We start from the raw sequence: 51,481 nt of genomic DNA on the forward strand, positions 1-51,481 counted from the left end.
GTCGGCCTGATCAACCAGCACGGCCCGTTCGCGGTCGGGCTGTCCGGTGAGGACGCCCGGCTGTTCACGGCCGTCCGGCGCCACGCGGTGGTCGACGGCGAGCCGGTCGACATCGGCCAGGTCGGCGACGTCGCCTCGGTGGACACCTCCGCGGTCGACGACCTGATCGCGGCGGGCCGCATCCCGGTCGTCGCCACGGTCGCGCCCGACGCGGCCGGCGTCGTGCACAACGTCAACGCCGACACCGCCGCCTCGGCGCTGGCCGTCGCCCTCGGCGCCCGCAAGCTGGTCGTCCTGACCGACGTGCCCGGCCTCTACACCAACTGGCCCGACACCTCGTCGCTGACCACCGAGATCGGCGCCGACGACCTCGAGAAGCTGATGCCGTCGCTCGAGTCGGGCATGGTCCCCAAGATGGAGGCCTGCCTGCGCGCGGTCCGCGGCGGTGTGCCCGCCGCGCATGTGGTGGACGGCCGTGTCGCCCACTCGATCCTGTTGGAAGTCTTCACCTCGGAGGGATTCGGGACCATGGTGACGCCGTCATGAGCGGGCTGGTCGGCCGCTGGCAACAGGCCATGATGGACAACTACGGCACGCCACCGCTCGGCCTGGTCCGCGGCGCCGGCGCGGTGCTGACCGACGAGGACGGCCGCGACTACGTCGACCTGCTCGGCGGCATCGCGGTGAACGCGCTCGGCCACGCCCACCCGGCCGTGGTCCAGGCGGTCTCCCAGCAGATCGCCACCCTCGGGCACGTCTCCAACTTCTACGTCACCGAGCCGTCGGTCGCGCTGGCCGAGCTGCTGCTGGCCCTGGCCGGCCGGCCCGGGCGGGTGCTCTTCGGCAACTCCGGGGCCGAGGCCAACGAGGCCGCGTTCAAGCTGTCCCGGCTCACCGGGCGCACCCATGTCGTGGCCGCCGAGGGCGGCTTCCACGGCCGCACGATGGGCGCGCTGGCCCTGACCGGCCAGCCGGCCAAGGCCGACCCGTTCCGGCCGCTGCCGGGCGAGGTCGCCCACATCCCGTTCGGCGACGCCGAGGCGTTGCGGGCCGCGGTGACGACCGCGACCGCGATGGTGATCCTGGAGCCGATCCAGGGCGAGAACGGCGTGATCGTCCCGCCGCCCGGCTACCTCGCCGCCGCCCGCGAGATCTGCACCGCCACCGGCGCGCTGCTCGTGCTCGACGAGGTGCAGACCGGGATCGGCCGCACCGGGCACTGGTTCGCCCATCAGGCCGACGGCGTCGAACCCGACATCGTCACGCTGGCCAAGGGCCTCGGTGGTGGCCTGCCGATCGGCGCGTGCCTGGCCTTCGGGCGGGCCGCCGAGCTGTTCACGCCGGGGCTTCACGGCACCACGTTCGGCGGCAACCCGGTGTGCTGCGCGGCGGCGCTCGCAGTGATCCGGACCATCGCCGGCGACGGGCTGCTCGACCACGTCAAGCGGGTCGGCGAGCAGTTGCGGCGCGGCGCCGAGGCGCTCGGCCTCACGGTCCGCGGATCGGGCCTGCTGCTCGGTCTCGAGCTGCCCGGCGCCACGTCGGCGGCGGTCGCGGCGGCCCTGCGTGACAAGGGATTCCTGGTCAACCCGGTCCAGCCGGGCGTCATCCGGCTCGCCCCTCCGCTGATCCTCAGCGCCGAGCAGGCCGACGCGTTCCTCACCGCCCTGAAAGAGGTCCTTCCGTGACGAAGCACTTCCTCGCCGACGACGACCTGTCGCCGGAGGAACAGGGCGAGGTGCTCGACCTGGCCGCCGCGTTCAAGGCCGACCGCTACGGCTACAAGCCGCTGGCCGGGCCGCAGTCGGTCGCGGTCATCTTCGACAAGCCGAGCCTGCGCACCCGGCTGTCCTTCGAGGCCGGCATCGCCGAGCTGGGCGGCAACCCGATCATCGTGGACACCCAGAACACCCACTTCGGCCGGGGCGAGACGCTGGCCGACGCCGGACGGGTGCTGTCGCGGTATGTGTCCGCGATCGTGCTGCGCACCCACGGCGACGACCGGCTGGCCGAGCTGGCCTCCGACGTCCGCGTCCCGGTGGTGAACGCGCTGACCGATGGCTACCACCCCTGCCAGCTGCTGGCCGACCTGCAGACCGTGCGTGAGCGGCTGGGCGGCACCAAGGGCGTCAAGCTGGCCTACGTCGGCGACGCGGCCAACAACATGGCGCACTCCTACCTGCTGGCCGGGGCGACCGCCGGCATGCACGTCCGGGTCTCCGCGCCGGCCGGCTACGACCCGTCCAGCGCCGTGGTGTCCCGCGCGGCCGAGATCGCGGCGTGGACCAACGGCTCGGTCGAGGTGCTGCGCGACCCGTTCGAGGCGGTCGACGGCGTCGACGTGGTCGCCACCGACACCTGGACGTCGATGGGCCAGGAGGGCGACGGCCGCGACCGGCTCACGCCGTTCCGGCCCTACCAGGTGCGGGCGGAGCTGGTCGGCGCCGCGGCCCGCGACGCGATCGTGCTGCACTGCCTGCCCGCCCACCGCGGTGAGGAGATCACCGACGAGGTGATGGACGGGCCGCAGAGCGCCATCTTCGACCAGGCCGAAAACCGTCTGCACGCCCAGAAGGCCCTGCTCGCCTGGCTGGTCGAACACGGCGAGGAATCGTGACCGGTCCCGGGACGCGGGCCGGTCGGCACGCCCGGATCGTCGAGCTGGTCCGCGAGCGCGCGGTCCGCTCGCAGACCGAGCTGGGCGAGCTGCTCGCCGCCGACGGGGTGCAGGTCACCCAGGCCACGCTCTCCCGCGACCTGGAAGAACTGAACGCGGTCAAGGTCAGCGGCGCCTACGTCATCCCGGAAGACGGCCGCCGCCCGCTGCGCGACGCCGAGCAGGCCCCGGCCCGGCTCATCCGCCTGCTGCGCGAGCTGCTCACCGGCGTCGACGCCAGCGGCAACCTGGCCATCCTCCGAACCCCGCCCGGTGCGGCCCAGTTCCTCGCCAGCGCGCTGGACCGCTCCGGGCTCTCCGACGTCGTCGGCACCATCGCCGGCGACGACACGATCCTCGTCGTGGCCCGCGACGTCACCGGTGGCAAGGCCCTGGCCGACAAGCTCGCCGACTGGGCCGGCCACGCCAACGACATCATCGAAAGGAGCACCCCGTGAGCGAGCGGGTCGTACTTGCCTACTCCGGAGGTCTCGACACCTCCGTCGCCATTCCCTATCTCGCCGAGCAGGTGGGCGGCGAGGTGATCGCCGTCGCGCTCGACGTCGGGCAGGGCGGCGAAGACATGGAGGCCATCCGGCAGCGTGCCCTGGACTGCGGCGCGGTGGAGAGCGTCGTGGTGGACGCCCGCGAGGAGTTCGCGGCCGACTTCTGCCTGCCCGCGTTGCGCGCCAACGCCCTCTACATGGACCGCTACCCGCTGGTCTCGGCGCTGAGCCGGCCGCTGATCGTGCGGCACCTCGTCGAGGCGGCCCAGCAGCACGGCGGCACGGTCGTGTCGCACGGCTGCACCGGCAAGGGCAACGACCAGGTCCGCTTCGAGGTCGGCATCGGCGCGCTGGCGCCCGACCTGCGGGTGATCGCGCCGGCCCGCGACTTCGCGTGGACCCGGGACAAGGCGATCGCGCTGGCCGAGGAGAAGGGCCTGCCGATCGACGTGTCGCACAAGTCGCCCTACTCGATCGATCAGAACCTGTGGGGACGCGCGGTGGAGACCGGCTTCCTGGAGGACATCTGGAACGCGCCGATCGAGGAGCTGTACTCGTACACGTCGAACCCGGCCGAGCCACGCGACGCCGACGAGATCACCATCACCTTCGACCGCGGCAACCCGGTGGCGATCGACGGTGAGACGGTGACCCCGCTCGAGGCGATCACCGTGCTGAACCGCCGGGCCGGCGCCCAGGGGGTCGGCCGGCTCGACATGGTCGAGGACCGCCTCGTCGGGATCAAGAGCCGCGAGGTGTACGAAGCGCCTGGCGCGATCGCCCTGATCACCGCCCACCAGGAGCTCGAGAACGTGACCGTCGAGCGGGACGTGGCCCGGTTCAAGCGCACCGTCGACCAGCGCTGGGGCGAGCTCGTCTACGACGGTCTCTGGTTCTCGCCGCTGCGCGACGCGCTGGAGGCGTTCATCGCCGAGACGCAGGAACACGTGTCCGGCGAGGTGCGGATGACCCTGCACGGCGGCCGGGCGGTGGTCACCGGCCGGCGCTCCGAGGCCAGCCTCTACGATTTCGGGATGGCGACCTACGACACCGGGGACACGTTCGACCAGTCCCTCGCAAAGGGATTCGTGCAGCTCTGGGGGTTGCCGTCACGGATGGCGTCGGCGCGGAACAAGCGGCTCGCATGACTGATCGCACTTCTCTGTGGGGCGGCCGGTTCGCCGGTGGCCCGGCCGAGGCCCTCGCCCGGCTCTCCGTCAGCGTGCAGTTCGACTGGCGGCTGGCGCCCTACGACCTCGCCGGTTCCCGGGCCCACGCCCGGGTGCTGGCCGCCGCCGGGCTCCTCGATCCCGACGAGCTGGGCAAGATGCTCGCCGCCCTCGACGACCTCGAGGCGGCCTGCGCGTCCGGCGAGTTCCGGCCCACCGTCGACGACGAAGACGTGCACACCGCGCTGGAACGCGGCCTGCTCGAGCGGCTCGGGTCGCTCGGCGGCAAGCTGCGCGCCGGCCGGTCCCGTAACGACCAGGTCGCCACCGACCTCCGGCTCTACCTGCGCGACCACGCCCGCGGGGTGGCCGCCGCGGTGATCGAGCTGGCCGACGCGCTGACCGAGCAGGCGGCGCTGAACGTGGACACGCCGGCGGCCGGCATGACCCACCTCCAGCACGCCCAACCGGTCAGCTTCGGCCACTGGCTGCTGGCCCACGTCCATCCGCTGCTCCGCGACCTCGACCGGCTCGCCGACTGGGACCGGCGCGCGGCGATCTCCCCGCTCGGCAGCGGCGCGCTGGCCGGTTCGTCGCTGCCGCTCGACCCGGCGGCGGTGGCCAAGGAACTGGGCTTCACCGCCCCCGCGGCCAACTCGATGGACGCGGTGGCCGACCGCGACTTCGTGGCCGAGTTCCTCTTCGTCACGTCGCTGATCGGCGTGCACCTGTCCCGCCTCGGCGAAGAGGTGGTGCTCTGGACCTCGACCGAGTTCGGCTGGGTGGAACTGGACGACGCCTTCGCCACCGGGTCGTCGATCATGCCGCAGAAGAAGAACGCGGACATCGCCGAGCTCGCGCGGGGCAAGAGCGGCCGGCTGATCGGCGGGCTGGTCGCGGTGCTGACCATGCTCAAGGGGCTGCCGCTCACCTACGACCGCGACATGCAGGAGGACAAGGAGCCGGCCTTCGACGCCGTCGACACCCTCCAGCTGCTGCTGCCCGCGCTCGCCGGGATGATCTCGACGATGACCGTCCGGGTCGACCGTCTCGCCGCGTCCGCGCCGGTCGGCTTCTCGCTGGCCACCGAGGTCGCCGACTGGCTGGTCCGCAAGAACGTCCCGTTCCGTGACGCCCACGAGATCACCGGCCGGTTGGTGGCCCTGTGCGCGGCCCGGGAGTGTGAGCTGGAAGAGGTCACCGACGACGACCTGAAGACGGTCAGCGAACACCTCGACCCGTCGGTGCGCGAGGTCCTGTCGGTGCGTTCCGCGCTCGCGGCCCGCACGACGCCCGGCTCGACCGGCCCCGGCCCGGTGGCCGAGCAGCTGGCGATGGTGCAACACCGGCTGGACACCTGCCGGCAGTGGGCGATCGAGACGGTCGTCCCGCGGTGAGCAACGACGCCTCGGTCATCGCCCGGATGGCCGAGCAGGCCCGCGCCGAGGTGTCGGCCTAACCGCCGGGCGTGACCGTGCTGTCCGAGCCGAAGTAGTAGCTCGGGTAGGCCGGCTGGCGAACGGTGGGGTGGCGCCCGGGGACCCAACACTTCCGCCGGTCATCCGTCGTACCTGAGGAGACCGGAAAACAGAGGTGAGAGGGATGACGGACATGTACCTGCTCGCGGTGGTCCGGATGAAGGAACTGCGGCGCGAGGCCGAGCTGGCCCGGCGAGGAACGCCGGTCGCCCCACGGGCGAGCCGCTCACGGATCATGCTGGCACAGTGGCTGATGGCCATGGCGGCGCGGCTCTCGCCGGAGGTCGCCCGCAACGCGATGGGAGGCGCGCGATGACGGACGACGAGCGTGGCGTGATCGACGCGCAGGGGATGCTCGATCTGAGCCATCTGACCAGCCCCGATCAGCTGGCGGCGATCACCCGGATCAGCCGGGTCGGCGTGGTGGTCGTGCCCGAGTCCCTGGCCGGCGCGTACGCGGCCATCCCGGCCGAGGACGTGGGGTCGACGGTCTTCCTCCCGGACGGCGTGAAGCCCCGCGTGCACGTCGGCCCGCTGGTCGTCGGCGGGGACGGCATCGGCTCGCCCGACGAGATCCTGATCGTGGTCGGCGTGCTGGTCGTCATCGGCGCGGTGACCGGCGACCTGCCGCAGCGGATCAGCGTGGTCGGCTCGGTGTTCGCGCCCCGCGGCAGCGAGGCGGCGCTCGGCCGGGTGCTGGGCGGGGGAGTGGGGACGGTCAGCTACTACCGCCACCAGGAGGGTATCCGGGTCAAGACGCTGTCCGGCCAGATCCAGCTGTCCGGGTCGTCGCTGGCCAACCTGACCGGCGAGCCCACCGACATCCTGGTCGCGGCCGGCCAGTTGATCATCACCGGGGAGATCGGCGACGTCGGGTACGACCAGATCCTGATCGCCGGGCAGCTGATCGCCCCCGCGGCGGGCCAGGCCCAGCTCGAGGCCCGGATGGACGCCCAGGGCCAGGTGGTCTGGTACCGCTCGGCCGACCCGCGGGTCTTCCTGGAGGACGTCGAGCTCGGCCCCGACTACTTCCGCCTGCTCGACCATCCGATCAGCATCATCGCGTTCGGCGCGGTGACGATCTCGGCCGGTGTCACGGCCGAGCTGCTGCGCGAGAAGGTGGCCGACGTGGTCCTGTTCGACGACGTCGTCGCGCCGGCCGAGGTCGTGCCGGCCCTGCAGGTGCTGACCACGATCGCCATGGGTCAGATCCGGGTGGCCGACGGACCGCGGCGCTGAGGTCCGGGTCGTCCCATGGACCGCAGCGTGGAGTTCCGCAAGATCTACGACGCCCACCGGACCGCCGTGCACGCCTACTTCGTGGGCCGCACCGGCGACCGGTGGCGGGCGGCGGATCTGATGCAGGAGACGTTCCTGCGCGCCTGGCGGCGACTTCCCGAGCTGACCGGTCTCTCCGACGACGGGCAGCGGGCCTGGATCTTCACGGTGGCCCGCAACCTGTCGATCGACGAGCACCGCCAGTCCCGGACCCGCGCCGCGACCGACGCCGCCCTGCGCGCCGAGCCCGCCGACGCGGCGGCGCCGGCCAGCACTTCGGTGATCGCCGCCGAACGGGTGACGGTCGTGGCCGATTGCATCCGGCGGTTGCCCGAGCAGCAGCGCGTCACCCTGACCCTGGCCGCGGCCGGGGGCCTGACCAGCGCCGAGATGGCCACGGCCCTGGGCGTGCCGGCCGGCACGGTCCGCTACCGCCTGTCCGAGGCCCGCCGCGCCCTGGCCGAGGCCCTCCGCACCTACGACGACGTGGAGCAACCATGAACCTCGACGACGCCCTGCAGGCCTGGGCCACCCAGGAGGTCGCCCTGCCCGCCCCGGCCGCCGACGACATCTACCGCGCGATCGTGGCCACCCCTACCGGCCTGGACGCGCGCTGGTGGACAACGTTCTCGGCCCAGCTCGCCGCCAACGTGATGACCGGCACCCGCCCCCGCCGCCCGGTCCTCACCTGACGGCCGCCGGTCACGGCACCACGACGAGCCGGCCGCCCCCTGGATCTCTCCGCGCGAAGATCGAGATCTTGTGCGGCACCGCCGCCTTTACTACCGCTCCTGACCGAAGAACGCGGCGACCCGGCGCTGCCACGCGGCCAGGAACCGGGGAGGGCGGGCGGGCGAGTGGTTCCGCCTGCGGTTCAACGGGCGCTGCGAGCGGCCTTGGTCCGTAGTGCCCTGATGTCCGGCCGCCCGCTCGACATGCGCCGGAACCCCGGGAACGCGATGTGAGGCCCCGTGCAGCAGACCGCGGAACGAGTGCTTGGTTGCCATCGCCGACTCCTTCTCTATCAGTGATAGAGGGACTCTAGCACTGATAGAGTGACCCGCGGAGGTGGCACATTTGGCGCTGGATCGACAGCGGATCGTCGCCGAGGCCGTGGCGTTGCTGGACGCCGAGGGCCTGGACGGCGTGACCACGCGCAAGCTCGCCGCGCGGCTGGGGGTGCGGTCGCCGACCCTCTACTGGCACCTGCCGAACAAGGCGGCCCTGGTCACCGCGATCGCCGACGCGATCCTCGACCAGGAGTTCGGCGACCTGTCACCGCCCGACCCGGCTCAACCCTGGCCGGAGTGGTTGAGCGGCCTGGCCGAGCGGCTGCGCCGGGCGCTGCTGGCCCACCCCGACGGCGCCCGGGTCATCTCCGCCGCTCAGCTCTCCACCACCATGGCGGCGATCTCCGAGCTGGCAATGAGCACCCTGGTGGCGCGCGGCGTCTCCTTGCGCCAGGCCCGCGTGTCGGTCCTGACGGTCGAGCGCTTCACCGTCGGCCACGTCCTCGAGGAGCAGGCCCCCCGCCCCGACGCCGAGGCGCTGAAAGACTTCGACATGGCCGCCTTCACCGAGCAGCACCCCACCGTGATGGCCGCGCTGACCGAATACTTCCAACCTGCCCGCACCGTCGACGACGTGTTCCGCGACTGCCTGGACGTGGTCATCGCGGGCGCCGCGGCCAAGGCCGGTGCCACCGCCTGACGGGACATCCGCTCCGCGGCAACGAACCGGATGATCGTCCCTGTACCTGGTCGATCGTGGTCAGTACGGTCGAGGGGTGGACGACGCCGGTCCGAGGAATGCCGCTGATGCGCCGGCCGGATCGAGGTCTCCGGTTCCGGATGACTCGGAGCGCTGGGTGGACCGCTGGGCCGAGGTGCATCGGCTGGCGGTGGCCGGGCGGGAGCCGGTGATCGCGAGAAAGGCCGGGAACCGGGTGTCCCGGATGTGGCTGCCGCTGTCCCGGTTCGCGGCGGTCGAGGCCATCGCGTCGGCGACGCTGTCCTTCGGCCCGGACGCTGACGCCCTCTATTGCCTGGGGTGGGCCCAGCATGCGACCGGCCGGCGCCGGCCCGCCTTGGCCAGCTACGAGCAGGCTCTGCATCGGTACCGCGAGGCCGGCGACCGGGTCGGCGAGGCAGACACGTTGAACAACATCGGCATCGTCCACGACGGGCTCGGCGACCAGCAGCAGGCCCTGACCCACTACCAGCAGGCGTTGACGGCCGGAGGCGAGCGCGGCGACCACAGCTTCGAAGCGGCCGTCCTGAACAACATCGGCATGGTGCACTTCAGCCTCGGTGACCACCAGCAGGCCCTTTCCTACTTCCAGCAGTCGTTGCCCATCACCCGGGAACTCGGCGACCGCCTCGGCGAAGGCGCCGTCCTGAACAATGTCGGCCTGGTGCACGCCGGGCTCGGCGATGAGCAGCAGGCCCTGACCTACTTCCTGGAGGCCTTACGCATCAAGCGGGAGGGCGGCGACCGCGCCGGCGAAGCCACCGCCCTGGACAACATCGGCAGTGTCCACGCCGAGCTCGGCAACCAGCAGCAGGCCTTGACCTACTTCCTGCAGGCGTTGCCGATCCGGCTGGAGGTCGGTGACCGCGTCGGCGAAGCAACCACCCGGCGCAATCTGGCGACGACCTATGCGGCACTGGGGCTCTATTGGGCGACGTTACGCCAGCACGAAGTCGTCGCCGACCTCGACCGGCAGATCAGCGACCATGCTCGGCCGTCGGGCGCTGCCCCCTAGGTCAGGGGTCGTGGGTGGATCGGCTCCCGGTTGTCATGCCCGGTGAGCCGGTGGTGCTCGCCACTCAGACCGCCAACGTGGGCTCTGTGCGGCTCGCGGCGAAGCTGGGGTTTGGCGAGGTGGAGCGGTTTTGTGTCGGGGATGCCGAGCAGTGGCTCGGGATGTGGGCCCCGGGTAGTGAGAGCGTCAACAGACGCGGACGGTGACGGACGGGGTCGCGGATCGATAAGATCGTCGGACATCGATCGGAGGTCACCTTGATCATGTCTCGGAAGCTTGCCGCGGCCGCCATTGCTCTGGCCGGACCGTTTGTCGCCGCGCCGGCGGTGGCCGCGCCGCCCGCCTGTTTCGACCGCACCGCCTCGACCACCTTCGAGGAGTCGCGGATCGACACGCCCGCGCTGCCCGGTGGTCAGCAGGTGCCGTCGGCGCTGGTGGAGGCGGGCGGGTTCACCTCCTATGTGGATGGTCTGCGGGCGGAGCTGTGCCGGGCCCGGTCGGTCGCCGCCGCCGAGCGGGTGCTCAACCAACGCGGCCGGGTCCTGTGGCACGACGCGGTGGAGCGGGCTCAGGGCCGGCTGTGGATGGGCACGATCGAGAGGTACGACGACCGTCCGCTCTACTGGGCCCGCCTGATGGGTACGCGGGACCTGCGCCAGTGGCGGCCGTCGTTCGCCGTTTCCGACGGTGATCGCGCCGCTCTGTTGCGTACCTTCGAATATGCCTCGCGCGGAATCACCTCGAACGCCTTCCCGAACCGCGAAGCGGTGACGAAAGTCCTGGTCAGCGGCTTCGACCCGTACCAGCTGAACAATGAGATCCGGCGCTCCAACCCGTCCGGCGCGTCGGCGCTGCAACTGGACGGTGTGACGTTCAAGGCGGGGCGGAAGACGATCCAGATCCAGGCTGTGGCGCTGCCGGTGACCTGGTCCGGCTTCAACGCGGGGATCGTCGAGGACGCGTTCGGCCCGCATCTGGCCGGGGACAGCGGCGGGCAGCGGGCCGACCTGATCATGACGATCAGTCAGGGCAACCGCGGCACCATGAACATCGAGCAGTGGGCGGCGGCCTGGCGCGGCGGCAACCCGGACAACAACAACGAGGGCACGCCCGAGCCGATCCCGTCGGCCGCCGGCTGGCCGCAGCCCGACCCGCAGCCCGAGTTCATCGAGACGACGCTGCCCTACCAGGCGATGATCGACGCGCGGACCACCCCGTGGCCGACCCGCCTCAACCAGCAGATCTGCGAGTGGGCCGCGGGTGACCGCCCGACCGGGCCGGTGACCTGCAAGACCACCGGACCGACCCCGGGCGGGCAGGCCCAGTCCGGCGGTGGCGGCAACTACCTCTCGAACGAGAGCATGTACCGCTCCAACCGGCTGCGCCTGGCCCTGGGCGCGACCGACATCCCGGGCGGCCACCTGCACATCTCGGCGCTGGTCTACCCGGCCGACCCGCTGGTGGTCATCGACCAGGCCTTCGCGGCCGACCGGGCCCAGACCATCGAGCAGACGATCGCCCTGGTCAAGGCGGCGGGCGCCAGCCGCGCCGGGGCATGACCCTGCTCGCCGAGGCCGGGTTATCGGGCGAACCCGCCCCACCACGGGACCGGGTCGCCGACGTCGTGGGCGGCGAAGAAGTCGCTGACCTCGGCGACCTCCTCGGCGTCGGGCTGGTCGTTGACGCAGTCCGCGCCCGCCCAGGCGCCCGACATCACCTTGGCGCACGGGCTGCCGGGCCCCAGGTCGGGCAGCGACAGGATGTGGCCCAGCTCGTGCACGGCGATCCGGGACGGCCGGTAGACCTCGGCGTCGCCGACCTCCAGGTAGACCCAGCCGCGCCCGGCGCCGTTGATGTAGACGTGCGAGCTGGTGCCGTTGGCCGTCTTGTACTCCTTGACCCGCAGCGCCGCCGGCGTGTCCTGCTCGACGAACCGGATCGTCGGCACGCTCGTGTTCCAGACCTCCATCGCGTCCCGCACGGCATCGGTGTAGGAGCCGGCCAGCAGCAGGTCGATGGCGATGACCTCGGGCTCCGGTTCCGCCGCGCTCGCCGGGCCGCCGAACCCGACCAGCGCGGTGCAGGCCAGGACCACGGTCGACAACAGGTTCAGGGCTCGAGCCACGACGCCTCCTCAGGGATCGACCAACGTCGCTAGAGCGTAATGGTCATCACCAAATGGGGCCTAGGCTCGCGCCGTGGTCAAGACGCGGTTCGTGGACGAGGGGCGGTGGCTGAACGCGTTCGCCGGGGAGTTCCTGGTCGCCTGCCCGCGATGTGCGGCCGTGGCTTCGGTGCGGCGGGACTGGGACGACGAGCGGCGGCGCTGGTGCCCGGCGTCGGTGGTGTGCCCGGGGTGCGGGTTCGCCCGGCGGGAACCGGCGGAATGGGCCGGGCCGGTGTGCGTCCGGGCGCGGTGCCGGTGTGGCGGGTGCAGTCGTCCGCTGCGCGCCGGCCAGCACCTGCCGGCGGCGCCGCGAGCCCGGACGATGAACGTGACCTGCGACGACTGCGGTCACGTGACGACGGCGGCCGTCACGGTGCACTCCCGTGGGGTGCCCAGCGCGCTGGTCGACAGCTGCTTCGGCCTCCCGCTGGCGTTGCGGACGCCGTGCGCCGGCCTCACGCTGTGGGCGTTCAACGCGGCGCACCTGGCGTACCTGAAAAGCTTTCTGGGTGCCGATCTGCGCGAGCGCCAGAGCGGGGCCTACAGCCGCTCGGTGGTGGCCCGGCTCCCCGGCCGGCTCAAGCAGGCCAAGCACCGCGACGAGGCCCTGCGGGCGATCAGACGTCTCGAAGGCGTGGTTCTCGGCGCGGGTGGCCGGGGAAACCGCCTCGCGCTTGGCTGATACACCCGACCCGACCTACGGCTGATCGAGCACACCGCGCAGCGTGGCGGCGAACTCGGGGGGCTTGCCCGCGTAGCCGAATTGGCCACCGAGGAAGCCGCCGTGGTGCGACGGGAAGACCACCGGCGCCAGGCCGAGCTCGGCGGCGATGGCCCGGGCCGTACGCGCGGTGTAGGTGTCGCCGGTCTCCTCGCCGACCGCGATCACGATCCGGGTCGGCGCGGCCGTGAGCGCCGGCACGTCGAGGCGGTAGTCGGTGACCGCCCACGAGTTCTTCGACAGCAGCGGGTCGTCGCGGTCGCCGTCGTCCTCGGCCGGCAGCCCGAACGCCGCCGGGTCGGGCACGGGCTGCGCGAAGTACTCCTCGGTGAACTCACCCGGCCACGACGTCATCGCGATGAACGCCGCCATCCCGGGGCCCCGGCCGCCGGCCTCGTACGCGTCGTTGAAGGCGGCCCGGCCGCGATCGGCGAGAGCGGCGTCGGGCAGCACGTTGTTGATCGGCGGCTCATGCGCCACCAGCGTCGCCACGTCCGACGGGTGCTTGGTGACCAGTTCCAGGGCGGTCACCGCGCCGCCGCTGCTGGCGAAGACGTCGACCGGTCCGAGGCCGAGCTCCGCCAGCAGCAGGTGCAGGTCGGCCGCCTGCTGCGCCGGCGTGTTGTCGAGCCGGCCGTCGGTGCGCTTGCTGCGGCCGAGACCGCGCGGGTCATAGGTGATCACCGTACGGTCGGCGAAGTGTTCGGCCAGCGCGCCGAAACCCTCCGCGGACATCGGCTGCCCGATCATCAGCAGCGGCCGGTGCGGGCCGTCGGCCGGGCGGACGTCATAGACCAGGTCGGCGCCGGGAACGGCGAGAGTATGCGTCTCCATGCCGAGACCCTACGGCCGATAGGCGCGTTCCCGCAGGTGGTAGAGCTCGGCAAGGCTCGGTCAGGTGTCCTCGGCGGAAACGCGTTGTCCCGGCGTCGCGGGGTGGCGGCGGATCGCGGTCATGGACGTCGGGTCGGGCGTCGCCGGCCGCCACGCCCGCTCGGCGTCACCGGTGATCAGGACCAGGCCGTGCTGTCCCTCGCCGTCCATCACCACGACGGCGCCGCCCGGACGTACGCCGATCGCCTCGCTCGTGATCGCGCCGACCCGGGCACTCACCTCGTCGTCCAGGGACAGCAGCTGCACGGCCTGCGGCGCCGTTCCCGCTTCGGCCCGCGGCCACGGGCCGTCACAGCCCTGGCAGAGCGGACGGGCCAGCCAGGCCGACTCGGTCGCCCGGACCCGGCACATCTCGTGGCACCGGGTGCAGGCGATGTCCGCGATGGCCGGTTCGGCGAGGAGCAACCAGCCGCGGCCGGCCGTCTCACGCAACCGGCCGGCCAGCTCGCCCACGGTCGCCGGGGCCGGCCCCAGTTCGCCGAGGACCGGCAGGACGTTGTGCTGGCCGGGGCAGTCCGGGTTGACCGGCAGCCCGGCCGTGCTCAGCGCCGGGTGCCGCACGTTGCCGTAGGCGCGCGGCCCGGCCCACTCCTGGTTGCCGATCAGGATCTGGATCACCTGCTCGGCCATCATCCCGCCGAGCACCGCGGCCGACGTCTGGATGGCCGGGATGATCGACACGCTCTCGGCCGCCCGGGCGTAGGCGCGGCAGGAGCCGGACGACTGCCGGCCCGGGTTCAGGCACCGGTAGCAGACCGCGCCGCTCGTCCCGAGGAAGGCGGAGAGGTTGAACTCGGCGGCGGCGAACCCGCCCTCGACCATCACCCGGCCGTGGATGCGGGACCGCTCGGCGAGCCAGGCCCGGGCCGACACACTGTCCACCGCGGACACGACCACGTCGGCCCAGCGGATCACCCCGTCGCCGGCGGTCTGCACGAGCGACTCGGCGTAGCGCACCGACGGGTCGGCCGCGGTCGCGCAGACCGCCGGCCCGGTTGGCGACCACCGGCGCCTTGCCGAGCCCCAGCCGGGCGACCTCGTCGCCGGTCGGGAAGAACGGCGAGCGGGTGGCATTGTGCTCCTCGAACGCGTCGTAGTCGACGAGCAGCAGGTTGCCGATCCCGCTCAGAGCCAGGTTCTGCACCACGTTCTGGCCGAGCGCGCCCAGCCCGACGACGGCCACGCGCGCCGCGTTGAGACGGGCCGGGTCGTAGCCGGCCAGCATCGAGCGGCTGTGCCGATCGACGCCGGTTACTTGACCTTGTGCTTCTTGCACGTGCACGATCCGATCTCCATCCCGGTCAGGTAGCACCGGGCCTTGGGATTGACGAGGGCTCCGGTGATCTCGAAGTCGACCGGGGACGAGGACGGCCCGTCGAAGGGCTGCTGCGCCGGCCCGATCGGGTTCGGCTGATCGGTGCGGTGGAGAACGACAAACCCGCCCTCCACCTCGGCCGGGGCCTGCTCCGCCGTCGCACCAGACCGGCCACGACAGCGACCGCCAGGAACAGCAGCAGCACCAGGAGCAAGACGTCCATGTGCTAGCGCCCGGTCTTCTTGTCCGGGGGCTTCGGCGGCTTGGTCGGTTCGGGTTCGGGCTCGGGACCGGCCAGGCTGAAGGAGTCGACCTTGTACTGCTGGTCGCCGTCGGTCAGCCAGATCTCCATCGGCATGGCCTCGCCGGGAGCCGGCCGGGGAACGCGCACCACGCCACCACCCAGCACGGGCTGACCGTCCAGGCGCCACAGCACCTCGGTCGGGGAGTCGGTCGAGACCGAGCACCGGTACTCCGCCTCGTCGGGGGAGAGCGGACACGACCACGACAGCCGTGGCCGGCCGTCGGCCGGCAGCCGGTCATTGATCAGGGACACCAGGTTGAAGTAGCCGCAGAGGACCGATCCCACGATCACCGCGCCGACGACGATGAGAAAGATGGCCGGCCGCGAGGATCCCCCGGGCGACTCGGGGTCGCGGATCATCGTGCGCAGCCGGGCGAGCCGTTGCCGGGGAACGTCGAGGTCGGTCACCGCGGGGCCGTGCGACGCGGCCGGCGCCGGGCCCCTGATCGGAACTGAGGATCTCGAAGTCGAGGTCGCCCATCAGAAGAACTCGATCCGCTGATCCTGTCGCGGCTCGGACTGGGTGATGATCTCGAAGCCCGAGGACTCGGTGGTGTCGGTGGCGGTCAGCCAGAGCGGCAGCCGCGGATAGACGATCGACGGGTCGAGCGGGCGGTCGCCGTAGTGCTTGCGGTGGTATTTGATGGCCTCGCCGTTCCACCCGACGTAGCCGCCGCCGCGGCCCTTCTCGTCCCAGTTCAGCATCCGGGTGATGTGCATCACCAGGTGTCCCAGCGTCACGTAGCCGCGCTGGTCCTTCCACAGCGCGGCGTGAGCCGGCCCGGACCGATCAGCGTGGGGATGCGGAACACCAGGTGGTAGGTGCTCGCCCGGCCGGCGTCGGTGGCGTTCTGGATCGGCCGCCGGCGGGCGGCGAGGTCGTCACCGGAGGCGTACGCCGTGGACGAGAACGTCGCGCACTGCATGTCGGCGAGGACGTCGAAGTCGAAACGACGCCGCTGGAGCATCTCGGCCGGCTTGGGCATCACACGGCTCCCTACGTTGGCGGCCGGGGTCGGAGCGGGGTAAACCGGGATCATGACTGCACCCGCGCCGGACGAGCCGAAACCCTGGCGCGTGGAGGGCGGGCCGCCCGAGCGGCCACGCCGGCCCTGGGTGCGGCTGGTGGTGATGCTGCTCGCGCTGCTGGCGCTCAACTGGATCGTGACGTCGGTGCTGCTGCGCCCCGAGCCGCGGGTCACGGTGTCGTACACGTTCTTCGTCACCCAGGCGCAGCGGGCGAACGTCGACGAGATCACCTCGACGGGTGACACCATCGAGGGCACGTTCCGCGAGAAGGTCGCGTACACGCCTTCGGGTCAGAAGAAGAGCGAGCAGGTCGACCGCTTCACCACCGAGCGGCCCACCTTCGCCGCCGACAACCTGTTCGCACTGCTCCAGGCGCACGGCGTGGCGGTCAACGCGCACCCGCCGGACGCCCCCGCGCCGATCTGGCAGCAGCTCCTGCTCGGGTTCGGACCGGCCCTGCTGATCATCGGGCTGATGGTGTGGTTCTTCCGGCGGGCGGCGGCGGGCGCGGCCTCGGGCATCGGGGGATTCGGGCGGTCACGGGCCAGGCTGTTCTCGCCCGAGGGCGGGGCGCGGACCACCTTCGCCGACGTGGCCGGCATCGAGGAGGTCGAGCAGGAGGTCACCGAGATCGTCGACTTCCTGCGCGACCCTTCGCGATATCGCCGCCTCGGCGCGCGGATCCCGCACGGCGTGCTGCTCTCCGGGCCGCCGGGCACCGGCAAGACGCTGCTGGCCCGGGCGGTGGCCGGTGAGGCCCGGGTGCCGTTCTTCTCGATGTCCGCGTCCGAGTTCATCGAGATGATCGTCGGGGTCGGCGCGAGCCGCGTACGCGACCTGTTCGAGCAGGCCAAGAAGGTGGCGCCGGCGATCATCTTCATCGACGAGCTGGACGCGATCGGGCGGGCCCGCGGCGGCGCGCAGTCGCTCGGTGGCAACGACGAGCGCGAACAGACACTCAACCAGATCCTCACCGAGATGGACGGGTTCACCGGGAGCGAGGGCGTGGTGGTGCTCGCGGCCACCAACCGGGCCGAGATCCTCGATCCGGCGCTGCTGCGGCCCGGCCGCTTCGACCGCCGCGTCACGGTCAGCCCGCCCGACCTGGCCGGGCGGGAGCAGATCCTTCGCGTGCACACGCGAGGCGTACCGGTGGATCCTGATGTCGACCTTGCTTCGATCGCGTCGAGCACGCCCGGGATGGTCGGGGCGGATCTCCGCAATCTGGTCAACGAGGCGGCGCTGCTGGCGGCCCGGCGGCGGCACGAGACGGTCACCGCGGCCGACTTCGGCGACGCGCTGGAGAAGATCGTCCTGGGTACGGTGCGCGGCATCATGCTCACCCCGGACGAGAAGGAGCGCACCGCGTTCCACGAGGCCGGCCACGCTCTGCTCGGCATGCTGACGCCGGGCGCCGACCCGGTCCGCAAGATCTCGATCATCCCGCGCGGCCAGGCGCTCGGGGTGACCTTCCAGAGCCCCGACACCGACCGGTACGGGTATTCGCGTGCCTACCTGCGCGGCCGGATCGTCGGGGCGCTGGGCGGGCGGGCCGCCGAGGAGGTCGTCTTCGGTGAGGTGACGACCGGCGCCGAGAGCGACCTCGACCAGGTCAGCAACATCGCCCGGCAGATGGTCGGCCGGTGGGGCATGTCGGAGGCGATCGGCCCGGTGACCGTGCTGCCGCCGCCGGGGAGTGAGTCGCCCTTCGGTCTGGACGGTGTCGCGCCGGCCACCCGCGAGCTCGTCGACCGGGAAGTGCGCGCCCTGGTGGACGAATGTTACGACGATGCGGTCAGATTGTTACGCGAGCACCGGGACCAGCTCGATCGCCTGGCCCGGGCCCTGCTGGCGGCCGAGACCCTGGACATGACGGCCGCCTATCAGGCGGCCGGGTTGTGACCGCTAACAGGGGAGTCGTGTCCGGCAGGTTTCTCAGTTCTTACGCCTTGACTACAGAATTGTTAGCGATAACACTTCTTCGCAGCGGAGCCGATCGATGCTGTCGAGGAGGTCCCTCCCATGACCCACCGAAGCGGACACCTGACCAGTGCCGACCGGAACACGCCCGGCGTCGTCCGGGCCATGTCCGACGGGGTCGCGGCGGGACGCCTGGAACTGCGGCAACTACGGTTCTTCGTCACCGTCGCCGAGGAGCTCCACTTCGGGCGGGCGGCCACCCGTGAACACATCGCGCCGTCCGCGCTGACCACCCAGCTGCAGCGGCTCGAGCGCACCCTGGGCGTGCTGCTGGTCGATCGCACCGGCCGGCAGATCTCCCTGACCGCGGCCGGCGCCCGCTTCCTGATCGAGGCCCGGCAGATCCTGGAACACGTGGACCGGGCCGCGATGGTCGCGCTGGGCGCGGCCCTCACCCCGCCGACGCTGCGGATCGGGGTGCTCGACGAGGGCTACGACGCGATCCGCCCGGTGCTGCGCACGATCCGCGCCACCCACCCCGACCTGGAGATCCACCAGGTGACCGCCGGGGTGCCGGAGCAGTGCCGGCTGCTCGCCGACGGCCGCCTCGACGTGGGTGTCGGCCGGGTGACCGGGGCGACGCCCGCGCTGGCCTCCGAACTGTTCCGGCTCGACCCCCTGGGCGTGCTGGTCCGCGCCGACCACCCGCTGGCCGGCCGGTCCGCGGTGCCGGTCGCCTGCCTGCGCGACGAGACGCTGCTGCTGGCCGACGACGACCGCGCCCCCGAGTTCAACGAGTTCGTGGCCGACATCTGCCGGGCCGCCGGCTTCTTCCCGGCCATGTTCCCCGGCAGCGTGCAGAACGTCCGCGCCGCCGCCGACCTGGTCCTGCAGGGAACCTGCGTCGCCTGCGTCCCCGGCTCGGTGGCCGCCGCCGGCGCCGACCTGGTCTGGCTGCCGCTGGAGCCGGCCGTTCCGCACTACCCGTGGTCCTTGCTGTGGCGCGCCCAGAACCCGTCCCGCCACGCGGTGGCCCTGGTAGCGACGGCCCGCCGCCTCTGCGACGAAAACGGCTGGCGCTCAGTAGGCCTAGCCAGCTGATTGTCTGTTCGCCGCGCTGTTCAAGGTCAAGGTCAAGGTCAAGGTCAAGGTCAAGGTCAAGGTCAAGGTCAAGGTCAAGGTCAAGGTCAAGGTCAAGGTCAAGGTCAAGGGCTTGATGTCGTAGCTGGGTGGATGGTGCAGACCGTCGCTCCCGCCGAGGCCGGGCGCGCGGCTCCAAGGCCGTGACCGGCCAGAACAGAGCCGCGCACCCTTCATTCTGCGTGCGTGGCCATTCTTCAGGCGCTACGCGCCCATCCCGGCCAACGTGCCCCGATGCCGGTCGCCGGATCGGCCTGGTGCTGTTCGGCACCAGGCTGCAGGGCGGCCGTCCGGCTCGGCGGGGAGGGCGGCTGTCCGGCTCGGCGGGGAAGGTGGGTGGGGGTCAGCGGCGGGCCAGGCGGCGCTCGCCGCCGACGCCGGTCTGGTAGGGCAGGTCGTAATGGGCGAAGACCGCGGGCTCCTCGGTGGCGGTGAGTTCGCCGTCGAGGTCGATGCTGGGGGCGTCCCCGATGAGCTTCTTGCCGTACTGCACGCGGATGGCGGCCGGCTTGACCGTGGCGCCGGCCAGCGGGACGAAGACCAGGCGGTGCCGGCCGATGAAGCCGACCCGGACCGTGGCGAAGGCCGGCTCGTCGGTGCCCGTGTCGACGTACACCGCCTCGAGTTCGCCGATCTTGTTGTCGTCGGGGTCGATGACCTTCTCGCCGCGCCAGTCGCGCAGGTTTTCAGCGGGGAACATGCATGTCAGGTGCCCGACGGCGGGTCGAGGGAAACCAGGCGTTGGCGCACCTTGTCGCTGATCGTGGTCAGCGTCCGCAGTTCGGCCTCGGTGAGGTGGTCGATGAACGCCTCGCGGACGTCGGCCACGTGTCTCGGGGCGGCGGCTTCGACCAGCTCGCGGCCTTTCGGGGTGATCGCGACGACCGTACCCCGCTGATCGGTTTCGCACTGCTCGCGCGTCACCAGGTCGCGCTTCTCCATCCGGCTCAGGTGCTGGGAGAGGCGGCTCTTCTCCCAGTGCAGCAGCCGGCCGAGCTGGAAGGGCCGCAGCCGGCCGTCGGGCTCCTCGGAGAGGTGGGCCAGCACCTGGTAGTCGGCGCTCGAGAGGCCGTGCCGGGTGCGTAGCTGCCGTTCGAGGTAGTCGGCCAGGTCGTCCTGCATTGTCATCAGGCCGCGCCAGGCTCGCTGTTCCCGATCGTCGAGCCATCGTGTCATGGGCCTCACTCTACCGAACTGGTTGACATGTTAACCAGCGGCGATCTAGCGTCTAGTTCACAAGTTAACCAGTTGCGGAGGCTGACCCACGTCATGACCACCATCAGCATCATCGGCTCGGGCAACATGGCCACCGCCATCGGCACCCGGGCGGCCAAGCACGGTCACACCGTCGAACTCATGAGCCGCGACGCCGCCAAGGCTCAGGCGCTCGCCGACCGGATCGGCAACGGAGCCACCGTCGGCGCGTTCGGCGCGAGGCCGGCGGGTGACATCGTCATCGTGGCCGTCCGGTACGCCGGCGCGGCCGACGTGGTCGCGCACTACGGCGATGCGCTGGCCGGCAAGATCCTCGTCGACATCACCAACCCCTTCAACGCCGACGCGACGGGCCTCGTGACCACCCCGGGCGACTCGATGTCCCAGCGGATCGCCGCGGTCGCCCCCGAGGGCGCACACGTCGTGAAGGCCTTCAATACGGTCTTCGGCGGCGTCCTGGCCGAGGAGAAGCCCTTGGACGGGTTCTTCGCCGGCGATAACGCCGAGGCCAAGGCACGGGTCTCGGCGTTTCTGGAGAGCCTGGACATCCGGCCCCTCGATGCGGGCGGGCTGGAGATGGCCCACGCCCTCGAATGGGCCGGCATCCTGCTGGTCGGCCTGGCCCGCAACGGCGCCGGCTTCGGCATCGCCTTCGGCGCCGGGGTTCCTCGGCAGTGAGTGCCGGACGGCGGCCGCCCGTGATGCGCGGCCGCCGTCGCCGCGGGTTCAGCTGAGCTGGAACATGTTCCAGCTCAGGGGCGGGAGCACGGCCTGGAGGCGGCCGCCGTCGAGCTTCGGGTCCTCGCGGCGCTGGGGCGTGACCCGGTCGGGGGCGTCGATCGAGTTGATCGCGTCGGGGTCCTCGTCGGACAGTGCCGTGTGGGTCGCGGTGGCGACGGAAACGGCACGGAGGTCGACGTCCAGCTGCAACGACTCGGACTGCGAGCGGTTGACCGCGAAGATGACGATGCCCGAGCCCGAGTCGACCGCCACCGCGTCGAGCAGCGGCACCTCGCCCTGCTCGGCCGTCTCGTGCACCGGCGACGCCGGCTCGATCCGCAGCACCGTGCCCCGGCCGAAGCGCGCGGTCAGGGCGATCGGGTGGAAGCTGGCCTGCCGCCAGGCCGGCCCGCCGGGCTCGGTCATGATCGGGGCGATCACGTTGACCAGCTGGGCCAGGCAGGCGATCTTCACCCGGTCGGCGTGCCGCAGCAGGCTGATTAGCAGGTTGCCGACCACCACGGCGTCGGTCACCGAGTAGACGTCCTCGATCAGCCGCGGGGTCGTCTCGATGGCCAGGTTCTTCTCGCCGGCGAAGCGGCTCTGGTACCAGACGTTCCACTCGTCGAACGAGATGTTGATCTTCTTCTTGTGCCGCCCGACCGCCCGCACGTGGTCGGCCGTCGACACCACCGCGTCGATGAACCGGTCCATCCCGGCCGCGCAGGCCAGGAAGCTGTCCCGGTCGTCGCCGTGCTGCTGGTAGTACGCGTGCATGGAGACGTAGTCGACCGCGTCGTACGCCTCGGTCAGCACCGTGTTCTCCCACGAGCCGAAGGTCGGCATGCTCAGGTTCGAGCTGCCGCAGGCGACCAGTTCGATCGTGGGGTCGACCTGCCGCATCGCCTTGGCCGTCTCGTGCGCCAGCCGGGCGTACTCGTCGGCGGTCTTGTGTCCGATCTGCCAGGGTCCGTCCATCTCGTTGCCGAGACACCAGAGCTTGATGTTGTACGGATCCCCGCCGCGCCGGTCCGACCACGCCGTGCCGCCGGGCACGTTGCAGAACTCGACCAGGTCCCGGGCCGCGTCGATGCCCCGCGTGCCCAGGTTGACCGCCATCATCGGCTCCACGCCCACGGCGGACGCCCACGTCATGAACTCCTGGACGCCCACCTGATTCGTCTCGATCGAGCGCCAGGCGAGATCCAGCCGCGAGGGCCGATCGGCCTGCGGGCCGATGCCGTCCTCCCAGTTGTAGCCCGACACGAAGTTGCCACCGGGGTAGCGGACCAGCGGGACACCGAGCTCCCGCACCAGATCGGCCGTGTCCTGCCGGAACCCGTCGGCGTCGGCGGACGGGTGCCCGGGCTCGTAGATGCCGGTGTAGACGCAACGGCCCATGTGCTCCACGAACGATCCGTACAGGCGGGGGTCGACCTCACCCACCCGGAACGACGGGTCGACGGTGAAGGAGGCGTTGAGCATGGATCACCCTTTCAGGCCGGTGCCGGCGATGCCTTCGACGATGTTCTTCTGGAAGAGCAGGAAGACCGCGACGAGCGGGATGGCGCCGAGCACGGCCGAGGCCATCACGTCCGCGTACCGGATGCCGAACGAGCCCTGCACGGTGGCCAGACCGACCGGGATCGTCATGATGTCCGGATTGCTCAGCACGAGCAGCGGCCACAGCAGATCGTTCCACGACTGGACGAAGGCGAAGATGACAACCGCGGAAACGGCCGGCCGGGACAGCGGCATGATCACCCCGCGGTAGATCCGCCAGAAGCCGGCGCCGTCGACCCGGGCCACCTCGTCGAGCTCGCGCGGGAGGCCGTCGAAGAACTGCTTGAAGATGAACACCGCGATCGCGGTCGGGATCTGCGGCGCGCTGACCGCCCAGAAGGTGTTCAGGATGCCGAGCGAGTCCATCTCGCGGAACTGCGGGATGATCAGCACCTGGCCGGGGATCATGATGCCCGCCAGCACCAGGAAGAACACCGCGTTGCGGTACTTGAACCGCAGCCGGGACAACGCGAACCCGGCCATGCTGGCCACGATGACCACGCCGAGCGCGGTGATCGTGGAGATGATCAGGCTGGAGCCGAACCAGCGCAGGATGTCGGTGTCCCGCAGCACCCGGCCGAACGCGTCGAAGGTCGGGTTGTCGATCAGCCACCGGGTCGCGGTGGTCTCCTCGTTGGGCTTGAACGCGGTGTCCAGGGCCCAGGCGATCGGGATCAGCCAGATCAGCGCGAACGCGATCAGCACGCCGGCGCAGACCCGGTTGAAGATCTTGGTGCGGGAGTCGGCCCGCGCGATGTCGGCCCGGACGGCGGCGGGCCGCTCGGGAGCTTCGACGGCCATCTCAGGCCCCCTTCTGCTGGCGGCGGACGATCCCGAACCAGACGGCGGAGACCGCCAGGATGACGACGAAGAACAACATCGACGCCGCGGCCGCGTAACCGGTACGGAAGTTGGTGAAGCCCTCGTCGTAGATGTACTGGAGCACCGATCTGGTGGCGAAGTTCGGGCCACCCTGGGTCATGATGTACATCTGGTCGAAGACCTTGAGGGACGCGATCACCTGGAGCACCACCACCAGCGTGGTGGTGCGGCCGAGCAGCGGGACGGTGATCCGCCAGATCTGCTGCCACGGGGTGGCGCCGTCCATCGCCGACGCCTCGTAGAGGTCGCGCGGGATGTCCTGCAGGCCGGCCAGGTAGAGCACGAAGTTGAAGCCCAGCGTCCACCAGATCGTGGTGATGGCCAGCGACGGCATCGCCCAGTTGGGGTCGCCCAGCCAGTTCGGCGCGGTCATCCCCAGCTTGGCCAGGCCGGTGTCGAGCAGGCCCAGCTCCGGCGTGTAGAGGAAAATCCAGATCAGCGCGACCACGGCCGACGGCAGGATGTACGGCATGAAGAAGGCCAGCCGGAAGAACCAGCGCCCGTGCCTGGCCCGGTCGGCCAGCAGCGCGAACACGAAGGCCAGGATGATCAGCGGCGGCGTGGTCAGGATGGTGAACCAGACCGTGTGCCACAGCCCCGACCAGAAGTCCGAGCTCTGGAACGCCTCGGCGTAGTTGCCGAAGCCGGCGAACGTGCCCAGGCCGGGCTTGACCAGGCTGGTGTCGAAGAAGCTCATCACCAGGCCGTAGACGCCCGGCCCGAGGATGAAGGCCAGGTACAGCACCAGGAAGGGCGCGAGGAAGCCGATGGCCGGCAGGCCGTTGCCCTTCGGCCGGGTCGATGGCTCGGACGCCGATGTGCCGCTTCGCGGGCGTACCGCGGTTTCGGTGGTGGACACCGTCGTACCCCCTTAGCTGGGCTTACTTAGATGGGCGAAGCCGTTTCGGCGAGGTTGGTGAGCGCCGAGCGCATCTGCGCGAGCGCGACGGCCGGCGGCTGCTGTCCGTTGAGGACGGTGGCGATGTTGGAGCCGGTGACGATCTCGAAGTTCGAGCCGGAGCCGGAGTACCAGCCGTCCGGGTCGTACACCGCGCCCTCGGCCGCGGCCGCGTAGTTGGCCTGGGGCTGGAGCGCCTTGAACTCGGCGCTGTCCCGGAACGGCAGCCAGGCCGGCACGTGCCCGCCCTCGGCCCAGGTCTTGCTCTGGTCCAGGAACGACTTGATCAGGCCCAGGGCGCGCAGCTTGCGCTCCGGGTCGGGCCGGTGCTGCTTGGGGATCACCAGCGTGTGCGAGTCGGCCTGCACCGCGTACTTGTCGCCGCCGTACAGGTTGGGGAAGAGCGTCATCGAGAACGGCGTCTTCGCGGTCTGGAAGGTGGAGATCTCCCACTCGCCCTGGAAGTAGAACCCGGCCTGGCCGGTGGCGAACGCGGCGACCGAGCCCGCGTAGTCCAGGGTCGGCGGGACGATGCCGCTGGAGGTGAGGCTCTGCATGAAGCTCAGCACCTGGGTGGCCTTGGCGTCGTCGATCACCACCCGGCGGCCCTCGTCGGCCAGCACCTCGCCGCCGAGTTGGCCGTACCAGGACTGGAACATCCGCCACGGCGTCGAGGTGTCGGCGGTGATCGCGACGACCCCGCCGTACGCCTTGGTGACGTCCTTGGCCTTGGTGAGGGCCTCGGTGAACTTCTCCGGGCTGTCCAGCGGGATCAGCGCCCCGGACGAGTCGAGCAGTCCGGCCTTCTCGCAGATGTCGGTGTTGTAGAACATCACGAACGGGTGGGTGTCCAGCGGGACCGTGTACGCCTTGCCGTTCACCAGCCCCGCGTTCCAGGCTGTCTGGTCGAGCTGGGCCGGGGTGATGCCGACCTGGGCCAGCTCGTCGAGCGTCAGCTCCTCGAGCAGATCGGAGGCGACCAGGGTCTTGGCCCGGGTGAGGTGGGCCACGGCCATGTCCGGCGGCTTCCCGCCCAGCGTGGCCAGCGACAGCTTCGTGTAATAGGGATTGCCCCAGGACAGGGTCACGGCCTTGAGATCGATCGCGGGGTTGGCCGCGCGGTACGCGTCGACCATCGACGTCATGCGGACGCCGTCGCCACCGCCGAAAAGATTCCAGTACGCGAGCGAGCCGGCCGCGTCACCGCCGGTGCCGAGCCCGCTGAGCACCGGCGTCGAACAGCCGGCCAGGGCCGCTCCCGCGCCCAGGCCGATCGCTCCGCGCAGCAGGGCGCGCCGGCTCAGATAGCTGGTCATGGCCAGACTGTGCCGCTGGTCTCACAAGGCACGCCAGACTAGGTGACTCTCGAAACAGAGAACGCGCGAACGCGATTCGAGAATTTACGACGATGTAGAGGACATTTGCCTCAGGAGGTCATCGATCCGGTCAGCTCTCATCGGCCGGGCGAAATGGAATCCTTGCGCATATCGATAGCCGACCTCGAACAACCGCGAGGCTTGCGAAGCCGTTTCCACGCCCTCGGCGATCGCGCGGACGCCCAGCCCGTCGGTGATCGCGATCAGCCCGTCCACCACCACCGCCTGCGGGCTCCGGTCGGTGACACCGGCGACGAACGACTTGTCCACCTTGAGCACGTCGACCGGGCAGGTGACCAGCAACGACAGTGACGACTGGCCGGTGCCGAAGTCGTCCAGGGCCACCCGCAGGCCCATCTCGTGCAGCTCGCGGACCGCGTCCAGCCCGGCGCCGGTGCCCAGCACCGCGGTCTCGGTGACCTCGGCCAGCAGATGGCTCGGGGCCAGGCCGGCCGCGGTCAGCATCGCGGCGACCGAGGCGGCGAAGCCCGGTTCGTGCAGCTGCCGGGCCGAGATGTTGACGCTGACGGTCTCCGGCGCCGAGCAGCCGTGCCGCTCCTGCCAGATCGCGGCCTGCGCGATCACCCGCTCCAGGATCCAGCCGCCCAGCTCGATGATGAAGCCGTTGCGCTCGGCCAGCGGGATGAACACGTCGGGGGAGACCGGGCCGTGCTCGGGGTGATCCCATCGGACCAGCGCCTCGACGCCGGCCACCCGGCCGTGCGGCAGCTCGACGATGGGCTGGTAGGCCAGCGACACCTCGTTGCGCGCGATCGCCTGGCGCAGGTCGGCGGCGAGCCGGGCGTCCACGTCGGCGACCCGGTCCATGATCGGGTCGAACCAGGTCCACCGGCCGCCGCCGCTGCGCTTGGCGGCGTACATCGCCACGTCGGCCCGCCGGATCAGCTCCTCGGGGCTGTCGCCCGGCGCCGACTCGGTGGCGCCGACGCTGACCCGGGCGACCATCTCGTGCCCGTCCAGCAGCAACGGCCGCTGCACGTGCTCGACCAGCCGTTGCAGCAGCGCGGCCACCTCGCCGTTGCTCATGCCGGGCAGCAGCAGGGTGAACTCGTCGCCGCCGAGCCGGGCCACGGTGTCCGCGGCGCGCAGGCCCTCGTGCAGCCGCCGGGTGACCGCCCGCAGCAGCGCGTCGCCGGTGCCGTGCCCGAGCCGGTCGTTGACCTCCTTGAAGTCGTCGAGGTCGAGCAGCGCCAGGTGGAACCGTTCGCCGGTGGCCAGCCGGCCGGTGACCTTGGCGGCGAACATCGTCCGGTTGGCGGTGCCGGTGAGCGTGTCGGTGGTGAGCAGCCGGCTGTTCTCCCGCAGCACGGTGATCTGCCGGATCACCACCAGGGCGGTGCTCACCACGGTGGCCACCGTGATCAGCCGGCCCGGGGCGCCGCCGTCCGAGGTGAGCAGCAGCGTGTCCATGGCGGCGATGGCGACGTACGGCAGCACGCTGAACCGGCGGGTGGACGGCAGCACCGCCGGGGTGCTCGGCGGTGTCGCGGCCAGCTGGCGGTGCGCGGCCAGGACCACGCCCAGCAGGGCGATCGGCACGGCCAGCAGGGTCGCGGTCAGGTGCGGGTGCCCGTTGACCAGCGGCAGCGCGCCGCCGCTGACGGTGCCCAGCGCCATCCCGATCGAGAGCAGGCGCAGCGCGTCCCGGTCCAGCCCGCCGTTCCCGGCGAACGCCACCTTGATGAACGCGATGATCGACACCGAGGCGGTGGCGAACACACACAGGAGGGGCACCACCGAGCCGGTCTGCTCCGACCAGGTGGACATGCTCCGGAGCGAGAAGTGCCACAGCGCCACGCCGCTGACCAGCACGACGATCCCGGCGTCGAGGCCGAACCGGGCCCACTCGCTGCCGCTGCGCCGACCGGCCGGCAGCCGCAGCAGCGCCCACATCGCGATGGCCAGGGCGCCCATGTACAGCAGCGAGCTCTGCGCCCCGATCTTCTGGGTCGGCGCGCCGTGGCCCAGCGCGTCGTACGCGTTGGAGATCACGCCCGCGAACAGCAGCCCGTTCGCCGACCCGATGTGCCGCCAGAAGCGGCGGACCGGTGCGGGCAGGGTGCTGCGCCGGGCCACCTTCAGGCAGGAGTACGCGGCCAGCGGCGTGATCGCCGCCGGTGGCAGCCAGCCGAGCAGCGGCGCCGACCACGCGTGGGCCAGGCCGATCCAGAACCAGGCCATCGCGAAGGCGAGCAGGACCGCGCCGGCCACCACCGGCGCCGGTGTCTTCCTGACCAGCCGCATGGTCCTCAGATCGGCAGCCCGGCCCGGTCAGGCAAGCAGAACGAGGATCGCTTCCCGGACCGCTTGCTGAGACGATCACGCCCGTGAGCACTTCGCCGTCCGTCGAGACGATCCAGCACCGCGCGATCTCGGTCGTGATGGCCTCCCAGGTGTTCAGCGGCGCCGGCCTGGCCGCCGGGGTGACCGTCGGCGGGCTGCTCGCCGCCGACATGCTGCACACCACCAGCCTGGCCGGCCTCCCGAGCGCGCTGTTCACCTTCGGCTCGGCCGGGACCGCGCTGGCCGTCGGCCGGCTGTCCCAGCGCCTCGGCCGCCGCGCCGGGCTGACCGCGGGCTATGCCGCCGCGGCGATCGGCGGCGCCGGGGTCGTGCTGGCCGCGGCGATCGACACCATTCCGCTGCTGCTGGTGTCGCTGCTGGTCTACGGGGCCGGCACGGCGACCAACCTGCAGGCCCGCTACGCCGGCACGGATCTGGCCGGCCCCGGGCGGCGCGGTCGCGCGGTCAGCTCGGTGCTCGTGGCGACCACGCTCGGGGCGGTCGCCGGGCCCAACCTGGTCGGGCCGACCGGCCGGTTCGCCGAGTCCCTGGGGATCCCCGCCCTGGCCGGCCCGTTCCTGCTGGCCGCGGTGGCGTACGCCGTCGCCGGTCTGATCCTGTTCGTGCTCCTGCGTCCGGATCCGCTGCTGGTCGCCCGGGCCCGGATCGCCGAGGTCGCGCCGCCCGGCCCGCGCTCGGCCACCGGGGTCATGGCCGGCGCCGCCACGATGGTCCTCACCCAGCTGGTCATGGTCGCGGTGATGACCATGACGCCGGTGCACATGCAGGCCCACGGCCACGGTCTGGAGGCCACCGGCCTGGTCATCGCGGTGCACATCGCCGCCATGTACCTTCCGTCGCCGATCACCGGCTTCCTGGTCGACCGCTTCGGGCGTACCCCCGTCGCCGTGGCCTCAGGAATCACCCTGCTCGCGGCCGGGGTGGTCAGCGCGACCGCCCCCTCGGACTCGGTGGCCCTCCTCACCCTGGCCCTGGCCCTGCTCGGGCTCGGCTGGAACCTGGGGCTGGTCGCCGGCACGGCCATGATCGCCGACGCCGCCTCCCCGCGCGTCCAGGGCAACGTCGACCTGCTGATCGCCCTGTCCGGCGCCGGCGGCGGCATCACCAGCGGCTTCGTCATGGCGGCGACGTCGTACGCCACCCTCTCCATCGCCGGCGGCGTGCTGGCCCTGGCCGTGATCCCGTTCGTGGCCGTTTCCGGACGGGCCTTGATAGGCAAGCCGTGACTTGCCTATAGTGCTGGGGTGGACGACGCCCCCGACCTCTGGAAGGCGCTGGCCGACCCGACCCGGCGGAAGATCCTCGACGAGCTGGCCGACCGCGACGGCCAGACCCTGTTCGAGCTCTGCGGCCGGTTGACCATGAAACACCAGCTGGGCTCCTCCCGGCAGGCCGTCTCCCAGCACCTCGACGTGCTGGCCGCGGTGGGCCTGATCAGCACCCGGCGCGAGGGCCGCTACAAGTTCCACCACCTGCACACCGAACCGCTCGAGCGCCTGACCGACCGCTGGCGCCCCGCTAAGGAGACCTGATGCGCATCACCGTCACCAGCATCCTCGTGCCCGACCAGGACGCGGCGCTGAAGTTCTACACCGAGAAACTCGGCTTCGTGAAGAAGACCGAGATCCCGCTCGGCGAGGCCAAATGGCTGACCGTCGTCTCACCGGACAACCCCGACGGCGTCGAGCTGGTCCTCGAGCCGGACGGCCACCCCGCCGCCAAGCCGTGGAAGGAGGCCCTGGTCAACGACGGCATCCCGTACACCTTCTTCGCCGTCGACGACGTCCGCGCCGAGCACGCCCGGCTGACCGCCCTGGGCGTCCGCTTCACCCAGGAGCCCACCGAGATGGGCCCGGTCACGACGGCCGTCTTCGACGACACCTGCGGCAACCTGATCCAGATCACCCAGATGTCGTCGTGACAATCCAATCCAAGATCAAGAGCCGAGGGCCTACTTCTTGAGCCGGCGGCTGCCGGCGTGCCAGTCCTCGACCTTGCCCGTCTCCTGCTCCGTGACACCGGACGACGGCAGCTGCAGCTGCTCGCGCAGGCTTCGCTTGAGCTCGGCGAACCCGGGGAACCGGGCCAGGCCGATGACGTGATCCCACAGCTCGGCGGCCTGCTTCTCGTCGGGCAGCCGGCTGATCACCGGGCCGAAGAACGCGACACCGCCGGGCGGCTCGAAGTGCACGATCGGCGTGCCCACATCCTTGCCCGTCAGCGACAGCGCCTCGTCCGACTCGGCCTGGATCTCCGCGTCCCGGGACGGGTCGTCGAGGAACTCGACCAGCGAGGCGGGCAGGCCGGCCTCGGCGAGCGCGGCCGCGGCGAGGTCGGGCGTGCCCTGCCAGCCGGGCGCCCGGCTCTCGTCGGGGCCGGTCTCGTGGATGCGGGCGCCGAACGCGGCGTACAGGGGTCCGATCGCCTCGCGACCGTGCTTCTCCCGCACCGCCGAGGCCACCCGCAACAACCGCAGCCCAGCCTGGTGCTGGGCCTCGTACCCCGGCGGGAAATGGCTGTCGTAGTCGAGGTGCGCGTTGATCAGGCGCAGCGAGATGAACCGCCAGTCGACCGTGTAGTCCCGTTGGGCCCGCACGATCCGGATCCACTTGCTCGTCATCCACGCGAACGGGCAGATCGGGTCGAAGTAGAAGTTGATGTCAGATCCCATGGCTGTCACCTTTCCACGCCGACCGGGCGCCGGCCCGGGACGGCGTGTGTGAATGCCGACCGGCTGCGCGCCGAGCGCACCGGATGGACTGGTGCCGCCGCCCTGGCCGCTGCGTAGGGTTCGGGGCATGTCGGAGATTGGTGCGGTGACCTACCCCTGGCTGGAAGCTCCCGCGTCCGCGGTCGCCGAGACGGCCCGTGAGTTGCTCGGGTGGCGGCTTGCCGCCCATGGCGTGACCGTGCGGCTGACCGAGGTCGAGGCGTACAGCGGGCTCGGTCTCGACCCGGCCTCGCACGCACATCGCGGGGTCACCGGGCGCAACCGGGTGATGTTCGGCCCGGCCGGCATCCTGTACGTCTACCAGATCTACGGCATGCACTTCTGCGCCAACGTGGTGTGCGGGCCGGAGGGCGACGCGGCGGCCGTGCTGCTGCGGGCCGGCGCCGTGGTCGACGGGCTGGAGACGGCACGGCAGCGCCGGCCCGCCGCCCGGGGCGATCACGATCTGGCTCGCGGTCCGGCCAAGCTGATGCAGGTGCTCGGGCTGGACAAGTCCGCGTACGGCACGTCGCTCATCGACGGCACCGGCCCGGCCCGGCTGACGCCACCCGAGTCGGCGGTGACGATCGAAGCCGGCCCGCGCGTCGGCGTGACCAGCGCGCATGACGTCCCGTGGCGCTTCTGGGTGAAGGACGACCCGACGGTCAGCGCGTACCGGCGGGCAGAAATTCGTCCACGCCGCGCAGCCGCGTCCTGAGCACCGATCGGGCCTTCGCGATGTCCAGCCGCACGTCGGTCGGCAGGCGCAGCTTCAGCGAGTCGATGGTGCCGGTGCGGAGCCGTGAAGGGTCGAGGCCGTCTCGCGAAGCGATGCGTACGCCCAGGTCGTAGCGATTGATCGGATCGGCCCCGGCCACGTTGAGGATGCCCGCGTAGTCGGAGGCAGCCAGCTCCAGCAGCGCGTCGGCGAGGTCCTCGACGTGCACCGGCTTGCGGATCATGTCGGTGAGCAGCACGCCGTCGAAGCGCCCGGCCACCATGTCGTGCACCAGCGTCTCGTGGGCACCGTCGCCACCGCCGACGATCATCGACGTGCGCACGACCGCCGCGTCCGGCCGCAGCCCGCGCACCGCCGTCTCGGCGGCCGCCTTGGCCGCGCCGTAGGCGTAGAGCGGATCCGGTGTCTCGGTTTCGTCATATTCGCGGTCCGGCCGGCCGGGGAAGACGGCGTCGGTGGACACGTGGACCAGCCGAGCGTCGACGGCTGCGGCCGCCGCGGCGACGTGCGCGGCGCCGTCGGCCATCACGGTCCAGTCGGCACGAGCCGACGCGGTGTGGATCACCGCATCCGGGCGAACCGACCCCAACAGCGAAAGAACGTTCGTTCTCTCTCGGACGTCCAGCCCGAGCGACCGCGACGTCCGCACGATCTCGTGACCGGCCGCAGTGCCACGCGAGACGAGCCGCCGTCCCAGGTATCCGGTCGCCCCGGTGATCAGAATCCGCACGAAGCCCAGTTAACAGTATTGACAGTGCTCTATAGCGGTGTAGTTCTATAGACACTCACCAATTGGTGACAACGATGTCAAGGACGGCCCCCATGCGTCGTACCCTCGCTTGTCTCGCCTCTCTCGTCCTCACCGTCGGCGGCCTGGCCATCACGACCACGCAGGCCCAGGCGGCCGACCTCCCCCTCACCCAGCACGTCAACCCGCTGATCGGCACCGACGACAGCAACTCGCCCAACCCGGTCGGCGGCGGCGCCGGCGGGAGCACCTTCCCGGGCGCGACGGTGCCGTTCGGCATGGTCCAGTTCTCCCCGGACACCCCGACCGGATCACCGTCCGGCTACCGCGACCGGGACCGCACGATCGAGTCGTTCAGCCTCACCCACTTCAACGGGGCCGGCTGCCCGAACAACGAGGACCTGCCGATCCTGCCGATCACCGGCAACCTCGGTAACTCGCCCGGCAACAGCTGGACCAGCTACGCGTCGGCGTACACCAAGTCCAACGAGGTCGCTCAGGCCGGTTACTACTCCAACCGGCTCGACAAGTACGGCACCGGCGTCGAGCTCGGCGCCACCAAGCGCACCGGCGCGATGCGGCTCACCTTCCCGGCCACCACCGCCGCCCGGGTGTTGATCAACGCCAGCCGCTCGGCCACCGGCGACCGGGCCGGCAACGCGACGATCAGCGGCAACCGGGTCTACGGCGAGCACACCGCGGGCGGCTTCTGCGGCGGCGGCACGTTCCCGATGTACTACTCGATCCTGTTCGACCGGACGCCGAGCAGCGTCGGCACGTTCAACGGCGGCACGATCAGCAACGGCTCGACCAGTGTCAGCGGCAACCAGGCCGGCGCCTTCGTCACCTTCGACACCACCGGCAACCAGGTGGTGAACGCGACCGTCGGCATCTCCTTCGTGAGCGTGGCGAACGCCCAGAACAACGCCACCGCCGAGGCGGCCGCCTTCAACACCGTACGCGGCAACGCCGACGCCGCCTGGAACACCGCCCTGAACCGGGTCCAGGTCACCGGCGGTTCCGCCGCCGACCTGCAGAAGTTCTACACGTCGCTCTATCACGTGCTGCAGAACCCGAACCTGTCCAGCGACACCAACGGGCAGTACCGCGGCTTCGACCAGGCCGTGCACACCGCCGGCCATCCCGTCTACCAGAACTATTCCGGCTGGGACATCTACCGCTCGTGGGCGTCGCTGGTCGCGCTGATCGCCCCCGACGTGATGACCGACATCATGAAGTCGATGGTGCTGGACGGCCAGCAGGGCGGTCTGCTGCCCAAGTGGTCGCACCAGACCCGCGAGGACTTCGTGATGCCCGGCGACCCGGGTCCGATCATCGTCGGGTCGGCGTACGCCTTCGGGGTCCGCGGCTTCGACACCGCGGCCGCCCTCGACTTGATGAAGAAGAGCGTCGCCGGCGGCGGGCAACAGGGCTACGTGCTGCGCGGCAACTACGCCACCTACAACGCCAACCGCTACATCCCCGGCAACCCGTCGGAGACGCTCGAGTACGCCAGCAGCGACTTCGCGATCGCCCAGTTCGCCAAGGCGGTCGGTGACACCGCGACCTACACCAGCGCGTCGACCCGCTCGCAGAACTGGCGCATGATCTTCAACGGCGAGTCGGGCTACATCCACACCCGCGACTCCGGCTTCACCTGGCCGCTCAATCCCGCGCAGGAGAGCCCGTACGTCGAGGGCAACGCCGCCCAGTACACCTGGATGGTCCCGCACAACCTCGGCGGCCTGGTCAACGCGATGGGCGGTCCCGCCACCGCGGCGCAGCGCCTCGACCACCACTTCACCGAACTCAACGGCGGCCTGGTCCGGCCGTACTTCTACATCGGCAACGAGCCCGAGCACAACGTGCCGTGGACCTACAACTACGCGCGCCGACCGGCCGGCGCCAGCGACGCGGTCCGCCGCGTGATGAGCGAATCGTTCACCACCGGGGCGGGCGGCCTCCCCGGCAACGACGACCTCGGCGCCACCTCGGCCTGGTACGTCTGGTCGGCGCTCGGCATGTATCCCGTGACGCCCGGCGCGGACACCCTGGCCCTGCACGGCGCGCTCTTCCCCAGCGCCGTCATCAAACGGTCGGCCGGCGACATCACGATCACCGGTGGCAGCAGCGCCAACCGCTTCGTGCAGTCGGTCAGCCTGGGCGGCTCGTCCGTCGCCAAGAGCTGGATCCGCTATCCCGACATCGCCGGCGGCGGCACCATCGCGTACACGATGGGTGGTTCCGCGTCGACCTGGGGAACGCGTGCTGAGGACGTACCCCCCAACTTCGCCGACGGCGCGACCCAACCGCCCGCGGAACCGGACCTCGGCCCCAACCTGCTCCAGGGCCGGAGCGTGACCGGATCGGCCGGCTGCAACAGCGCCGAGGCCGCCGTTAAGGCGGTCGACGGCGCGATCCGCGGCAACAGCAAGTGGTGCTCGTCGACCACCCCGCTGCAACTCCAGGCCGACCTGGGCTCGGCGCAGACGGTGACGGCGTTCGTGGTCAAGAACGCCGGCCTGGGCGGCGAGGGCACCAACTGGAACACCGGCGGCTTCACCATCTCGACCAGCACCGACGGCGCGTCCTGGTCCACCGCGGTCACCGTGACCGGCTCCCGGGCCAGCCGCTCCTACCAGCCGATCCCGGCCCGGACGGCCCGGTACATCCGGCTCGACGTGACCGCCGCGACCAACGACGGCAGCGGCACCGCGCGCGTCTACGAACTGGAGGCCTTCGGGGGAGCGAACGCCGACGTGGCGCTCCGCAAGCCCGCGACGGCCGACTCCTCGTGCGCCGGCGAGGGCCCCGAGAAGGCGGTCAACGGCAGCTGGCTGGCCGGCTGGACCGACAAGTGGTGCTCGACCTCGGCGGCCAAGTGGCTGCAGGTCGACCTGTCCACCCGCCAGCGCGTCGGCTCGGTGGTGATCCGCCACGCGGGCGCCGGCGGCGAGTACCCGACCTGGAACACCCGGGACTTCGACGTGCAGACCTCCGACGACGGGAGCAACTGGACGACCCGGGCCCAGGTGCGCGGCAACACCGCCGATTCGACCACAACGTCGATCGGGGCGGACGCTCGCTACGTACGTGTGAATGTGGTGACGCCTGCTCAGGACGGCAACACCGCGGCCCGCATCTACGAACTAGAGGTACGGGCGTAATCACCCGGGATGGGTGGAAGGTCCCGTTCCGCCCATCCCGGGGCTTCAAGATCAAGAGCTTGATGTCGTGCCTTTGTGGGTGGCTCTGACCGTCGCTCCCGCCGGGGTCGGCCGCGCGGCTCCTGGCCGCTGGCGCGTCCAAACCAGAGCCGCGCGGCCTTCATTCTGAGTGAGTGGTTGCGCTCCTCAAACCCCTCCGCCGCCCCTTTGCTCTGAGCGCATATAGGCACCACCTCGGTGACGTGCGCATAGTGCTCAGAGCAAACAGTGGTAGGTCCTGACGGTATTCGGGGCCGTGATGCCGGGCTGGCCTACCGGTGTTCGTGGCGGTGGTAGCCCCGCCCCGATCCTGCCTCTGGCCGATCACGGTCAGAGCCCCGAGCGCCACCGCCACCGCCACGAGCAGTGGTAGGCCAGCCCGGCATCGCAACCCAAAACACCGCTAGGACCTACCGGCCGGGCGGCTCGCTAGCGTGTGGGGCGTGGAGGTTCCGGGGTGGGTTTCGGTGGTTTGTGGTGGGCGGGTGGCGGCCGGCGGGGATCAGCTGCGGTGCTGGGGGATCAGCGAGACGTGGCGCGTCCGGTGGGATGACGGGTCGACCGCGATCGTCAAGCGGGCGCCGGGGAGGAAGCTCTGGCGCTCGATGTCTACGAGCAGCTGCTGATTCCGGGCGGGATCGCGGCGCCACGGCTGATCGCGTCGCATCGAGGGGACGGGTTTGTCGTCCTGATGTTCGAGGATGTCGGGCGGTTTTCGTTGGCGGAGCAGCCGTCCGAGGGCGGTTGGCTGGCGTCGGCCCGGTTGCTGGCGCGGCTCCGGCATGAGGCGCGGGCGCGGGTGGGCGCCGCCGGGCGGTTCCGGTTCGCGGCGGGCGAGATCTCTGACACGTGGGTGCGGGCCGGCGCCGCGCTCGCCGCGGTGCGACCGGATCTCGCCGGCGCCCTGGACAGTTGCGGGCCGTTGCTCGCGCCGAATTTCCGCCAGCTGGCCGGGACGGTTCCGGAGACGATCGTCCACGGCGACTTCGAGGCGAAGAACATCGTGCTGACCGGGGCCGGGCCCTGCGCGGTCGACTGGTCGTCCGCGCAGGTCGGCGCCCACCTCGGTGATCTGTACAGCCTGGTCCGCGAGGCGAAGCCGGCGGACGAACTGATCGCCGCCTACGCCGACGAGTGCGCCCGGCTCGGCGCGCCGGCGGCCGACCTGCGGTGGCAGCTCGCCCTGGGCGGGGTGGTGTGGACCCTGCGAGCATTGCGGTGGGTGCTCGAGGAGGGCATCCACGTGGTGCCGGAAATGCTCACATGGATCGATGAGCTGGTCGAGCGGGCCGGCAACGTCAGCGAGGAGCTACGGGCGGCGTAGCTGGGCCAGGGCCAGCCTGGTCGCGTCGGCGATCAGCTTGTCGTCGGTCGCCGCGCCCGCGTCGTCGTGGGTGGTGAGCACGGTCAGTACGATCGGCGCGCCGGTCGGTGGCCAGAGGACGGCGATGTCGTTGCGCGTTCCGTACGCCGCGGTCCCGGTCTTGTCGCCGACCGTCCACCCGGCGGGCACCCCGGCCCGGATGGTGTTGTCGCCGGTGGTGTTCGCGCGCAGCCACGCGACCAGCTGTGCGTGATCCCGGGAGCAGCCCACGGCGTACGCCCGGAGGTCGGCCCCGAGCGCCCGCGGCGTGCTGGTGTCCCGCCGGTCGCCCGGGACCGCCGTGTTCAGGTCGGGCTCGATCCGGTCCACCGACGTCACCCGATCGCCGATCAACCGGAGTTCCCGCTCCAGCCCGTCCGGGCCGCCGAGCTCGCGGAACAGCAGGTTCCCGGCCGTGTTGTCGCTGACCGTGATGGCGGCCGACGCGATGTCGCCCAGCGGCATGCCCTCGTCCACGTGCAGCGAGGTGATCGGCGAGTAGTCGACCAGGTCGGCCCGCGTGTAGTGCACGATCCGGTCCAGGTCGGCGTCCGTCGTGTTGTCGAGCACGGCCGCCGCGGCCAGCGCTTTGAACGTGGACGCGTACGCGAATCGCTGGTCGGCTTGGTAGGTCACGGTCCGTCCGGTGCCGGTGTCCATGGCGTAGACACCGAGCCGTGCGTCGTGGTCGGCCTCGAGGCCGGCGAACGTCGGCCCCGGCGCCACCCCGAGCGAGAGGACCAGGCTGATCAGAGGTACGAGTGCGGTCATGCCGGAAACCCTGCCGGTGGCGTCGTCATGCCGTCCAAGACGAAAGCGGCGCGTTCCATGCTGATCTGGCATAGTCGCCGCTCATGGACCTGGTCGCCGCGAGCCGCGCGTTCGTCGCCGTCGCCCGGCACGGCAGCTTCACCGTCGGCGCGGCCGCCATCCGCGTGCCGCAGTCGGTGGCCAGCCGCCGCGTCGCCGCGCTGGAGTCGCACCTGGGCGGCGACCTGCTCGACCGCACCAGCCGGGTGCTGACACTGACCGAGTTCGGCGCCGACCTGCTGCCCGCGGCGCGTCGCCTGGCCGACCTGGCCGACGCCCTGGAGCACGACGCCGAGCGGGCCCGGCGGCGCCCGTTCCGTCTGGCCGTGCCGGCCATCTGCCCGCCGCGGGAGCTGGCCCTGCTCGCCGCCGAGGCCCGCGAGCAGGGCCTCCACCTGGAGCTGTCGACGGCCGCGACGGGGGAGGGCGCCGCCATCGCGCCGGTCCCGCCCGACGTGGCGACCTGGTCGGTGCCGCTGGGCCTGGCCGCGATGCGTGAGCCGGTCACCCACGTCGAGAACCTCAAGCATCGGGCGGGTACGGGGTTCCGCACGATCTGGATCCAGCCCGAGGACGACGTCCCGCACGTCCGGGACCGCCTGACCCGCCTCGGCGCGAGCGTCGGCCTGCGCCCGGCCCAGATCGTGCTGGCCACCTCGCTGGTGTCGGCGGCCGCGGAGGTGCTGTCCACCGAGGACCTGCTGCTGTGCTCGGCCGCGCAGGCCACCGACCTGGGGTTGCGATGGGGTCCGATCGGGGAGCTGACGCTGGCCCGTGGCTACGATGCGATCGCCGGGCCGCGCGCGACACTGGACCGCGTCCGGCGGTTGCTTCGGGGTCCGGTGGGACGTGCGTTGGGGGTTCCGTCGTGAGCACGGCACGGGTCTTCCGGGAGGCCCGAGAGGTCTTGGACGACGCCGGCCTGCGCGGCGGTTTCCTGGTGCGTGACCTGGATTCCGGCGAGGAACTGGGCCTCGAGCCGGACGCGGTGTTCCCGGCGGCGTCCCTGATCAAGGTGCCGCTGGCGGTGGCCGTGCTGTCGCTGGGTGAACGCGGCGAGCTCGATCTCGCGGCGCCGGTGACCGTGCCGCCCGACCCGGTGGCGGCGCCGGGCCCGCCCGGGCTGATGCGGTTCCGCCATCCGGCCACGATCGCGGTCGAGGATCTGCTCTACCTGAGCGTGGCCCTGAGCGACAGCGTGGCCGCCGACAAGTTGTTCGCGCTGACGCCGCCCGCGGTGGTCGCCGACGAGCTGAGGCGGCTCGGCGTGGACGGGATCGCGGTCCGGCACCGCACGCTCGACCTGATGGACACGCCGGCCGAACACCTGCCCGCCGGCCACGCCCATCTCGCCCACGAATTGGCGATCGGCGCGGGCACGGCCGGGCAGGGTCATCCGGTGCCGCAACTGGACGTGAGCCGGGCCAACGCGGCGTCGGCGCGGGCGTTCACCGACCTGCTGTCGGCAATTTGGCGGCCGTCGAAGATCAGCGACTTCGCCGCCTCGCGGGTGCGCGAGCTGATGTCGTTCAACGTGCACCGGCAGCGGCTGGCGCCCGATCTCGCCTCGGACGCGTCCCGCTGGTCCTCCAAGACCGGCACGCTGCTGACCATGCGGCACGAGATGGGGGTGGTCGAACACGCGGACGGCTCGGCGTACGCGATCGTGGCCCTGACCGAATCGAGGGTGCCGGCCGTGGTCCAGCCGGCCGCGGAAGCCGCCATGGGCCGGGTGGCGCGCCTGTTCCGCGACCTGCTGCGCTCCTCCTAGGCCGGTTTCCGAACCGGCCAGGGCTGCGGCGTGGCCGGGTTGTCAACCCGGCCTCAGCAGCCGCCGCTGATCAGCCGCACCGCTTCCGCCTCGGTCAGGGCCGGGGCGGGCAGTGGATGCGCGGCGGGCGCCCGCAGCCCGTCCAGCACGAAGCCCAGGTGTCGCCGCCACCTGCCGGCCATGCTCGACCGCGGCGCCGGAGCGATCCTGCTGTCGACCGGCTTGAGCGGCCTGCGCCCCATGCCCATGCTGGGCAGCCTGGCCCCCGCCTCGGCGGCCATGCGCATGTACGGCCTGACGCTGCACGACTCGGTGGCCGCCGACGGCGTCTTCGTGGGCACGCTGACGATCGGCGGCCTGGTCGCCCGGGGCGAGATCCACCAGATGTTCAGCTCCCGGCCCGGCGGCGACGCCCTGGAGACGCTCGACCCCGACGCCATGGCCGACACCGCGTGGCAGATGGTCACCGCCCGCGGCCCGGCCGAGCACGTCTTCATCACGCCGAGCCTCGCCACGGTGTAGTTCAGGGCTGGAACAGCTTCCAGCTCCCCTCGGAGACGACCCGGGCCACCCCGTCGACCACGCAGATGGCGGTCTGGTCATCGATCGCATAGGTCGGAGCCGGAATCCGGGCCGCCCACTTCTCCGCGTTGGCCAGGGAGGCGTCCGGGTGGTGCTCGTGGTCCAGATGGGGAATCACCGCGAAGTCCACGAGCCCCGCCCCCTGCCCCGTGACCAGAATCCGGTCGACGTCCCCGTCCGGCGTACCGAACACGACGTTCTCCGACTCGAGCGGCCCACCGTTCCCCCGAGGCGGTTCAACATAGGTCTCGACAAACGTGGACGTGGCCGCGATGGCCCCCGCGCTGACCCCCACATATACCGCCTCGTCCCGCAGCGCGTGCAGCAGCCCGCCCAACCCCGACCGCCGCATCCACTCAGCCAGAAACAGCGGATCACCGCCCCAGACCAGCAGCGCGTCGGCTTCCCGGACCGCCGGCACCCAGGCCGCTTCATCAATGTGGGGCAACACCGTCAGTTCCAGAATCCCCAGCGATTTCCACCCCAGCCCCGCCAGCGACGCCGCCCCTTCACCGGCAATCGCCTTCCAGGCCATGGCCGGCCCGCCGGGAAAGGGATAGATGCCAGTCAGAACAATGAGCGCGCCGGCCTCTTCGATCGGTTTGCCCAGCAGCCCGGCCAGCGCGTCACGAATGCTGTCGTTCGATACCCCGGACGAGGTGAGGAGTGCTCTCATGCCCTCACCTTGCCCCGCCCACGCACCCGGCGCATGTAGTACTCGCCGTGCGGGCGCCCTGTGGACAGTTCTCCAGAACGTCGATTTCGAGCGCTACGGTGACGCCCACCCAGTGATGGGCGGGGGAGGTGGCGGCGCGCGCGAGATGTCAACTTCGATTTCCGGCTCCGCGACGCCGCGCCCGGGGACGGCGGCGCTGCGCTCGGTAACAGCCGGGCCGCGCTCGGGAACGGCGCGGGCCGTCGCAGTCAGCCGACGAAGTCCTGCGTGAACCAGACCAGGCCGTCGTCGCGGGTCACGGCCAGGCCGATGCGCTTGAAGGCGCCGTTCAGGAGGTTCTTGCGGTGGCCGTCGTTGGGCGGGGTCTCGGCCAGCATGCTGTCGGTGATGCGGTTGGCGGCCTCGATGATCGCGGACCGGCTCGCGCCGCTGGAGCGGAAGCCGATGTTCTCGCCGGCCGTGCGGAACTGGACGCTCTGGTTGCTGAAGCGGGGGCCCAGGTCGGCCTCGCCGGAGCAGCGGTGGCTCAGGCCGCAGCCGTTGCTGAGCATGGCCTCGTTGTGCAGCTCGGAGGCCTTGGACAGGGTGGCGTCCAGGGTCAGGGCGCCGCGGCCCTCGTCGGCCCGGGCGGCGTTGATGTGGGCCAGGACCGCGTCCAGGACGGCGTCGCCGGTCGGCGGCACGTTCACCGTCGGGGCCTTGCGCTTCGGCTTCGACGACGTCGCCTTCGCCTTCGGGGAGGGCTTCTTCGGCGGGACGACCGGTCGGGGTTCGGCGGCCGGCGGCTTCGAGGCCGGCGAGGTGGTCGGCGCGGTGGTGGGCGCGGTGGTCGGCGGCGGGGCGGCCGACGACGGGTCGTCCTCAGGAAGAGCGGGTGGGGCGGGGGCGAGCTGGGCCGAGTTGGTGGCCTGGGTGTCGCCGGCGTGGCGCTGGAGGCCGGCGAACGTGAAGCCGGAGCCGATCACGACGGCGGTGGCGCCGGCGATCAGCAGGTGGGGGACGCGTGAGGTGGACACGGCGCCACTATTCGCGGACCCCGCGGCCGCGGCGCGACGGCACAGGAGTCCTTAAGGGTCCCCGCAGGCTGATCTAAGGGCTGTGAGCTGGTTGTTGCTTTGAAGGGTGACCTCGCACGGACCTGGAGCCCGCGGGAGCAAACGGTCTGGACCACGACGGACGCGGGCATATCCATCTCTTGGCTTTGATCTTGGTACGAAGCTCACAAGCTGACAAACCGCAGTGACGCCCATAGATTGATCCCCAACCGTCACGACGAAGGGGATCGGCGATGACGATTTCGCGCCGCGCTCTGCTGACCGCCCTGGCCGCCACTCCCGTGCTGAGCGCCTGCGGCGGCGTTTCGACCACCGGGACCACGGGTTCCGGCGGCATAACCCTGATGTCCAACCAGTTCAGCCCGGTCGAGGAGAAGTAGCGCTTCGAGCAGATCCTCAAGAAGGCCCCGGTGCCGGTGGCCTTCAACCAGGTCGAGACCGGCATCTTCGCCTCCACCCTGACCACCCAGGTGGCGGCCAAGAAGGTGCAGATCAGCGTGGCCGGCGCGCTGCACGGCGACCTGGCGCCGCACTCCGACCGGCTGACCGACCTCGACGACCTGCTCGGCACGCTGGGCGACCGGGGCTTCCCCCAGGAGCTCACCGACCTGGCCAAGCTGGGCGGCGGCACCACCAAGTACATCCCGTGGATGCAGGCCAGCTATGTGCTGGCGGTGAACAAGAAGGCGCTCGAGTGGCTGCCGTCCGGCGCCGACGTGCAGAAGCTGACCTACGACCAGCTGCTCGACTGGGCGACCAAGGGCCGGGCGGGCAACGGCGGCAAGCCGATCCTCGGCATCCCGGCCGGCGTGAAGGGCCTCTACCACCGGTTCTTCCAGGGCTTCCTGCTGCCGAGCTTCACCGGCGGGCAGATCACCACGTTCCGCAGCGCCGAGGCGGTCACCGCGTGGGAGTACATGAAGGAGCTGTGGGCGCAGACCGCGCGGGGCTCCACCAACTACGACAACCTGCAGGAGCCGTTGCAGCGGGGCGAGGTGCTGGTCGGTTTCGACCACGTGGCCCGGCTGGTCGGGGCGCCCGGTGACAAGCCGGATGATTGGCTGATGGTGCCGGCGCCGAGCGGGCCCAAGGGGCTGGGCTACATGCTGGTGCTGGCCGGTCTCGGCATCCCGCAGGGCGCGCCCGACGTGGCCAAGGCCAAGCAGGTGATCACCGCGCTGACCACGCCGGATGTGCAGCTCGAGGTGCTCAAGCAGAACGCGTTCTTCCCGGTCACCAACGCGCCGGTCCCGGCCGACCTGCCCGGCGCGGTCGGGCTCGCGCAGAAAGCGATCAAGGGCCAGCGGGAGGCGCCGAACGCGATTCTGTCGCTGCCCCCGGTCGGGCTCGGCGCGCGGGACGGTGAGGTCGGCCAGATCTTCAAGAACTGCTTCAAGGAGATCTGCCTGGACGGCAAGCCGGTCCGGCAGGTCCTCGACGCGCAGGCCACCGAGCTGAACAAGATCCTGGCCGAGCTGAAGATCCCGTGCTGGCAGCCCGACCCGGCCGGCGCGGAGTGCAAGGCCGGATGAAGAAGCTCTGGCTGATCCTGCCGTCGATCCTGTTCATGGCCGCGCTGTTCGCGTGGCCGCTGGTCAGCGGTGTGCTGCAGGCGTTCTCCGAGCCCGATTCGTTCAGCCGGATGGTCGACGACCCGTACTTCTGGGAGGCCGCCCGCAACACCGCCCTGCTCATCGTGGTGCTCATCCCGCTCCAGTTCGTGCTGGCCATCACCATGGCGCTGCTCCTGCGGGAGAAGCCCCGGCTGGCTGGGCTGCACTTCTACCTCTGGGTGGTGCCGCTGGCGATCAGCGACCTGGCCGCCGGGCTGGTGTGGCTGTCCATCTTCACCGATCGGGGCTACCTCAACTCGGTGCTCGATCATCTGGGGATCGACTCGTACGCGTGGCTGTCGGTGGAGAACCCGGGGACGATGTTCCTCGCCGTGCTGATCGCCGAGCTGTGGCGGGCCACCTCGCTGGTCTTCGTGATCGTGGTGGCCGGGCTGCGGAACGTGCCGCGCGACTACGACGAGGCGGCCGCGGTGCTCGGCGCGACCTACTGGCAGCGGGTCCGCCACGTGATCCTGCCCCAGTTGCGGCCCAGCCTGCAGGTGGCGCTGATCCTGCGGACGATCCTGGCCCTGGAGGCGTTCGCGGTGGCCCAGGCGCTGACCGGGCGCAGCTTCCCGCTGCTGGTCGGCGAGACCTACCAGTGGTACTACACGCTGCAGAACCCCAACGTGGCCACCGCGATCGCGCTGGTCGTGCTGATGCTGTCGATCGTGGCGTCGATCGGATACCTGAGGGTGATGCGCGGTGCTCGGTAAGCGCTGGGTGGTCCAGCTTCTGTGCGTACTCGTCTCGCTGTTCATGGCCGTGCCGATCTACCTCATCGCGCTGGCCGCGTTCACCAGCCGCGAGGCGCTCAACCAGTTCCCGCTGCCGCTGCTCCCGACCTCGTTGTCGAGCGAGACGATGGGTACGTTCCTGCGCTCCACCGGCATCGTCGGCGGCCTGATCAACTCGGTCACGATCGGGCTGAGCACGGTCGTGCTGGCGCTCGCGATCGGGTTGCCCGCCGGGTACGCGCTGGCCCGTCACGCCTTCCGCGGCAAGGACGTCTACCAGCTCGGCCTGCTGCTCACCCGGGCCCTGCCGATCGTGGTGCTGTCCGTCCCGCTCGGCCGCACGTTCCTCGACCTCGGGCTCTACGACACGTCGTACGGCGTGACCCTGCTGCACACCGCGCTCGCCCTGCCCACCACGATCCTGATCACCTCGGCCATCTTCCTGGGCGTCTCGCACGAGCAGGAGGAAGCGGCGATGATCTTCGGGGCGACCCCGCTGGCCGCGTTCGTCCGGGTGGTGCTGCCGCAGGCGCTGCCCGGGATCGCCGCCTCGGCCCTGTTCACCTTCGTGCTGTCCTGGAACGAGGTGCTCGGCGCCAGCATCCTGACCCTCGGCCGCCGCACGCTGCCCGCCCAGCTGCTGGCCACGCTGGCCGACTCGCCGCTGGCCTTCCGGTTCGCCGGCGGGCTGGCGCTGGTGCTGCCGGCGCTGATCTTCATCCTGATCGTGCGGCGCTATCTGCTCAACATGTGGGGGACGACGCTCCGATGAACGTGACCGTCAGCAACCTGGTGAAGACCTACCCGTCGGGCCACCGGCGGGCCACCGACAACATCTCGCTCTCGGTCGAGGACGGCGAGTTCCTGGTGCTGGTCGGCCCCAGCGGCTGCGGCAAGACGACGCTGCTGCGGATGGTCGCCGGCCTGGAGACCCCCGACTCGGGGACGGTCACCATCGGCGGGCGGGACGTCACCGCCCTGCCGGCCCGGGAGCGCGGGCTGTCGATGGTGTTCCAGTCGTACGCGATCTTCCCGCACCTCAAGGTCCGGCAGAACATCGGTTTCGGCCTGACCATGCGCAAGGTCCCGCCGGCCGAGTGGTCTTCTCGGGTCCAGCGGGCGGCGGAGCTGCTGGATCTCGGCGACTACCTCGATCGCTATCCGGCCCAGCTCTCCGGTGGCCAGCGGCAGCGGGTGGCCGTGGCCCGGGCCATCGTGGTGGACGCCGATGTGCTGCTGATGGACGAGCCGCTGTCCAACCTGGACGCCCTGCTGCGCATGCAGTTCCGGGCCGAGCTCAAGAAGATCGTCGGGCGGCTGGGTACGACCACCCTGTACGTCACGCACGACCAGGCCGAGGCGATGTCGCTCGGCGATCGGGTCGCGGTGATGCGCGACGGCACCATCGCCCAGCTGGGGACGCCGATGCAGGTGTACGCCGAGCCGGCCGAGCAGTTCGTCGGCGGTTTCCTGGGCGCGCCGCCGATGAACTTCTTCCCGGCTCTGGTCCGCGAAGGCCGCCTCGTCGTCGACGACGTCGCGTTCGACGGCGCCCCGGACGGCTGGGAGGACCGGAAGGTGCTGGTCGGCATCCGCGCCGAGAATGTCGGTGTCGACGGGGACATTCCGGGCGAGGTCGAGGTGGCCGAGCCCACCGGGGCGACCACCCTGCTGACCGTCCGGTGGGCCGGCGGCGAGCTCAAGGTCCAGACCGCGTCCGGCTTCACCGGGTCGTCCGTCGGCCTGACGTTCCCGCCGTCCGCGTTGCGATTCTTCGACCCGGACACATCTCTCGCCCTCCACTAGGGACATCCGTTGCCACTGTCACCTAGCGTGTAGGACGTGGACACGGATGCCGTCTTAGACCTGTTCGCCGTCGTCGTCGCGGTCGTCGCCCTGAGCGTCACCGCCCTGCTCGCCATCCGGCAGATGCGCACGTCCGCCGCCGGCTACGCCCTGCCCGTCGTGCTGCAGATGTTCGACCAGTTCCGCGGCGAGGAGTTCTTCGCCGCCCGCGAATACGTGCTGGACGTGCTGGCCAAGGAGTTCGATCCGCCGCTGCCGTTCCGCGACCTGCCGCCCGAGGTGCGCAGCCAGGTCCGCATGGTGGCCGGCCGCTACGACGACCTCGGCAAGCTGGTCGCCCACCGGGTCGTCGACCCCGAGCTGGTGATCGGCGGCAACGGCACCGCGATCCGCCAGGTGTGGGCCGCGGTGGCGCCCTTCGTCCGCCAGGAGCGCGCCGTCTACGGCACGACCACCTGGATCTACCTGGAAGACCTCGCCAACCGAGCCCAGGCCATGCCCCCGCGCGACATCTACGCCAAGTTGGGCCTCCAGCACAGCGCCGAACTTTAAAAGATCAACAGCAGGATGTCGTAGCTCGGTGGGTGGTACAGACCGTCGCTCCCGCCGAGGGTCGCTTCGCTCCACGTGCGTAAATGGTCACCCTGGGAGAGAAGCCCATTCGTGTCCGGGATGCACCTTTTCGACGGCTGATCGCAGCCAGTCGCGTTGCTCGGGGGACATGCGCGGCCAGGCCGTGGCCAGGTCGGCCCGGTCCTTGTCGCGCGCCGCCTTGGCCTTGAAGAGCAGGGCCACCTCGGGGTTCAGGTACGGGATGCCCTCATCGGTGTACGAGACGATCTCCTCGTACGGCCGCCGGATCGACTCGTCCCGCCGGCAGATCCAGATGTCCCCGTCGTGCGGCTCGCGGAACACATCGAACCGCCACGCCTGCGCCGCCCGGTCGTAGGCCCAGGTCTGGTGCGACTCCCCGCCCAGCGTCTCGGCCGTCATCCGGCCCAGCTTCTGCTCGCCCAGCGGCACCCAGAAGTCGAGCTCGGGGAAGCGCGGCGGCATCGTCTCGAAGAACGACGACGCGACCGCCACCTCGAGGTCCTCGTGCTCCCGGGTCTGCGTCCCGACGAACAGGTCGATGGCCCAGCCGCCGGCCACGTACCAGGGGAAGTCGGCCCCTGGCATCCGTGCCGTGAACGTCGCCGGATGCCAGGGCTGCCACGCGTCGATGTCGGGATGCATCCGTCAACCGTAGAGTGCCTCCGTGGCCATCAACATCAGCGGCATCGCCAGGCGCGTCGCCGAGAAGCTCGCACCGGCGCGCAAGTCCGCGCCCAGGCACGTCCCGACGGCGGACCGCGGCCGGCGGGTCGAGTACGCCCCGAACCTGGACGGCGACGCCGATCCCGGCGAGATCGTCTGGACCTGGGTCAAGTACGAGGACGACCCGCGGCAGGGCAAGGACCGGCCGGTGCTCGTGGTCGGCCGTGACGGCCGTACCCTCCTGGGCCTGATGCTCTCCTCGCAGAGTGAGCGCGACGGCCAGCGCAACTGGTTCGGGCTCGGCCCGGGGTCGTGGGACCGCGAGAACCGGCCGAGCTGGGTCCGGCTCGACCGGGTGCTCGAGGTCGACGAGGACGGGATCCGCCGCGAGGGCGCCGTGCTCGACCAGCCGCGCTTCGATCAGGTGGCCGTCGAACTGCGCCGCGACTACGGCTGGGCATGATCACGAGAGCACTGGGTTAGTTTTGTCGTATGGAACAAGCGGACGTGATGGTCGGATTCGGTGGCAAACAGGCATGGATCGCCGTACGCGATGGTGACCCTTCATCGATCATCGCCGCGCTGGGCCTGCGTGACCTGGGGGAGATCCGCTGGCGCGACGGCATCGACCTGGCCCACCTGACCGACAACCGGGTGGCGGTCACCCCGCCGATCGACGGCTGGGCGCTGGCCGTCGGCCGCCGGTTCCTGGTCGCCACCCCCGACCTGCCGGCGCTGTCCAAGGAACTCGATACCGAGGTGCAGTTCTTCGCGACGCATCGGGTCACCGAGTCGCACCGCTGGCAGCGCGCCGCCCACGGTCAACTGATCAGGGCGTTCGGGTACGTCGGGCAGACCGGGGAGATCACCTCGTGGCACGGCGACCCTGACCCCGCCGAGCGTGACGCTGGGCTACCCGGCACCATGAACGACGACACCACCGTGCTGGTCGCCGAGCAAGACGTGCTCAGGGTCGCCGCTGCTTGGAGCGTCGACCCCACCACGATCGGCGGCCGCGTGGCACCGGGACCCCTGCGGATGGGATCTGTCGATGCGTAAGTACGTGATCATGGGTGTGCAGGGCAGCGGCAAGGGCACCCAGAGCAAGATGCTGTGTGCCGCGTACGAGATGGTGCACCTCAGCGTCGGCGACCTGTTCCGCTGGCACGTGCAGAACCACACCAAGCTCGGCGCCCAGGTCAAGCGGACCATGAACGCCGGCGAGCTGGTCGGCGACGACCAGGTGCAAGAGGTGGTCCGCTGGCGCCTCGACCAGCACGACTGGAACTACGGCTTCGTCATCGACGGGTTCCCGCGCAACGCCCGGCAGGCCGAGTTCTTCATGGAGTCGTACGACATCGACGCCGTCATCCACCTGGAGATCCCGGACGACGAGGTGCGCCGCCGGGTGCTCAGCCGCCGGCTCTGCCCGAACTGCGGCATGGACTACAACCTGATCGCCGACCGCCCGTCCGAGGAGGGTCGCTGCGACATCTGCGGCCACGAGCTGGTCACCCGGCCGGACGACACGCCCGAGGCGCTCGACGCCCGGCTCCGCGACTACCACGAGCAGACCCGGCCGGTGCTGGAGCTGTTCGGGCGCAAGGAGCCGGTCCTCAACATCGACGCGCGGCCGCCGGCTGACGACGTACAGGAATCAATCCGGAAGGTCCTCGGTCTTTAGCCGGGCCTCGATCGCCTCGCAGACCTTCTCGACCACCGCGAACCGGGCGTAGTGCTTGTCGTCGCCGGCGATCACATGCCACGGCGCCCAGGTCGGGTCGGTGCGCTCGAGCATCTCGTTGATCGCGATCTCGTAGGTCTCGCGCTTCTGCCGGTTCCGCCAGTCCTCGTCGGTCAGCTTCCACTGCTTGAGCGGGTCGTTCGAACGCTCCTCGAAGCGCCGCAGCTGCTCCTCCGGCGACACGTGCATCCAGAACTTGACGATGATCATGCCCTCGGCGACCAGGGTCCGTTCAAATTCCACGATCTCGTTGTACGCGCGGGACCACCGCTCCTTCGTCGCGAAGCCCTCGACCCGCTCGACCAGCACCCGGCCGTACCAGGACCGGTCGAACACGGCCATCCCGCCCCAGCCCGGCAGCTTGGGCCAGAACCGCCACAGGAAGTGGTGCCGCTTCTCGTCGTAGGTCGGGGCGGCGAACTGGGACACCCGGACGAACCGCGGGTCGAGCGGCGTTACCAGCCGCTTGATCGCGCCACCCTTCCCGGACGCGTCCCAGCCCTCGAAGACGCAGGTCAGCGGCGGTCCGATCGGGGTGTTGAGCTGACCGCCCAGGGTCAGCCGCAACCGGAGGAGACGCTGCTGCGCCTCGGCCAGGCGGGCGACCGCCTTCTTCTTGCTGATCTCGTACGGCGGCGCGGGGTTGACGAGGCGACTCATCGCCTCAGCATGGCGAAACCCGATGTGATCCGCACCTGGCCGTGCGCGACAATTCCCCGGTGACTTTCGTAGACGACCTGCAGTGGCGTGGCCTGATCCAAGACTCGACCGACCCGGAGACGCTCCGGCCGGCGCTCGACGACGGGCAGCTGACGTTCTATGTCGGCTTCGACCCGACCGCCGCCTCGCTGCACGTCGGGCACCTCATGCAGGTGCTCACCGCCCGCCGTCTCCAGCAGGCCGGCCACCGCCCGTTGCTGCTGGTCGGCGGGGCCACCGGTCAGATCGGCGACCCGCGGGAGTCGAGCGAGCGCACGCTCAACCCGCCCGAGGTCGTGGCCGAGTGGGTGCAGCGGATCCGCGACCAGCTCGCGCCCTTCCTGTCGTACCAGGGTGAGAATGCCGCGACCCTGGTCAACAACCTGGACTGGACCGGGCCGACCTCGGTGATCGAGTTCCTGCGCGACGTCGGCAAGCACTTCCCGGTCAACAAGATGCTGGCCCGCGACGTGGTGCGCAACCGGCTGGAGAGCGGCATCAGCTTCACCGAGTTCAGCTACCAGCTGCTCCAGGCCAACGACTTCTACGAGCTCCATCAGCGGCATGGGTGCGGGCTCCAGTTCGGCGGGTCCGACCAGTGGGGCAACATCACGGCGGGGGTCGACTTTGTCCGCCGCCGGGGCGCCGGGCCGGTGCACGCGTTCACGACACCGCTCGTGCTCAAGGCGGACGGCACGAAGTTCGGCAAGAGCGAGGGCGGTTCGGTCTGGCTCGACCCGGCGATGACCTCGGCGTACGCGTTCTACCAGTTCTGGATCAACGCCGACGACAAGGACATCTCGAACTACCTCCGCTACTTCTCGTTCCAGTCCCGCGCCTCGCTCGAAGCGCTGGAGGAGGAGGCGGTCGCCAAACCTCAGCTTCGCTCCGCTCAGAAGGCTTTGGCGTACGAGCTGACGTCGCTGGTCCACGGCGTTGCTGAGGCCGATCAGGCCGTGGCGGCGTCGCAGGCGCTGTTCGGGCGTGGTGCTCTGGCGGATCTGTCTTCCTCGACCCTGCGTGCCGCGTTGTCCGAGGCCGGTCTGGTGTCGGTGCCGGCGTCGTCGCTGGCCGTCGGCCAGCTTCTGCAGCTCGCCGGCCTCGCGAAGAGTGGGGGAGAGGCGCGGCGGACGGTGGCCGAAGGTGGGGCATACGTGAACAACGAGCGCGTTACCGACGCCGAGGCTCTCGTTCCCGCTTCCGCTCTGTTGCATGGGCGCTACCTGGTGTTGCGGAAGGGCAAGCGAACGTTTGCCGGCGTCGAGGTTCTGCCCTCCTGAAACGCGTTTTCCCAGGTCGGGGGCCTGTGACCGCGGTCGCAGCCCCCCGATTTGGAGCCCCGGGAAACCCCATGTAATGTTCTCTCTGCCACCAGGGAAACGGGCGAGCCGCGGAGGGTAAAACCACTGCAGCGGCCGTCCTGGAGGTCACCCCGAGGATCTAGCCTTTAAATGAGGCTGATAACTTGGTGTGTGGTTGTTCTTTGAGAACTCAACAGGGTGCTTGATAAGCCAGTGCCAATTTATGGCGAGGTTTTGTTTTGCCTCGCAATTCCTTTGGCAACAAGATTGTTTGTTGCTGGGATTTGAAATATCTCTAGATTTTGTTGGAGAGTTTGATCCTGGCTCAGGACGAACGCTGGCGG

General features: G+C 70.7%; 59 protein-coding genes and 1 pseudogene (1 of these 60 running past the window's edge). 36 read left to right on the forward strand and 24 right to left on the reverse strand.

Translation table 11 applies throughout. The features are described 5' to 3' along the window. The 10 genes from argB to AB0O15_RS27285 all read left to right on the forward strand — a co-directional run. Positions 1 to 546 carry the 3' portion of an acetylglutamate kinase gene (gene argB / locus AB0O15_RS27240; protein WP_364323823.1) on the forward strand. It extends 321 nt beyond the left edge of the window, so only the last 546 of its 867 coding nucleotides appear in the window; its start codon lies beyond the left edge, outside the window; it ends in the stop codon at positions 544 to 546. After that, positions 543 to 1,688, forward strand: a complete 1,146-nt coding sequence (locus tag AB0O15_RS27245; RefSeq protein ID WP_364323694.1) for an acetylornithine transaminase — start codon at positions 543 to 545, stop codon at positions 1,686 to 1,688. The genes argB and AB0O15_RS27245 overlap by 4 nt, the downstream gene beginning before the upstream one ends. After that, positions 1,685 to 2,617 (forward strand): ornithine carbamoyltransferase, encoded by a 933-nt coding sequence (gene argF / locus AB0O15_RS27250; RefSeq protein ID WP_364323695.1) that lies wholly within the window; start codon positions 1,685 to 1,687, stop codon positions 2,615 to 2,617. The genes AB0O15_RS27245 and argF overlap by 4 nt, the downstream gene beginning before the upstream one ends. Beyond that, positions 2,614 to 3,114 (forward strand): arginine repressor, encoded by a 501-nt coding sequence (locus AB0O15_RS27255; protein WP_364323696.1) that lies wholly within the window; start codon positions 2,614 to 2,616, stop codon positions 3,112 to 3,114. The genes argF and AB0O15_RS27255 overlap by 4 nt, the downstream gene beginning before the upstream one ends. After that, positions 3,111 to 4,310: an argininosuccinate synthase gene (locus AB0O15_RS27260; protein ID WP_364323697.1), complete on the forward strand. Its 1,200-nt coding sequence runs from the start codon at positions 3,111 to 3,113 to the stop codon at positions 4,308 to 4,310. Before AB0O15_RS27255 ends, AB0O15_RS27260 begins: the two co-directional genes overlap by 4 nt. Continuing rightward, entirely contained in the window at positions 4,307 to 5,728 is a 1,422-nt protein-coding gene (argH, locus tag AB0O15_RS27265; protein ID WP_364323698.1) for an argininosuccinate lyase, read from the forward strand. The genes AB0O15_RS27260 and argH overlap by 4 nt, the downstream gene beginning before the upstream one ends. Before the next feature lie 205 nt (positions 5,729 to 5,933). Continuing rightward, positions 5,934 to 6,125 carry a hypothetical protein gene (locus tag AB0O15_RS27270; protein WP_364323699.1) on the forward strand — a complete coding sequence of 64 codons (192 nt, stop codon included), beginning with the start codon at positions 5,934 to 5,936 and terminating at the stop codon, positions 6,123 to 6,125. Next, complete coding sequence (locus AB0O15_RS27275; RefSeq protein WP_364323700.1) at positions 6,122 to 7,048, forward strand: hypothetical protein; 927 nt, start codon at positions 6,122 to 6,124, stop codon at positions 7,046 to 7,048. Before AB0O15_RS27270 ends, AB0O15_RS27275 begins: the two co-directional genes overlap by 4 nt. Positions 7,049 to 7,063: 15 nt before the next feature. Beyond that, positions 7,064 to 7,588 carry an RNA polymerase sigma factor gene (locus tag AB0O15_RS27280; protein WP_364323702.1) on the forward strand — a complete coding sequence of 175 codons (525 nt, stop codon included), beginning with the start codon at positions 7,064 to 7,066 and terminating at the stop codon, positions 7,586 to 7,588. Then, the gene (locus tag AB0O15_RS27285; RefSeq protein ID WP_364323704.1) at positions 7,585 to 7,779 is read left to right on the forward strand and encodes a hypothetical protein; all 195 of its coding nucleotides are present in this window, start codon (positions 7,585 to 7,587) and stop codon (positions 7,777 to 7,779) included. The genes AB0O15_RS27280 and AB0O15_RS27285 overlap by 4 nt, the downstream gene beginning before the upstream one ends. A 90-nt stretch (positions 7,780 to 7,869) precedes the next feature. Here the strand turns inward: AB0O15_RS27285 and AB0O15_RS27290 are convergent, their stop codons facing one another. Beyond that, entirely contained in the window at positions 7,870 to 8,094 is a 225-nt protein-coding gene (locus AB0O15_RS27290; RefSeq protein WP_364323706.1) for a hypothetical protein, read from the reverse strand. Positions 8,095 to 8,164: 70 nt separating this feature from the next. Between AB0O15_RS27290 and AB0O15_RS27295 the strand changes: the two genes are divergently transcribed. From AB0O15_RS27295 to AB0O15_RS27305, 3 genes are all read left to right on the forward strand, one after another. After that, a complete protein-coding gene (locus AB0O15_RS27295; protein WP_364323708.1) occupies positions 8,165 to 8,797 on the forward strand; it encodes a TetR/AcrR family transcriptional regulator C-terminal domain-containing protein in 633 nt (210 codons plus the stop codon). 244 nt (positions 8,798 to 9,041) lie between these two features. Continuing rightward, entirely contained in the window at positions 9,042 to 9,851 is an 810-nt protein-coding gene (locus AB0O15_RS27300; protein ID WP_364323710.1) for a tetratricopeptide repeat protein, read from the forward strand. 263 nt (positions 9,852 to 10,114) lie between these two features. After that, positions 10,115 to 11,410: a hypothetical protein gene (locus tag AB0O15_RS27305; RefSeq protein ID WP_364323712.1), complete on the forward strand. Its 1,296-nt coding sequence runs from the start codon at positions 10,115 to 10,117 to the stop codon at positions 11,408 to 11,410. A gap of 20 nt (positions 11,411 to 11,430) precedes the next feature. Here AB0O15_RS27305 and AB0O15_RS27310 read toward each other — a convergent pair whose 3' ends face one another. Continuing rightward, positions 11,431 to 11,976 (reverse strand): snapalysin family zinc-dependent metalloprotease, encoded by a 546-nt coding sequence (locus AB0O15_RS27310; RefSeq protein ID WP_364323714.1) that lies wholly within the window; start codon positions 11,974 to 11,976, stop codon positions 11,431 to 11,433. A gap of 73 nt (positions 11,977 to 12,049) precedes the next feature. Here AB0O15_RS27310 and AB0O15_RS27315 point away from each other — a divergent pair, with 73 nt between their 5' ends. Next, positions 12,050 to 12,700 carry a hypothetical protein gene (locus AB0O15_RS27315; protein WP_364323716.1) on the forward strand — a complete coding sequence of 217 codons (651 nt, stop codon included), beginning with the start codon at positions 12,050 to 12,052 and terminating at the stop codon, positions 12,698 to 12,700. A gap of 15 nt (positions 12,701 to 12,715) precedes the next feature. Here AB0O15_RS27315 and AB0O15_RS27320 read toward each other — a convergent pair whose 3' ends face one another. The 6 genes and pseudogenes from AB0O15_RS27320 to AB0O15_RS27345 all read right to left on the reverse strand — a co-directional run bounded on the left by AB0O15_RS27320 (position 12,716) and on the right by AB0O15_RS27345 (position 16,238). Continuing rightward, positions 12,716 to 13,573 (reverse strand): alpha/beta hydrolase, encoded by an 858-nt coding sequence (locus AB0O15_RS27320; RefSeq protein ID WP_364323717.1) that lies wholly within the window; start codon positions 13,571 to 13,573, stop codon positions 12,716 to 12,718. A 60-nt stretch (positions 13,574 to 13,633) separates the two neighbouring features. Next, a complete protein-coding gene (locus tag AB0O15_RS27325; RefSeq protein ID WP_364323719.1) occupies positions 13,634 to 14,590 on the reverse strand; it encodes a ThiF family adenylyltransferase in 957 nt (318 codons plus the stop codon). A gap of 94 nt (positions 14,591 to 14,684) precedes the next feature. Beyond that, positions 14,685 to 14,858 (reverse strand): annotated as a pseudogene (locus AB0O15_RS27330) (ThiF family adenylyltransferase); the annotation flags it as partial. A 316-nt stretch (positions 14,859 to 15,174) separates the two neighbouring features. Continuing rightward, positions 15,175 to 15,660, reverse strand: coding sequence for a hypothetical protein (locus AB0O15_RS27335; RefSeq protein WP_364323721.1), 486 nt, complete (start codon positions 15,658 to 15,660; stop codon positions 15,175 to 15,177). A gap of 72 nt (positions 15,661 to 15,732) precedes the next feature. Next, on the reverse strand, positions 15,733 to 15,993 hold the full coding sequence (locus tag AB0O15_RS27340; protein ID WP_364323723.1) for a hypothetical protein: 261 nt from the start codon (positions 15,991 to 15,993) through the stop codon (positions 15,733 to 15,735). Continuing rightward, positions 15,990 to 16,238, reverse strand: coding sequence for a hypothetical protein (locus tag AB0O15_RS27345; RefSeq protein ID WP_364323725.1), 249 nt, complete (start codon positions 16,236 to 16,238; stop codon positions 15,990 to 15,992). The genes AB0O15_RS27340 and AB0O15_RS27345 overlap by 4 nt, the downstream gene beginning before the upstream one ends. Before the next feature lie 52 nt (positions 16,239 to 16,290). On the opposite strand from AB0O15_RS27345, the gene ftsH reads away from it, so the two are divergent. Together ftsH and AB0O15_RS27355 are read left to right on the forward strand one after the other, a co-directional pair. Then, on the forward strand, positions 16,291 to 18,183 hold the full coding sequence (ftsH, locus tag AB0O15_RS27350; RefSeq protein WP_364323727.1) for an ATP-dependent zinc metalloprotease FtsH: 1,893 nt from the start codon (positions 16,291 to 16,293) through the stop codon (positions 18,181 to 18,183). 120 nt (positions 18,184 to 18,303) lie between these two features. Beyond that, positions 18,304 to 19,302: a LysR substrate-binding domain-containing protein gene (locus tag AB0O15_RS27355; protein WP_364323729.1), complete on the forward strand. Its 999-nt coding sequence runs from the start codon at positions 18,304 to 18,306 to the stop codon at positions 19,300 to 19,302. Between the two features lie 382 nt (positions 19,303 to 19,684). Here AB0O15_RS27355 and AB0O15_RS27360 read toward each other — a convergent pair whose 3' ends face one another. After that, on the reverse strand, positions 19,685 to 20,041 hold the full coding sequence (locus AB0O15_RS27360; RefSeq protein ID WP_364323731.1) for a PRC-barrel domain-containing protein: 357 nt from the start codon (positions 20,039 to 20,041) through the stop codon (positions 19,685 to 19,687). A 5-nt stretch (positions 20,042 to 20,046) separates the two neighbouring features. Next, the gene (locus AB0O15_RS27365) at positions 20,047 to 20,517 is read right to left on the reverse strand and encodes a MarR family transcriptional regulator (protein WP_364323733.1); all 471 of its coding nucleotides are present in this window, start codon (positions 20,515 to 20,517) and stop codon (positions 20,047 to 20,049) included. A gap of 93 nt (positions 20,518 to 20,610) precedes the next feature. Between AB0O15_RS27365 and AB0O15_RS27370 the strand changes: the two genes are divergently transcribed. Further along, a complete protein-coding gene (locus AB0O15_RS27370; RefSeq protein WP_364323735.1) occupies positions 20,611 to 21,234 on the forward strand; it encodes an NAD(P)-binding domain-containing protein in 624 nt (207 codons plus the stop codon). A gap of 48 nt (positions 21,235 to 21,282) precedes the next feature. Here AB0O15_RS27370 and AB0O15_RS27375 read toward each other — a convergent pair whose 3' ends face one another. The 5 genes from AB0O15_RS27375 to AB0O15_RS27395 all read right to left on the reverse strand — a co-directional run bounded on the left by AB0O15_RS27375 (position 21,283) and on the right by AB0O15_RS27395 (position 28,260). Further along, positions 21,283 to 22,761, reverse strand: a complete 1,479-nt coding sequence (locus AB0O15_RS27375; RefSeq protein ID WP_364323736.1) for an alpha-N-arabinofuranosidase — start codon at positions 22,759 to 22,761, stop codon at positions 21,283 to 21,285. 3 nt (positions 22,762 to 22,764) lie between these two features. Then, the gene (locus tag AB0O15_RS27380) at positions 22,765 to 23,640 is read right to left on the reverse strand and encodes a carbohydrate ABC transporter permease (RefSeq protein WP_364323738.1); all 876 of its coding nucleotides are present in this window, start codon (positions 23,638 to 23,640) and stop codon (positions 22,765 to 22,767) included. Between the two features lies 1 nt (position 23,641). Then, positions 23,642 to 24,580 (reverse strand): sugar ABC transporter permease, encoded by a 939-nt coding sequence (locus tag AB0O15_RS27385; RefSeq protein WP_364323740.1) that lies wholly within the window; start codon positions 24,578 to 24,580, stop codon positions 23,642 to 23,644. Between the two features lie 26 nt (positions 24,581 to 24,606). Further along, positions 24,607 to 25,935, reverse strand: a complete 1,329-nt coding sequence (locus AB0O15_RS27390) for an extracellular solute-binding protein (RefSeq protein WP_364323742.1) — start codon at positions 25,933 to 25,935, stop codon at positions 24,607 to 24,609. An 84-nt stretch (positions 25,936 to 26,019) separates the two neighbouring features. After that, entirely contained in the window at positions 26,020 to 28,260 is a 2,241-nt protein-coding gene (locus AB0O15_RS27395) for a bifunctional diguanylate cyclase/phosphodiesterase (RefSeq protein ID WP_364323744.1), read from the reverse strand. An 83-nt stretch (positions 28,261 to 28,343) separates the two neighbouring features. On the opposite strand from AB0O15_RS27395, the gene AB0O15_RS27400 reads away from it, so the two are divergent. The 3 genes from AB0O15_RS27400 to AB0O15_RS27410 are packed head-to-tail and all read left to right on the forward strand — an operon-like array spanning position 28,344 to position 30,241. Continuing rightward, entirely contained in the window at positions 28,344 to 29,546 is a 1,203-nt protein-coding gene (locus AB0O15_RS27400) for an MFS transporter (protein WP_364323746.1), read from the forward strand. A gap of 18 nt (positions 29,547 to 29,564) precedes the next feature. Further along, on the forward strand, positions 29,565 to 29,852 hold the full coding sequence (locus AB0O15_RS27405; protein WP_364323748.1) for a metalloregulator ArsR/SmtB family transcription factor: 288 nt from the start codon (positions 29,565 to 29,567) through the stop codon (positions 29,850 to 29,852). Beyond that, the gene (locus AB0O15_RS27410) at positions 29,852 to 30,241 is read left to right on the forward strand and encodes a VOC family protein (RefSeq protein ID WP_364323750.1); all 390 of its coding nucleotides are present in this window, start codon (positions 29,852 to 29,854) and stop codon (positions 30,239 to 30,241) included. The genes AB0O15_RS27405 and AB0O15_RS27410 overlap by 1 nt, the downstream gene beginning before the upstream one ends. 30 nt (positions 30,242 to 30,271) lie before the next feature. On the opposite strand, the gene AB0O15_RS27415 is transcribed toward AB0O15_RS27410, so the two are convergent. Further along, positions 30,272 to 30,991 (reverse strand): hypothetical protein, encoded by a 720-nt coding sequence (locus AB0O15_RS27415; protein WP_364323752.1) that lies wholly within the window; start codon positions 30,989 to 30,991, stop codon positions 30,272 to 30,274. A 127-nt stretch (positions 30,992 to 31,118) separates the two neighbouring features. Here AB0O15_RS27415 and AB0O15_RS27420 point away from each other — a divergent pair, with 127 nt between their 5' ends. Then, entirely contained in the window at positions 31,119 to 31,748 is a 630-nt protein-coding gene (locus AB0O15_RS27420; RefSeq protein WP_364323754.1) for a DNA-3-methyladenine glycosylase, read from the forward strand. Here the strand turns inward: AB0O15_RS27420 and AB0O15_RS27425 are convergent. Beyond that, the gene (locus AB0O15_RS27425) at positions 31,696 to 32,499 is read right to left on the reverse strand and encodes a sugar nucleotide-binding protein (RefSeq protein WP_364323756.1); all 804 of its coding nucleotides are present in this window, start codon (positions 32,497 to 32,499) and stop codon (positions 31,696 to 31,698) included. The two genes, AB0O15_RS27420 and AB0O15_RS27425, sit on opposite strands and share 53 nt — an antisense overlap. Positions 32,500 to 32,591: 92 nt before the next feature. Between AB0O15_RS27425 and AB0O15_RS27430 the strand changes: the two genes are divergently transcribed. Further along, on the forward strand, positions 32,592 to 35,684 hold the full coding sequence (locus tag AB0O15_RS27430) for a GH92 family glycosyl hydrolase (protein WP_364323758.1): 3,093 nt from the start codon (positions 32,592 to 32,594) through the stop codon (positions 35,682 to 35,684). A 541-nt stretch (positions 35,685 to 36,225) separates the two neighbouring features. Here the strand turns inward: AB0O15_RS27430 and AB0O15_RS27435 are convergent. Next, a complete protein-coding gene (locus tag AB0O15_RS27435; protein WP_364323760.1) occupies positions 36,226 to 36,390 on the reverse strand; it encodes a hypothetical protein in 165 nt (54 codons plus the stop codon). On the opposite strand from AB0O15_RS27435, the gene AB0O15_RS27440 reads away from it, so the two are divergent. Then, a complete protein-coding gene (locus tag AB0O15_RS27440; RefSeq protein ID WP_364323825.1) occupies positions 36,379 to 37,047 on the forward strand; it encodes a phosphotransferase in 669 nt (222 codons plus the stop codon). The genes AB0O15_RS27435 and AB0O15_RS27440 overlap by 12 nt on opposite strands. On the opposite strand, the gene bla is transcribed toward AB0O15_RS27440, so the two are convergent. Further along, positions 37,033 to 37,857, reverse strand: coding sequence for a class A beta-lactamase (bla, locus tag AB0O15_RS27445; protein WP_364323762.1), 825 nt, complete (start codon positions 37,855 to 37,857; stop codon positions 37,033 to 37,035). The genes AB0O15_RS27440 and bla overlap by 15 nt on opposite strands. A gap of 83 nt (positions 37,858 to 37,940) precedes the next feature. Between bla and AB0O15_RS27450 the strand changes: the two genes are divergently transcribed. Further along, positions 37,941 to 38,768 carry a LysR family transcriptional regulator gene (locus tag AB0O15_RS27450; RefSeq protein ID WP_364323764.1) on the forward strand — a complete coding sequence of 276 codons (828 nt, stop codon included), beginning with the start codon at positions 37,941 to 37,943 and terminating at the stop codon, positions 38,766 to 38,768. Continuing rightward, positions 38,765 to 39,667 carry a serine hydrolase gene (locus tag AB0O15_RS27455; protein ID WP_364323765.1) on the forward strand — a complete coding sequence of 301 codons (903 nt, stop codon included), beginning with the start codon at positions 38,765 to 38,767 and terminating at the stop codon, positions 39,665 to 39,667. The genes AB0O15_RS27450 and AB0O15_RS27455 overlap by 4 nt, the downstream gene beginning before the upstream one ends. A gap of 53 nt (positions 39,668 to 39,720) precedes the next feature. Here AB0O15_RS27455 and AB0O15_RS27460 read toward each other — a convergent pair whose 3' ends face one another. Beyond that, positions 39,721 to 39,849, reverse strand: a complete 129-nt coding sequence (locus tag AB0O15_RS27460; protein WP_364323767.1) for a hypothetical protein — start codon at positions 39,847 to 39,849, stop codon at positions 39,721 to 39,723. Between AB0O15_RS27460 and AB0O15_RS27465 the strand changes: the two genes are divergently transcribed. Continuing rightward, positions 39,848 to 40,189: a hypothetical protein gene (locus AB0O15_RS27465; protein WP_364323769.1), complete on the forward strand. Its 342-nt coding sequence runs from the start codon at positions 39,848 to 39,850 to the stop codon at positions 40,187 to 40,189. The genes AB0O15_RS27460 and AB0O15_RS27465 overlap by 2 nt on opposite strands. Position 40,190: 1 nt before the next feature. On the opposite strand, the gene AB0O15_RS27470 is transcribed toward AB0O15_RS27465, so the two are convergent. Both AB0O15_RS27470 and AB0O15_RS27475 read right to left on the reverse strand, forming a co-directional pair. Next, positions 40,191 to 40,925, reverse strand: a complete 735-nt coding sequence (locus AB0O15_RS27470; protein WP_364323771.1) for a Type 1 glutamine amidotransferase-like domain-containing protein — start codon at positions 40,923 to 40,925, stop codon at positions 40,191 to 40,193. Between the two features lie 248 nt (positions 40,926 to 41,173). Further along, a complete protein-coding gene (locus tag AB0O15_RS27475) occupies positions 41,174 to 41,941 on the reverse strand; it encodes a CAP domain-containing protein (RefSeq protein ID WP_364323773.1) in 768 nt (255 codons plus the stop codon). Between the two features lie 272 nt (positions 41,942 to 42,213). On the opposite strand from AB0O15_RS27475, the gene AB0O15_RS27480 reads away from it, so the two are divergent. From AB0O15_RS27480 to AB0O15_RS27505, 6 genes are read left to right on the forward strand one after another with little or no spacing between them, the layout of a single operon-like run. Continuing rightward, positions 42,214 to 42,360 carry a hypothetical protein gene (locus AB0O15_RS27480; RefSeq protein WP_364323775.1) on the forward strand — a complete coding sequence of 49 codons (147 nt, stop codon included), beginning with the start codon at positions 42,214 to 42,216 and terminating at the stop codon, positions 42,358 to 42,360. 30 nt (positions 42,361 to 42,390) lie between these two features. Beyond that, the gene (locus AB0O15_RS27485) at positions 42,391 to 43,512 is read left to right on the forward strand and encodes an ABC transporter substrate-binding protein (protein WP_364323777.1); all 1,122 of its coding nucleotides are present in this window, start codon (positions 42,391 to 42,393) and stop codon (positions 43,510 to 43,512) included. Continuing rightward, on the forward strand, positions 43,509 to 44,309 hold the full coding sequence (locus tag AB0O15_RS27490) for a sugar ABC transporter permease (protein WP_364323779.1): 801 nt from the start codon (positions 43,509 to 43,511) through the stop codon (positions 44,307 to 44,309). Before AB0O15_RS27485 ends, AB0O15_RS27490 begins: the two co-directional genes overlap by 4 nt. After that, entirely contained in the window at positions 44,299 to 45,102 is an 804-nt protein-coding gene (locus tag AB0O15_RS27495; RefSeq protein WP_364323781.1) for a carbohydrate ABC transporter permease, read from the forward strand. The genes AB0O15_RS27490 and AB0O15_RS27495 overlap by 11 nt, the downstream gene beginning before the upstream one ends. Next, complete coding sequence (locus AB0O15_RS27500) at positions 45,099 to 46,136, forward strand: ABC transporter ATP-binding protein (RefSeq protein WP_364323783.1); 1,038 nt, start codon at positions 45,099 to 45,101, stop codon at positions 46,134 to 46,136. Before AB0O15_RS27495 ends, AB0O15_RS27500 begins: the two co-directional genes overlap by 4 nt. A 36-nt stretch (positions 46,137 to 46,172) precedes the next feature. Then, positions 46,173 to 46,688 (forward strand): hypothetical protein, encoded by a 516-nt coding sequence (locus AB0O15_RS27505; protein WP_364323785.1) that lies wholly within the window; start codon positions 46,173 to 46,175, stop codon positions 46,686 to 46,688. Positions 46,689 to 46,775: 87 nt separating this feature from the next. Here the strand turns inward: AB0O15_RS27505 and AB0O15_RS27510 are convergent, their stop codons facing one another. After that, complete coding sequence (locus AB0O15_RS27510) at positions 46,776 to 47,372, reverse strand: hypothetical protein (protein ID WP_364323787.1); 597 nt, start codon at positions 47,370 to 47,372, stop codon at positions 46,776 to 46,778. 22 nt (positions 47,373 to 47,394) lie between these two features. On the opposite strand from AB0O15_RS27510, the gene AB0O15_RS27515 reads away from it, so the two are divergent. From AB0O15_RS27515 to AB0O15_RS27525, 3 genes are read left to right on the forward strand one after another with little or no spacing between them, the layout of a single operon-like run. After that, complete coding sequence (locus tag AB0O15_RS27515; protein ID WP_364323789.1) at positions 47,395 to 47,856, forward strand: type II toxin-antitoxin system PemK/MazF family toxin; 462 nt, start codon at positions 47,395 to 47,397, stop codon at positions 47,854 to 47,856. 29 nt (positions 47,857 to 47,885) lie between these two features. After that, entirely contained in the window at positions 47,886 to 48,452 is a 567-nt protein-coding gene (locus AB0O15_RS27520; RefSeq protein WP_364323791.1) for a hypothetical protein, read from the forward strand. Further along, complete coding sequence (locus AB0O15_RS27525; RefSeq protein ID WP_364323793.1) at positions 48,445 to 49,077, forward strand: nucleoside monophosphate kinase; 633 nt, start codon at positions 48,445 to 48,447, stop codon at positions 49,075 to 49,077. The genes AB0O15_RS27520 and AB0O15_RS27525 overlap by 8 nt, the downstream gene beginning before the upstream one ends. Here the strand turns inward: AB0O15_RS27525 and AB0O15_RS27530 are convergent. Continuing rightward, complete coding sequence (locus AB0O15_RS27530) at positions 49,051 to 49,797, reverse strand: UDP-galactose-lipid carrier transferase (RefSeq protein ID WP_364323795.1); 747 nt, start codon at positions 49,795 to 49,797, stop codon at positions 49,051 to 49,053. The genes AB0O15_RS27525 and AB0O15_RS27530 overlap by 27 nt on opposite strands. Before the next feature lie 59 nt (positions 49,798 to 49,856). Between AB0O15_RS27530 and tyrS the strand changes: the two genes are divergently transcribed. Further along, on the forward strand, positions 49,857 to 51,116 hold the full coding sequence (tyrS, locus tag AB0O15_RS27535; protein ID WP_364323797.1) for a tyrosine--tRNA ligase: 1,260 nt from the start codon (positions 49,857 to 49,859) through the stop codon (positions 51,114 to 51,116). The last annotated feature ends 365 nt before the right edge of the window (positions 51,117 to 51,481 follow it).

This window comes from Actinoplanes sp. NPDC089786, assembly GCF_040684855.1.
In the GTDB taxonomy this organism is placed as follows: domain Bacteria; phylum Actinomycetota; class Actinomycetes; order Mycobacteriales; family Micromonosporaceae; genus Actinoplanes.

Coding starts and splice junctions, on each gene's coding strand:
- AB0O15_RS27320 (WP_364323717.1), bottom strand. CDS start 13,573: ATGGAGACGCATACTCTCGCCGTTCCCGGCGCCGACCTGGTCTATGAC.
- AB0O15_RS27285 (WP_364323704.1), top strand. CDS start 7,585: ATGAACCTCGACGACGCCCTGCAGGCCTGGGCCACCCAGGAGGTCGCC.
- AB0O15_RS27280 (WP_364323702.1), top strand. CDS start 7,064: ATGGACCGCAGCGTGGAGTTCCGCAAGATCTACGACGCCCACCGGACC.
- AB0O15_RS27300 (WP_364323710.1), top strand. CDS start 9,042: ATGTGGCTGCCGCTGTCCCGGTTCGCGGCGGTCGAGGCCATCGCGTCG.
- AB0O15_RS27470 (WP_364323771.1), bottom strand. CDS start 40,925: ATGAGAGCACTCCTCACCTCGTCCGGGGTATCGAACGACAGCATTCGT.
- AB0O15_RS27420 (WP_364323754.1), top strand. CDS start 31,119: ATGTCGGAGATTGGTGCGGTGACCTACCCCTGGCTGGAAGCTCCCGCG.
- AB0O15_RS27390 (WP_364323742.1), bottom strand. CDS start 25,935: ATGACCAGCTATCTGAGCCGGCGCGCCCTGCTGCGCGGAGCGATCGGC.
- AB0O15_RS27290 (WP_364323706.1), bottom strand. CDS start 8,094: ATGGCAACCAAGCACTCGTTCCGCGGTCTGCTGCACGGGGCCTCACAT.
- AB0O15_RS27450 (WP_364323764.1), top strand. CDS start 37,941: ATGGACCTGGTCGCCGCGAGCCGCGCGTTCGTCGCCGTCGCCCGGCAC.
- AB0O15_RS27460 (WP_364323767.1), bottom strand. CDS start 39,849: ATGGCCGGCAGGTGGCGGCGACACCTGGGCTTCGTGCTGGACGGGCTG.
- AB0O15_RS27465 (WP_364323769.1), top strand. CDS start 39,848: ATGCTCGACCGCGGCGCCGGAGCGATCCTGCTGTCGACCGGCTTGAGC.
- AB0O15_RS27435 (WP_364323760.1), bottom strand. CDS start 36,390: ATGCGACGCGATCAGCCGTGGCGCCGCGATCCCGCCCGGAATCAGCAG.
- AB0O15_RS27480 (WP_364323775.1), top strand. CDS start 42,214: ATGACGATTTCGCGCCGCGCTCTGCTGACCGCCCTGGCCGCCACTCCC.
- AB0O15_RS27510 (WP_364323787.1), bottom strand. CDS start 47,372: ATGCATCCCGACATCGACGCGTGGCAGCCCTGGCATCCGGCGACGTTC.
- ftsH (WP_364323727.1), top strand. CDS start 16,291: ATGACTGCACCCGCGCCGGACGAGCCGAAACCCTGGCGCGTGGAGGGC.
- AB0O15_RS27525 (WP_364323793.1), top strand. CDS start 48,445: ATGCGTAAGTACGTGATCATGGGTGTGCAGGGCAGCGGCAAGGGCACC.
- AB0O15_RS27345 (WP_364323725.1), bottom strand. CDS start 16,238: ATGCCCAAGCCGGCCGAGATGCTCCAGCGGCGTCGTTTCGACTTCGAC.
- argH (WP_364323698.1), top strand. CDS start 4,307: ATGACTGATCGCACTTCTCTGTGGGGCGGCCGGTTCGCCGGTGGCCCG.
- AB0O15_RS27530 (WP_364323795.1), bottom strand. CDS start 49,797: ATGAGTCGCCTCGTCAACCCCGCGCCGCCGTACGAGATCAGCAAGAAG.
- AB0O15_RS27275 (WP_364323700.1), top strand. CDS start 6,122: ATGACGGACGACGAGCGTGGCGTGATCGACGCGCAGGGGATGCTCGAT.
- AB0O15_RS27270 (WP_364323699.1), top strand. CDS start 5,934: ATGACGGACATGTACCTGCTCGCGGTGGTCCGGATGAAGGAACTGCGG.
- AB0O15_RS27380 (WP_364323738.1), bottom strand. CDS start 23,640: ATGGCCGTCGAAGCTCCCGAGCGGCCCGCCGCCGTCCGGGCCGACATC.
- AB0O15_RS27360 (WP_364323731.1), bottom strand. CDS start 20,041: ATGTTCCCCGCTGAAAACCTGCGCGACTGGCGCGGCGAGAAGGTCATC.
- AB0O15_RS27370 (WP_364323735.1), top strand. CDS start 20,611: ATGACCACCATCAGCATCATCGGCTCGGGCAACATGGCCACCGCCATC.
- AB0O15_RS27500 (WP_364323783.1), top strand. CDS start 45,099: ATGAACGTGACCGTCAGCAACCTGGTGAAGACCTACCCGTCGGGCCAC.
- AB0O15_RS27305 (WP_364323712.1), top strand. CDS start 10,115: ATGTCTCGGAAGCTTGCCGCGGCCGCCATTGCTCTGGCCGGACCGTTT.
- bla (WP_364323762.1), bottom strand. CDS start 37,857: ATGACCGCACTCGTACCTCTGATCAGCCTGGTCCTCTCGCTCGGGGTG.
- AB0O15_RS27430 (WP_364323758.1), top strand. CDS start 32,592: ATGCGTCGTACCCTCGCTTGTCTCGCCTCTCTCGTCCTCACCGTCGGC.
- AB0O15_RS27415 (WP_364323752.1), bottom strand. CDS start 30,991: ATGGGATCTGACATCAACTTCTACTTCGACCCGATCTGCCCGTTCGCG.
- AB0O15_RS27245 (WP_364323694.1), top strand. CDS start 543: ATGAGCGGGCTGGTCGGCCGCTGGCAACAGGCCATGATGGACAACTAC.
- AB0O15_RS27355 (WP_364323729.1), top strand. CDS start 18,304: ATGACCCACCGAAGCGGACACCTGACCAGTGCCGACCGGAACACGCCC.
- AB0O15_RS27375 (WP_364323736.1), bottom strand. CDS start 22,761: ATGCTCAACGCCTCCTTCACCGTCGACCCGTCGTTCCGGGTGGGTGAG.
- AB0O15_RS27490 (WP_364323779.1), top strand. CDS start 43,509: ATGAAGAAGCTCTGGCTGATCCTGCCGTCGATCCTGTTCATGGCCGCG.
- AB0O15_RS27520 (WP_364323791.1), top strand. CDS start 47,886: ATGGAACAAGCGGACGTGATGGTCGGATTCGGTGGCAAACAGGCATGG.
- AB0O15_RS27365 (WP_364323733.1), bottom strand. CDS start 20,517: ATGACACGATGGCTCGACGATCGGGAACAGCGAGCCTGGCGCGGCCTG.
- AB0O15_RS27410 (WP_364323750.1), top strand. CDS start 29,852: ATGCGCATCACCGTCACCAGCATCCTCGTGCCCGACCAGGACGCGGCG.
- AB0O15_RS27395 (WP_364323744.1), bottom strand. CDS start 28,260: ATGCGGCTGGTCAGGAAGACACCGGCGCCGGTGGTGGCCGGCGCGGTC.